General features: G+C 61.4%; 48 protein-coding genes (1 of these 48 running past the window's edge). 25 read left to right on the plus strand and 23 right to left on the minus strand.

Features of this window, described 5'->3' with window-relative positions:
* The 3 genes from nfuA to IMW75_RS13190 all read right to left on the minus strand — a co-directional run.
* Nucleotides 1–240, minus strand: the 5' portion of a protein-coding gene (nfuA, locus tag IMW75_RS13180) for a Fe-S biogenesis protein NfuA (protein WP_045057579.1). Its footprint begins 345 nt before the window's first position; only the first 240 of its 585 coding nucleotides appear in the window; its start codon is at nucleotides 238–240; its stop codon lies beyond the left edge, outside the window.
* Nucleotides 241–297: 57 nt separating this feature from the next.
* Nucleotides 298–1,332, minus strand: coding sequence for an acyltransferase family protein (locus tag IMW75_RS13185; protein ID WP_205892849.1), 1,035 nt, complete (start codon nucleotides 1,330–1,332; stop codon nucleotides 298–300).
* Nucleotides 1,333–1,455: 123 nt separating this feature from the next.
* Entirely contained in the window at nucleotides 1,456–3,741 is a 2,286-nt protein-coding gene (locus IMW75_RS13190) for a fatty acid cis/trans isomerase (RefSeq protein WP_205892850.1), read from the minus strand.
* 155 nt (nucleotides 3,742–3,896) lie between these two features.
* On the opposite strand from IMW75_RS13190, the gene metH reads away from it, so the two are divergent.
* Both metH and IMW75_RS13200 read left to right on the plus strand, forming a co-directional pair.
* Nucleotides 3,897–7,607: a methionine synthase gene (gene metH / locus IMW75_RS13195; protein WP_205892851.1), complete on the plus strand. Its 3,711-nt coding sequence runs from the start codon at nucleotides 3,897–3,899 to the stop codon at nucleotides 7,605–7,607.
* A 192-nt stretch (nucleotides 7,608–7,799) separates the two neighbouring features.
* Entirely contained in the window at nucleotides 7,800–8,018 is a 219-nt protein-coding gene (locus IMW75_RS13200) for a DUF2970 domain-containing protein (RefSeq protein WP_045057583.1), read from the plus strand.
* 8 nt (nucleotides 8,019–8,026) lie between these two features.
* Here the strand turns inward: IMW75_RS13200 and IMW75_RS13205 are convergent, their stop codons facing one another.
* On the minus strand, nucleotides 8,027–9,100 hold the full coding sequence (locus IMW75_RS13205) for an ABC transporter substrate-binding protein (RefSeq protein WP_205892852.1): 1,074 nt from the start codon (nucleotides 9,098–9,100) through the stop codon (nucleotides 8,027–8,029).
* 520 nt (nucleotides 9,101–9,620) lie between these two features.
* On the opposite strand from IMW75_RS13205, the gene IMW75_RS13210 reads away from it, so the two are divergent.
* A complete protein-coding gene (locus IMW75_RS13210; RefSeq protein ID WP_122840645.1) occupies nucleotides 9,621–11,279 on the plus strand; it encodes a nitrite/sulfite reductase in 1,659 nt (552 codons plus the stop codon).
* Nucleotides 11,263–11,757 (plus strand): DUF934 domain-containing protein, encoded by a 495-nt coding sequence (locus tag IMW75_RS13215; RefSeq protein ID WP_045057586.1) that lies wholly within the window; start codon nucleotides 11,263–11,265, stop codon nucleotides 11,755–11,757. Before IMW75_RS13210 ends, IMW75_RS13215 begins: the two co-directional genes overlap by 17 nt.
* A gap of 96 nt (nucleotides 11,758–11,853) precedes the next feature.
* On the opposite strand, the gene sohB is transcribed toward IMW75_RS13215, so the two are convergent.
* Entirely contained in the window at nucleotides 11,854–12,876 is a 1,023-nt protein-coding gene (gene sohB, locus IMW75_RS13220; RefSeq protein ID WP_045057587.1) for a protease SohB, read from the minus strand.
* 207 nt (nucleotides 12,877–13,083) lie between these two features.
* Between sohB and IMW75_RS13225 the strand changes: the two genes are divergently transcribed.
* The 6 genes from IMW75_RS13225 to IMW75_RS13250 all read left to right on the plus strand — a co-directional run bounded on the left by IMW75_RS13225 (nucleotide 13,084) and on the right by IMW75_RS13250 (nucleotide 19,624).
* Entirely contained in the window at nucleotides 13,084–13,794 is a 711-nt protein-coding gene (locus tag IMW75_RS13225; protein WP_205892853.1) for a histidine phosphatase family protein, read from the plus strand.
* Between the two features lie 64 nt (nucleotides 13,795–13,858).
* Nucleotides 13,859–14,173: an SCP2 sterol-binding domain-containing protein gene (locus IMW75_RS13230; protein WP_008154977.1), complete on the plus strand. Its 315-nt coding sequence runs from the start codon at nucleotides 13,859–13,861 to the stop codon at nucleotides 14,171–14,173.
* Between the two features lie 303 nt (nucleotides 14,174–14,476).
* On the plus strand, nucleotides 14,477–16,324 hold the full coding sequence (locus IMW75_RS13235) for an amidohydrolase (protein ID WP_205892873.1): 1,848 nt from the start codon (nucleotides 14,477–14,479) through the stop codon (nucleotides 16,322–16,324).
* Nucleotides 16,325–16,424: 100 nt separating this feature from the next.
* Nucleotides 16,425–17,288, plus strand: coding sequence for a LysR family transcriptional regulator (locus IMW75_RS13240; RefSeq protein ID WP_205892854.1), 864 nt, complete (start codon nucleotides 16,425–16,427; stop codon nucleotides 17,286–17,288).
* A 105-nt stretch (nucleotides 17,289–17,393) separates the two neighbouring features.
* The gene (locus IMW75_RS13245) at nucleotides 17,394–18,539 is read left to right on the plus strand and encodes an SRPBCC family protein (RefSeq protein ID WP_205892855.1); all 1,146 of its coding nucleotides are present in this window, start codon (nucleotides 17,394–17,396) and stop codon (nucleotides 18,537–18,539) included.
* The gene (locus IMW75_RS13250; RefSeq protein ID WP_205892856.1) at nucleotides 18,536–19,624 is read left to right on the plus strand and encodes an SMP-30/gluconolactonase/LRE family protein; all 1,089 of its coding nucleotides are present in this window, start codon (nucleotides 18,536–18,538) and stop codon (nucleotides 19,622–19,624) included. The genes IMW75_RS13245 and IMW75_RS13250 overlap by 4 nt, the downstream gene beginning before the upstream one ends.
* 49 nt (nucleotides 19,625–19,673) lie before the next feature.
* Here the strand turns inward: IMW75_RS13250 and IMW75_RS13255 are convergent, their stop codons facing one another.
* Complete coding sequence (locus tag IMW75_RS13255) at nucleotides 19,674–19,913, minus strand: DUF465 domain-containing protein (protein ID WP_045057592.1); 240 nt, start codon at nucleotides 19,911–19,913, stop codon at nucleotides 19,674–19,676.
* A 206-nt stretch (nucleotides 19,914–20,119) separates the two neighbouring features.
* Between IMW75_RS13255 and IMW75_RS13260 the strand changes: the two genes are divergently transcribed.
* A complete protein-coding gene (locus IMW75_RS13260) occupies nucleotides 20,120–20,641 on the plus strand; it encodes a DUF4142 domain-containing protein (RefSeq protein ID WP_205892857.1) in 522 nt (173 codons plus the stop codon).
* 61 nt (nucleotides 20,642–20,702) lie between these two features.
* On the opposite strand, the gene IMW75_RS13265 is transcribed toward IMW75_RS13260, so the two are convergent.
* Entirely contained in the window at nucleotides 20,703–20,960 is a 258-nt protein-coding gene (locus tag IMW75_RS13265) for a hypothetical protein (protein WP_122840651.1), read from the minus strand.
* A 213-nt stretch (nucleotides 20,961–21,173) separates the two neighbouring features.
* Between IMW75_RS13265 and IMW75_RS13270 the strand changes: the two genes are divergently transcribed.
* The 6 genes from IMW75_RS13270 to IMW75_RS13295 are packed head-to-tail and all read left to right on the plus strand — an operon-like array spanning nucleotide 21,174 to nucleotide 26,598.
* Complete coding sequence (locus IMW75_RS13270; RefSeq protein ID WP_045057595.1) at nucleotides 21,174–22,025, plus strand: STAS domain-containing protein; 852 nt, start codon at nucleotides 21,174–21,176, stop codon at nucleotides 22,023–22,025.
* 4 nt (nucleotides 22,026–22,029) lie between these two features.
* Entirely contained in the window at nucleotides 22,030–22,392 is a 363-nt protein-coding gene (locus IMW75_RS13275; RefSeq protein ID WP_045057596.1) for an STAS domain-containing protein, read from the plus strand.
* The gene (locus IMW75_RS13280; RefSeq protein WP_045057597.1) at nucleotides 22,389–22,793 is read left to right on the plus strand and encodes an anti-sigma regulatory factor; all 405 of its coding nucleotides are present in this window, start codon (nucleotides 22,389–22,391) and stop codon (nucleotides 22,791–22,793) included. The genes IMW75_RS13275 and IMW75_RS13280 overlap by 4 nt, the downstream gene beginning before the upstream one ends.
* Complete coding sequence (locus IMW75_RS13285; RefSeq protein ID WP_205892874.1) at nucleotides 22,790–23,800, plus strand: ATP-binding protein; 1,011 nt, start codon at nucleotides 22,790–22,792, stop codon at nucleotides 23,798–23,800. The genes IMW75_RS13280 and IMW75_RS13285 overlap by 4 nt, the downstream gene beginning before the upstream one ends.
* Complete coding sequence (locus IMW75_RS13290; protein WP_045057598.1) at nucleotides 23,793–24,665, plus strand: sensor histidine kinase; 873 nt, start codon at nucleotides 23,793–23,795, stop codon at nucleotides 24,663–24,665. Before IMW75_RS13285 ends, IMW75_RS13290 begins: the two co-directional genes overlap by 8 nt.
* Complete coding sequence (locus tag IMW75_RS13295) at nucleotides 24,655–26,598, plus strand: response regulator (protein WP_205892858.1); 1,944 nt, start codon at nucleotides 24,655–24,657, stop codon at nucleotides 26,596–26,598. Before IMW75_RS13290 ends, IMW75_RS13295 begins: the two co-directional genes overlap by 11 nt.
* A 184-nt stretch (nucleotides 26,599–26,782) precedes the next feature.
* On the opposite strand, the gene IMW75_RS13300 is transcribed toward IMW75_RS13295, so the two are convergent.
* From IMW75_RS13300 to IMW75_RS13310, 3 genes are all read right to left on the minus strand, one after another.
* On the minus strand, nucleotides 26,783–29,404 hold the full coding sequence (locus tag IMW75_RS13300; RefSeq protein WP_205892859.1) for an excinuclease ABC subunit UvrA: 2,622 nt from the start codon (nucleotides 29,402–29,404) through the stop codon (nucleotides 26,783–26,785).
* Between the two features lie 47 nt (nucleotides 29,405–29,451).
* The gene (locus IMW75_RS13305; protein WP_205892860.1) at nucleotides 29,452–31,563 is read right to left on the minus strand and encodes a hybrid sensor histidine kinase/response regulator; all 2,112 of its coding nucleotides are present in this window, start codon (nucleotides 31,561–31,563) and stop codon (nucleotides 29,452–29,454) included.
* A gap of 211 nt (nucleotides 31,564–31,774) precedes the next feature.
* Nucleotides 31,775–32,464 (minus strand): GntR family transcriptional regulator, encoded by a 690-nt coding sequence (locus IMW75_RS13310; protein WP_205892861.1) that lies wholly within the window; start codon nucleotides 32,462–32,464, stop codon nucleotides 31,775–31,777.
* A 140-nt stretch (nucleotides 32,465–32,604) separates the two neighbouring features.
* On the opposite strand from IMW75_RS13310, the gene IMW75_RS13315 reads away from it, so the two are divergent.
* From IMW75_RS13315 to IMW75_RS13345, 7 genes are all read left to right on the plus strand, one after another.
* A complete protein-coding gene (locus IMW75_RS13315; RefSeq protein ID WP_205892862.1) occupies nucleotides 32,605–33,690 on the plus strand; it encodes an ABC transporter ATP-binding protein in 1,086 nt (361 codons plus the stop codon).
* 1 nt (nucleotide 33,691) lies between these two features.
* The gene (locus tag IMW75_RS13320; RefSeq protein WP_205892863.1) at nucleotides 33,692–34,609 is read left to right on the plus strand and encodes an ABC transporter permease; all 918 of its coding nucleotides are present in this window, start codon (nucleotides 33,692–33,694) and stop codon (nucleotides 34,607–34,609) included.
* Entirely contained in the window at nucleotides 34,606–35,406 is an 801-nt protein-coding gene (locus tag IMW75_RS13325; RefSeq protein WP_205892864.1) for an ABC transporter permease, read from the plus strand. The genes IMW75_RS13320 and IMW75_RS13325 overlap by 4 nt, the downstream gene beginning before the upstream one ends.
* Before the next feature lie 17 nt (nucleotides 35,407–35,423).
* A complete protein-coding gene (locus IMW75_RS13330) occupies nucleotides 35,424–36,476 on the plus strand; it encodes an extracellular solute-binding protein (protein WP_045057606.1) in 1,053 nt (350 codons plus the stop codon).
* Nucleotides 36,477–36,614: 138 nt separating this feature from the next.
* Complete coding sequence (locus tag IMW75_RS13335) at nucleotides 36,615–37,805, plus strand: amidohydrolase family protein (RefSeq protein ID WP_205892865.1); 1,191 nt, start codon at nucleotides 36,615–36,617, stop codon at nucleotides 37,803–37,805.
* Nucleotides 37,802–39,301 (plus strand): amidohydrolase family protein, encoded by a 1,500-nt coding sequence (locus tag IMW75_RS13340; protein WP_336512426.1) that lies wholly within the window; start codon nucleotides 37,802–37,804, stop codon nucleotides 39,299–39,301. The genes IMW75_RS13335 and IMW75_RS13340 overlap by 4 nt, the downstream gene beginning before the upstream one ends.
* Nucleotides 39,302–39,311: 10 nt before the next feature.
* Entirely contained in the window at nucleotides 39,312–39,971 is a 660-nt protein-coding gene (locus tag IMW75_RS13345) for a flavin reductase family protein (RefSeq protein ID WP_045057608.1), read from the plus strand.
* Between the two features lie 46 nt (nucleotides 39,972–40,017).
* On the opposite strand, the gene IMW75_RS13350 is transcribed toward IMW75_RS13345, so the two are convergent.
* The 13 genes from IMW75_RS13350 to IMW75_RS13410 all read right to left on the minus strand — a co-directional run bounded on the left by IMW75_RS13350 (nucleotide 40,018) and on the right by IMW75_RS13410 (nucleotide 54,167).
* Nucleotides 40,018–43,116, minus strand: a complete 3,099-nt coding sequence (locus tag IMW75_RS13350) for an error-prone DNA polymerase (RefSeq protein WP_205892866.1) — start codon at nucleotides 43,114–43,116, stop codon at nucleotides 40,018–40,020.
* Complete coding sequence (locus IMW75_RS13355) at nucleotides 43,092–44,507, minus strand: Y-family DNA polymerase (RefSeq protein WP_205892867.1); 1,416 nt, start codon at nucleotides 44,505–44,507, stop codon at nucleotides 43,092–43,094. The genes IMW75_RS13350 and IMW75_RS13355 overlap by 25 nt, the downstream gene beginning before the upstream one ends.
* A 7-nt stretch (nucleotides 44,508–44,514) precedes the next feature.
* On the minus strand, nucleotides 44,515–45,132 hold the full coding sequence (gene imuA, locus IMW75_RS13360) for a translesion DNA synthesis-associated protein ImuA (RefSeq protein ID WP_045057611.1): 618 nt from the start codon (nucleotides 45,130–45,132) through the stop codon (nucleotides 44,515–44,517).
* Entirely contained in the window at nucleotides 45,132–45,749 is a 618-nt protein-coding gene (gene lexA, locus IMW75_RS13365; protein WP_205892868.1) for a transcriptional repressor LexA, read from the minus strand. Before lexA ends, imuA begins: the two co-directional genes overlap by 1 nt.
* 68 nt (nucleotides 45,750–45,817) lie before the next feature.
* Nucleotides 45,818–46,105, minus strand: coding sequence for a DUF971 domain-containing protein (locus IMW75_RS13370; protein ID WP_205892869.1), 288 nt, complete (start codon nucleotides 46,103–46,105; stop codon nucleotides 45,818–45,820).
* Entirely contained in the window at nucleotides 46,102–47,064 is a 963-nt protein-coding gene (locus tag IMW75_RS13375; RefSeq protein ID WP_205892870.1) for a HEAT repeat domain-containing protein, read from the minus strand. Before IMW75_RS13375 ends, IMW75_RS13370 begins: the two co-directional genes overlap by 4 nt.
* Nucleotides 47,061–47,909, minus strand: coding sequence for an ABC transporter ATP-binding protein (locus tag IMW75_RS13380; RefSeq protein WP_045057615.1), 849 nt, complete (start codon nucleotides 47,907–47,909; stop codon nucleotides 47,061–47,063). The genes IMW75_RS13375 and IMW75_RS13380 overlap by 4 nt, the downstream gene beginning before the upstream one ends.
* Nucleotides 47,909–48,691, minus strand: coding sequence for an ABC transporter permease (locus tag IMW75_RS13385; RefSeq protein ID WP_045057616.1), 783 nt, complete (start codon nucleotides 48,689–48,691; stop codon nucleotides 47,909–47,911). The genes IMW75_RS13380 and IMW75_RS13385 overlap by 1 nt, the downstream gene beginning before the upstream one ends.
* A gap of 133 nt (nucleotides 48,692–48,824) precedes the next feature.
* Nucleotides 48,825–50,231 (minus strand): ABC transporter substrate-binding protein, encoded by a 1,407-nt coding sequence (locus IMW75_RS13390; protein WP_205892871.1) that lies wholly within the window; start codon nucleotides 50,229–50,231, stop codon nucleotides 48,825–48,827.
* A 147-nt stretch (nucleotides 50,232–50,378) separates the two neighbouring features.
* Nucleotides 50,379–50,624 carry a 4Fe-4S dicluster domain-containing protein gene (locus IMW75_RS13395; protein WP_007946457.1) on the minus strand — a complete coding sequence of 82 codons (246 nt, stop codon included), beginning with the start codon at nucleotides 50,622–50,624 and terminating at the stop codon, nucleotides 50,379–50,381.
* A gap of 26 nt (nucleotides 50,625–50,650) precedes the next feature.
* On the minus strand, nucleotides 50,651–52,396 hold the full coding sequence (locus IMW75_RS13400; RefSeq protein ID WP_045057618.1) for a fumarate reductase/succinate dehydrogenase flavoprotein subunit: 1,746 nt from the start codon (nucleotides 52,394–52,396) through the stop codon (nucleotides 50,651–50,653).
* Complete coding sequence (locus IMW75_RS13405; protein WP_045057619.1) at nucleotides 52,393–53,145, minus strand: GntR family transcriptional regulator; 753 nt, start codon at nucleotides 53,143–53,145, stop codon at nucleotides 52,393–52,395. Before IMW75_RS13405 ends, IMW75_RS13400 begins: the two co-directional genes overlap by 4 nt.
* A gap of 134 nt (nucleotides 53,146–53,279) precedes the next feature.
* A complete protein-coding gene (locus tag IMW75_RS13410) occupies nucleotides 53,280–54,167 on the minus strand; it encodes a Dyp-type peroxidase (RefSeq protein WP_045057620.1) in 888 nt (295 codons plus the stop codon).
* A gap of 297 nt (nucleotides 54,168–54,464) precedes the next feature.
* On the opposite strand from IMW75_RS13410, the gene IMW75_RS13415 reads away from it, so the two are divergent.
* On the plus strand, nucleotides 54,465–55,352 hold the full coding sequence (locus IMW75_RS13415) for a PAS domain S-box protein (protein ID WP_237142282.1): 888 nt from the start codon (nucleotides 54,465–54,467) through the stop codon (nucleotides 55,350–55,352).
* Nucleotides 55,353–55,366: the final 14 nt, after the last annotated feature.

Below are 55,366 nucleotides of genomic sequence, written 5' to 3' on the forward strand. Positions count from 1 at the left end.
TACCGCGTCGTCCAGGAACGCTTCGCTGAACGAATCGATGTAAGCGGTGAAGCTCTTGAGCCCCAGCGCCGTGTCTTCAGGTTTTTCTTCGCCCGGCTTGCAGTAGGCAATGCAGGTTTCGGCGTACTGGGTGCCGGGCTGGGTGATAAAGACGCGAATGCCGATACCCGGGGTGTTCTGCTTGGAGAGCAGATCAGCCAGATAATCGTGGGCGGCGTCAGTGATGGTAATAGCGGTCATGGAAACTCCTCGCAGGCTTGGGCGCAGTTTACGCCAATCAACGCGCGGGACAAAGTCCTAGTATTTTTGTCGGGAAAGAGCCGGCGACGGTTGAGCCTCGGTTTTGCCATCAACACGCTGTTTAAGCCACTGATAGCTGGATTTTTCCACCCAGTGGTAGCTGGCCCAGGAACCCACGGCGATCGCCAGCACGCACAGCACAAACATGACGTAGGGGTTCACGCCATACCGTTGTGCGATAAAACCACCGGCGGACAGCACCAGCACATGCATCAGGTACACCGAGTAGGAACAATCGCCTAATAGCTTGAGCGTTCGATTGTGTTCAAAGAAACGCTCAAGCGCCATGCACGCCATGACCAGCACCGCGCTTGGCAGGCCCCAGACCACAAAGCGCGGTTGCGGGGGCGAATGGTAGATCATCAGTAACGCGCCGCTGATGCCCACCAGTGGCAGCCACAGGCCCGGGCGGATCCAGCCGCGGCGGTACAGCATGCCGATGGCGATACCCAGCAGGAACTCATAGACGATGTCCGAGCGATAGAACTGGCTGACCCAGCCATAACCCGTCCATGCCTGGCACACCGCGAACAACAACGCCCCGACCACCAGCAGCCTGACCTGCAGGCGGAACAACAGCGCCCAGGCGAACAGCACGTAGAAGAGCATTTCGTAGTTGAGGGTCCAGCCGACATTGAGTGTCGGATAAATGCCGTAGCCGCCGGGGTTTTCGCTGGGAACGAACAGCAGGGACAGGAGGAAGTGCGACCAGTCAACGGTCTGGTCTGGTAGCACCGGCTTGGCGAACACCACCAGTAGCGCCATCAACAGGGTGTAGAACCAGTAGGCCGGAACGATGCGAAACAGTCGATACAACAGGAATTTTCCGGGCGGCAGTGCTTTGCCTTCGGTGGACAGAAAGATCACCAGGCCGCTGATCACAAAGAAAATATCAACGCCCACCGCGCCCTTGTCGATGAACATCTGCCCGATCGGGCCACGGGCCTTGAAGTCGAAGAATATCTGCATGAAATGGTGGCAAACCACCGTCCAGGCGGCCAGGGCGCGTAATGCCTGTACAGAAATCAGCATTGATTGCCCTCCGTTGAACATCCACAAACCACCGCAATCGACCTGTGGGAGCGAGCAGGCTCGCTGCCACAGGTACATAAGTGTGCCCTTTAGATCGGACAACGGCGCGCCGACAAAGGTCTATCAAAGATTCTCGTAGCGGTTCATGTCCAGCACGCCCTCTTCCTCCGGCTGGGTCTCGTGCACATACCGGCTCAGGTCGTGAAAGTACTGCCAGAACTGCGGATGGCTGCGGCGGATGCCCCAGCGCTCGATGATTATCTCCAGGCGGTTGGCGTCCTTGGCATTCTCCATGGCATCAACGAAAGCTGGCACCTGGTCGGCAGGAATGTTGAAGATGAAATTCGGATAGCTGCTCAGCACACCTGGAAAAATGGTCAGGGTGTCCAGGCCGGGTTGATAACGCAGTGACTCGCCCAGGAGAAACGCGACGTTGCTGTGGGCGCGATTGCGCAGCAGGCTGTAGACCTCACGCTGACCGCTGGCACTCTGCACGCGCAACAGGGTGGCTTCCGGCAACAGGTCGATGACCCTCAGCCCGGCGGCCGGGCGCGAGGTCAAGCGGCTCAAGGCTTGATCGGCATTCTGCAAGTCCGGGTCGATGTTGGGGCGCGAGCAATACGCACCGTCACAGCGATTGATCGGGTCGGGGCTGGCGTTGAGGTCGCCGTAGCGGGCCAGCAACTGCCGGGCAAAGTCACGCTTGGGGTCCTTTTCATCGAGCTTGAGCGCAGTGTCCTTGTCGTCGTCGATGCTCTCGTAATCCAGCCACATTTTGATTTTACCGCTGTTCTGGTACCAGTCGTCGAGGTAGCCCTCCCGGGAATCGGCGGGCATCAGGCGCAGGAAATTCTGCTCGGCGCCATTGCGGATCAGGTCGAAATACAGCCGCGTCTGCGCCTGGTGCGACACGTTGCCGAACACGTCGAAGTTGACCGCCAGCTGGTAATAGGTGCGTTCCAGCAGCGGATAATCGAACAGCCACATCGTTTGCGGCACTTCGCCAATCAAGCCCTTGGTCACCGACGCGCTGTCGAAATGGCGGAAGATACTCAGCAGCGCATTGTCATTGCCCGCCCACAGCGTCGACCAGCTCGGCGCCGGCGCGTCGGCATAACTGTCGCGGCGCAAGGCTTCGTACTCATTGCGTTTATTGCGGTAGTCGTGCCACAGGGTCAGCACACTGCCGACTTCATCGTCCTGCCCGGGCATCGCCAGCAGCGGCGTGGCCTGGCCGCGATAGTTGGGGTCGGTGATGTAGAGGTCGTGCTCCGGCGCCTGGAACAGTGCCCAGAAGTTATCGCGGATCACGTCGGTGGCAATCTGGCCACGGCACACCGGACCGCGAATAAAGGTGCGCACGAAGTACTCGGCGTTATCGAGCATGAACTGATAGCGCGCCTGGGCCGGGATCGCTTCGAAGGTACTGAACGGATTGGCCCGCCGTTCAGGGCCATAGCCGGGCAAGGCGTTGACCTGCCAGTTACCGGTGTAGAAAAGGCTCTTGACCCGGGCCATCTTCGGCGCGCTCAACGGGTAGCTGATGTGAGTCTTGTGCACGATCACCCCTTGCACGGGCCGCAGGCGGTAATACACCTGGGTCCCGGGATCGTCGTTGGGACGACGGGTCTTGATCAGGTCGATGGGCTGGCCGGTGGGTGTTCGCGAGCGCACCCACTGGAAAAAGTGCCCGGGCTCGCCGTCCTTGAAGTACAGGTGGGCCAGGAACCAGTGTTCGAACAACCAGCGCCCCACCAGGCTTTCCCGGGCACCCGGCGCATTGAGCAGGTTTTCCCACTGCAGCACCTGCAATGCTTCCCGGGCGGACGGCTGCAGGCCCTGCTCATCAATGGGCGCGCCCGAGGCCAGCCAGCGTTGCAGCGTCTGGTATTGCTGGTCGGTCAGGCCTGTCACTGCAAGCGGCATGCCCTCTTTGGGGTGGGCACCGGCGTAGCCGTCGAATTCGCCCGGCATGGCACACATGTTGGCCCGGTTCAGGCCAAGCGCGATCTCCTCGGGCAGTTTGGCATTGGGCTGCAACGGCGTGCGGTGGCCCAGTTCCAGCATCCGCGCCATCAGGGAAGCCTGGCTCGCCTGGGCGTCGAGCACCGAATAGAAGCCCTTCTGCTGCCAGGCCTGCTTGCCGAACGCATCGTAATACAGCCGGGTTGGCGCGGCCGCGCTGGTGCGTTCGCCGTCGTAGACCGGGGTCTTGCTGGCGCCCCGTGCCGCGCCCTCGCCGCTGCCCAGGTTCAACTGACAGGCGGCGTCATTGCAGGCGTGGCAGGCTACGCACTTTTCGGTGAAGATCGGTTGAATATCCCGGGTATAGGAAATGGCCGGCTCCTGCGCCGCAGCGCCCCAGCTCAAACACAGCACAATCATGCTGGTGACGAAGCGATACGACATGTCCCTGGTCCCGATCATGAGAAAACGCCGCGATTCTACCGGCACGGGGCTATCACCAACATGAGCGATATTCATGCAAAACCGGTACATGCTCTAAAAGCGCGCAGGTTTGCTATGATCCCGGCCCTTCGTAATGGTCTTTCCGAGTAGTCCACATGTCCGATCGCAGTGTTCGCCTTCAAGCTCTCAAGCACGCCCTCAAAGAGCGCATCCTGATTCTCGATGGCGGCATGGGCACCATGATCCAGAGCTACAAGCTCGAGGAGCAGGATTACCGGGGTAAACGCTTTGCAGACTGGCCGAGCGACGTCAAGGGTAACAATGACCTGCTGGTGCTGACTCGCCCGGACGTGATCGGCTCGATCGAAAAAGCCTACCTGGATGCCGGCGCCGACATCCTCGAAACCAACACCTTCAACGCCACCCAGGTATCCCTGGCCGATTACGGCATGCAGGGCCTGGCATACGAGTTAAACGTAGAAGGCGCACGCCTGGCGCGCAAGGTGGCTGATGCCAAGACCCTGGAAACCCCGGACAAGCCGCGTTTCGTCGCTGGCGTGATCGGGCCGACCAGTCGCACCTGCTCGCTGTCGCCGGACGTGAACAACCCCGGCTACCGCAACGTGACCTTCGATGAACTGGTGGAAAACTACACCGAAGCGGCCAAAGGCCTGATCGAGGGTGGCAGCGACCTGATCCTGATCGAAACCATCTTCGATACCTTGAACGCCAAGGCCGCAATCTTTGCCGTGCAGGGGGTGTTCGAGGAGCTGGGCATCGAGTTGCCGATCATGATCTCCGGCACCATTACCGACGCCTCTGGCCGAACCTTGTCGGGCCAGACCACCGAAGCCTTCTGGAACTCCGTGGCCCACGCCAAGCCGATATCGGTTGGCCTGAACTGCGCCCTCGGTGCCAGCGAGCTGCGCCCGTACCTGGAGGAGCTGTCGAACAAGGCAGGCACCCACGTCTCGGCGCACCCGAACGCCGGGCTACCCAACGAGTTCGGCGAGTACGACGAGCTGCCAGCGCAAACCGCCAAGGTCATCGAAGAGTTCGCCCAGAGCGGGTTTCTCAACATCGTCGGCGGCTGCTGCGGCACCACCCCGGGCCACATCGAAGCCATCGCCAAGGCGGTGGCGGGATATGCGCCGCGGCAGATTCCGGACATTCCCAAGGCGTGCCGCCTTTCCGGGCTTGAGCCGTTCACCATTGATCGCAGCTCGCTGTTCGTCAACGTCGGCGAGCGCACCAATATCACCGGCTCGGCAAAGTTCGCCCGCCTGATTCGTGAAGACAACTACACCGAAGCCCTGGAAGTCGCCCTGCAACAGGTCGAGGCTGGCGCCCAGGTGATCGACATCAACATGGACGAAGGGATGCTCGATTCGAAGAAGGCGATGGTGACCTTCCTCAATCTGATTGCCGGTGAACCGGACATCTCCCGAGTCCCGATCATGATCGACTCCTCGAAATGGGAAGTGATCGAGGCCGGCCTGAAATGCATCCAGGGCAAGGGCATCGTCAACTCGATCAGCATGAAAGAAGGCGTCGAGCAGTTCATGCATCACGCCAAGCTGTGCAAGCGCTATGGTGCGGCGGTGGTCGTGATGGCCTTCGACGAAGCCGGCCAGGCTGACACCGAAGCGCGCAAGAAGGAAATCTGCAAGCGCTCCTACGACATTCTGGTCAACGAAGTCGGCTTCCCGCCGGAAGACATCATTTTCGACCCGAACATCTTCGCCGTGGCTACCGGTATCGAAGAACACAACAACTATGCCGTGGACTTCATCAACGCCTGCGCCTATATCCGAGACGAGCTGCCGTATGCGCTGACATCGGGCGGCGTGTCCAACGTGTCGTTCTCGTTCCGGGGCAACAACCCGGTGCGCGAAGCCATCCACTCGGTGTTTCTGTTATATGCGATCCGCAACGGCCTGAGCATGGGCATCGTCAACGCCGGCCAACTGGAGATCTATGACCAGATCCCGGCCGAACTGCGTGACGCCGTGGAAGACGTCGTGCTCAACCGTACCCCGGAAGGCACCGACGCCCTCCTCGCCATCGCCGACAAGTACAAGGGCGACGGCAGCGTCAAGGAAGCCGAGACCGAAGAGTGGCGCGGCTGGGACGTCAACAAGCGCCTGGAGCACGCACTGGTCAAGGGCATCACCACCCACATCGTCGAGGACACCGAAGAGTCGCGCCTGTCGTTCGCCCGCCCGATCGAAGTGATCGAAGGGCCGCTGATGTCCGGCATGAACATCGTTGGCGACCTGTTCGGCGCCGGCAAGATGTTCCTGCCGCAAGTGGTGAAATCCGCCAGGGTGATGAAGCAGGCCGTCGCCCACCTGATTCCGTTTATCGAACTGGAAAAAGGCGACAAGCCCGAAGCCAAGGGCAAGATCCTGATGGCCACGGTCAAGGGCGATGTGCATGACATCGGCAAGAACATCGTCGGCGTGGTCCTGGGTTGCAACGGCTATGACATCGTCGACCTGGGCGTCATGGTGCCGGCGGAGAAAATCCTCCAGGTGGCCAGGGAGCAGAAGTGCGACATCATCGGCCTGTCCGGCCTGATCACCCCGTCGCTGGACGAGATGGTCCACGTAGCCCGCGAAATGCAGCGCCAGGATTTCCACCTGCCGCTGATGATCGGTGGCGCCACTACCTCCAAGGCACACACGGCGGTGAAGATCGAGCCCAAGTACAGCAATGACGCGGTGATTTATGTCACCGACGCCTCCCGCGCCGTGGGCGTGGCGACCCAGTTGTTGTCCAAGGAGTTGAAACCGGCTTTCGTCGAGAAGACTCGCCAGGACTACGTCGAGGTTCGCGAACGCACCGCCAATCGCAGCGCCCGCACTGAACGCCTTAGCTACCCGGCCGCGATCGCCAAGAAGCCGCAGTTCGACTGGAGCACTTACACGCCGGTCAAGCCGACGTTCACCGGTGCCCGGGTGCTGGATAATATCGATTTGAAGGTGCTGGCCGAATACATCGACTGGACGCCGTTCTTCATTTCCTGGGACCTGGCTGGCAAGTTTCCGCGCATCCTTACCGACGAAGTCGTGGGTGAAGCCGCCACCGCGCTTTACGCGGATGCCCGGGAGATGCTGGACAAGCTGATCAACGAAAAGCTGATCAGTGCCCGTGCGGTGTTCGGCTTCTGGCCGGCCAATCAGGTGCGCGACGACGACATCGAAGTCTACGGCGATGACGGCAAGCCGTTGGCCAAGCTGCATCACTTGCGCCAGCAGATCATCAAGACCGACGGCAAACCAAACTTCTCCCTGGCCGACTTCGTGGCGCCCAAGGACAGTGAGATCACCGACTACGTCGGCGGGTTCATCACCACTGCCGGCATCGGCGCCGAAGAAGTGGCCAAGGCTTACCAGGACGCCGGCGACGATTACAACTCGATCATGGTCAAGGCCCTGGCCGACCGCCTGGCCGAGGCCTGCGCCGAGTGGCTGCACCAGCAGGTGCGCAAGGATTATTGGGGTTATGCCAAGGACGAGACCCTCGACAACGAGGCACTGATCAAGGAGCAGTACAGCGGCATCCGCCCTGCGCCGGGCTACCCGGCGTGCCCTGATCACACCGAGAAAAGCACGCTGTTCAGCCTGCTCGATCCTGAAGCCAGCGAAATGCAGGCCGGCCGCAGCGGCGTGTTTCTCACCGAGCACTACGCCATGTTCCCGGCTGCTGCAGTCAGCGGCTGGTACTTCGCCCATCCGCAGGCGCAGTACTTTGCCGTGGGCAAGATCGACAAGGACCAGGTGCAGAGTTACACCTCACGCAAAGGCCAGGAGCTCAGCGTGACCGAGCGCTGGCTGGCACCGAACCTGGGTTATGACAACTAAGATCTATAGATCGCAGCCCACGGCAGCCCGCACAAGCCCGTAGGAGCTGCCAAGTGAAACGAGGCTGCGATCTTTTGATCTTCAAACCCGGATCAAAAGATCCCAGCCTGCGGCAGCTCCTACAGGTCATCAGGCTGCGATCTGTTCTGCTTTGTCTATGCTTACCTTTCTCACACAGGTGAAGAGGGATTTATGGACGATCCGGTCGACAACAAACCGCCGAGCTTCTGGCAGATGCTACACAGCGTCATGGCTGCGGCGTTCGGGGTTCAAAGCGGGAAGAATCGGGCACGCGACTTCACCCATGGCAAGCCCAGTCATTTTGTCATCCTGGGCATCCTGTTCACGGCGGTGTTTGCCTTGACGTTGTTTGCCATCGTCAAGCTGGTGCTGCATCTGGCCGGCATCTGAGATCGCTGTCAGTGCATCAGGGTGTGCATGCTGAAGGGGTACCGGTAAGCCGCCGGGCGGCCTTTTGCCGACAGGCGGCGGAAGTTCACCCGGTAATCGGTCGACGTCTGCATGGCCAGCAGACGCCGGGCCTGTGCCTGATCGACCACTTGCAACAGGGCAAGCATCTGGTCCCGTCCACCTTGCCGGTTCAGGTCTACACCGAGCTCATGGTCATGCAACTGCACCAGCGCCCAACCCCCAAGGGTAAAGTGCCCGCCCATCAACACGCTCAGGCGTCCGTCAACCTTGGCTTGCAACGCCGAAGGCGAGGTATTGACCGCGCTGAACAGTGCGTCCTTGCCGGGGACCCCGCCGGTCTCCGAATACGCCTGCATCGCGCCGAATGCCATTTCGTCATTGGCTGACCACACCAGGCTCACTTTGGGGTAGCGCTGGAACAACATTCGGGCTTGCTCGTACGCCCGCTGCCGGGTCCACCCGCTGTACACCAACTGGCGCAAGCGTACCTGCGGATGTTCGGCCAGGGCGCGATACATGCCTTGCTCGCGTAAATGGGCAGAGGGCGTAATTTTCAAGCCGGAAAAGGCCAGTAAATCGATCACCTGGCCGGGTGCGGCGGGCGGATGCTGGCGGATCAACTCCTTGAGCATCAGGTAGCCGCCCTCCTCATCGTTGGGCACCAGGCTACCCAGCAAGTCCGGACGCTCGCCCAGCAGGCTTTTCTGATTGTCGGTCAGGGACGCGTTGACCATGAACAGCTTGACGCCGCTACCCTGGGCCAGGCGCATGATTTGCGGAGCAACGTATTGCTCGTTGACGAAGATCAGGTAATCCGGACGCTGGGGCCCCTGCAATGCCTCACGGGCTTGCACCACGGTCAATTCCGGCATGCGTTCGCTATAGCGCACCTGCAGGTCGATGCCCAAGTCATCCGCCGCCGCTCGCATGAACTGTGCGTAGGTCACCCAGAAGGTTTCGTTGGTGCCACCGGGACTGAGGAACAGCACCGACTCGGCGCGCGCGGCTGAGCCCCAGGCAGCGCTGAGTGCCAGCAATAGAGTGAAGCAGTACTTGAGCATTGGTCGTCCGGGCCCCGAAAATCGCCGCGCATTATAGCCAGCGAAGCCCGGAAAATCGGTCTTTACCGCATGTTTTGTCCGACAATCGTCGGAATCAGGCCCGGACGAGGCGGTTTATTGATGACTGACCCAGAACACGGCAGTGCCCACGACCAGGATGATCAGGAACAAAATCGCCCAGGCATCAACCGTACTGTCGGGTTTTGAAGCTTTGGTAGGGTTGCTCATTGCATCGCCTCTTGTCGGTTTTATCGGTGATTGCACGAAGACTCGCTCACAGTTAAGACGATGATTGCCCACACCACAAACGCGGGTTTGCTAACAACGATTCTCGTTAGTCGTTTTGGTTCTTTACATATACTCAAACATCACTTTTGCGCATAACTACAAACTGGTATCTTGCCCCGGCTCCGTTGGGAGTGCGCGGCCGTGCGCGCAGAATTGCCGAGGCAGTATCGGACTTCAGCAAGCCCCACATGCAGCTGGAACCGACCGGCCCAAGCCTGAGAACAGGACTTATATGTACGTATACGACGAGTACGATCAGCGGATCATCGAGGACCGCGTCAAGCAGTTCCGTGATCAGACCCGACGCTATCTGGCAGGCGAGCTGAGCGAAGAAGAATTCCGCCCCCTGCGCCTGCAAAATGGCCTTTACATCCAGCGTTTCGCGCCGATGTTGCGGGTCGCGGTGCCTTACGGCCAACTGACTTCGCGCCAAACGCGAATGATGGCCAAGATCGCCCGTGACTATGACAAGGGCTATGCCCACATCAGCACCCGGCAGAACGTACAGTTCAACTGGCCGGCGCTGGAAGACATCCCGGATATCCTGGCAGAGCTGGCCACCGTGCAGATGCACGCGATCCAGACCAGCGGCAACTGCCTGCGCAATGTCACCACCGACCAGTTCGCCGGTGTCGCGTTCGATGAGCTGATTGATCCGCGCCCATGGTGCGAGATTGTTCGCCAGTGGACCACCTTCCACCCTGAGTTCGCCTACCTGCCGCGCAAGTTCAAGATCGCGATCAACGGTTCGACCTCCGACCGTGCCGCCATTGAAGTGCATGATATTGGCCTTGAGCCAGTGCACAACGCGGCCGGCGAGCTGGGTTTCCGCGTGCTGGTGGGTGGCGGCCTGGGCCGTACCCCGGTGGTGGGCGCTTTCATCAACGAATTCCTGCCGTGGCAGGACCTGTTGAGCTATCTCGACGCCATCCTGCGTGTCTACAACCGCTATGGCCGTCGTGACAACAAATACAAGGCGCGGATCAAGATCCTGGTCAAGGCGCTGACCCCCGAAGTCTTCGCCCAGAAAGTCGACGCGGAAATGGAGCACCTGCGCGGTGGCCAGACCACGCTGACCGAAGCCGAAGTGCATCGGGTGGCCAAACACTTCGTGGACCCCGAGTACCAGGCGCTGGACAACCAGAGCGCGGCCTTGGCCGAGCTTGACCAGCAGCACCCGGGCTTCGCACGCTGGCGCACGCGCAACACCCTGGCGCACAAGAAGCCGGGTTACGTTGCCGTGACATTATCGCTGAAACCTACCGGCGTGGCGCCGGGGGACATCACCGACAAACAGCTGGATGCCGTGGCTGATTTGGCCGAGCGTTACTCGTTCGGTCAACTGCGCACATCCCATGAACAGAACATCATTCTGGCGGACGTCGAGCAGAGCCAACTGTTTACCCTGTGGGGTGAACTGCGCGAGCAAGGGTTCGCCACGCCGAACATCGGCCTGCTGACCGACATCATCTGCTGCCCGGGCGGTGATTTCTGCTCCCTGGCCAACGCAAAGTCGATCCCGATTGCCGAATCGATCCAGCGTCGTTTCGATAACCTGGACTACCTGTTCGACATCGGCGAACTGGACCTGAACATTTCCGGTTGCATGAACGCCTGCGGTCACCACCACGTCGGCCACATCGGCATTCTCGGGGTGGACAAGAAAGGCGAAGAGTTTTACCAGGTCTCCCTGGGTGGCAGCGCCAGTCGCGATGCGAGCCTGGGCAAGATCCTCGGCCCGTCCTTCGCCCAGGAAGCCATGCCTGATGTGATCGAGAAGCTGATCAACGTGTACGTCGAACAACGTACCGAAGACGAGCGCTTCATCGACACTTACCAGCGTATCGGCATCGACCTCTTCAAGGAGCGCGTCTATGCAGCGAATCATTAAGAACAACGAAGTCGTCGACGAAACCTGGCACCTGCTGCCCAAGGACTTCAACATCGACGAGATCAGCAACTGCGACGACCTGATCGTCCCGCTGCAGCTGTGGCGTGAACACAGCCGCATGCTCAAGGCCCGCGATGGCGGCCTTGGCGTGTGGCTGGATGCGGATGAAGAAGCGGAAGAAATCGGTGACGACGTGGACCAGTTCCAGGTCATCGCCCTGAACTTTCCCGCCTTCACCGATGGTCGCAACTACTCCAACGCCCGCCTGCTGCGTGACCGCTACGGCTTCAAAGGCGAGTTGCGGGCAATCGGCGATGTGCTGCGCGACCAGCTGTTCTATCTGCGTCGCTGCGGCTTCGATGCCTTCGCATTGCGCGCTGACAAAGACCCGTACGAAGCGCTGGAAAGCCTCAAGGATTTCTCGGTGACCTATCAGGCCGCCACTGACGAACCGCTGCCGCTGTTCCGTCGTCGCTGATGCTGCAAAGGCATGACCCCGCCCGGGACCATGCCTCATTAAGACTGAGCCCTTTCACCTTCAACAAGTGAAAGGGCTCAGTGGCGACAGGGTTACTTACCAGAAGCGTTGTTGAGTCAACCGGCTCCACCAGGTCAGCAGTACCCGGTCGACTGAACCGCTGGCCGCCATGCCGATGCGTTCCTGCAAGCTTTTACGTTCGGCATAGTGCAGGTGGTACAGCTCGGATTTCTTCGCCCGTTCTGCCAGGTACTCGTCGCTGGTCTTGAGTTCGTCGACCAGTTGCAGGTCCAGCGCAGCCATGCCCAGCCAGATTTCGCCGGTGGCGACCTCATCGATGGCCAGTTGTGGGCGGTAACGCGAGACGAAGTTCTTGAACAGCTGATGGGTGATGTCTAGGTCTTCCTGGAATTTTTCCCGGCCCTTCTCGGTGTTTTCGCCGAACACGGTCAAGGTGCGCTTGTATTCCCCGGCAGTCAGCACCTCGAAATCGATGTCATGTTTCTTCAGCAGGCGGTTGACGTTGGGCAGTTGCGCAACCACCCCGATGGAACCGAGGATGGCAAAGGGTGCGCTGATGATCTTCTCGCCAATGCACGCCATCATGTAGCCGCCGCTCGCCGCCACCTTGTCGATGCACACGGTCAAGGGCACGCCCGCATCACGGATGCGCGCCAGTTGCGACGACGCCAGGCCGTAGCTGTGCACCATGCCCCCGCCGCTTTCCAGGCGCAGCACCACTTCATCCTTGGGGGTCGCCAGGGTCAGCAATGCGGTGATCTCATGGCGCAGGCTTTCAGTGGCGGAGGCCTTGATGTCGCCATCGAAATCCAGCACGAAAACCCGTGGCTTGGCCTCGGGCTTGTTCTTTTGCTTTTTCTCGGTCTTGGCCTGGGACTTGCGCAGGGCCTTGAGCTGGTCCTTGTCGAGCAAGGTGTGCTCCAGGCGTTCGCGCAGGCCCTTGTAGAAATCATTCAGCTTGCTGACCTGCAACTGGCCGGCGGATTTGCGGCGACCCTTGCTGCGCAATGCCGCAAAACTGGCCATGACCACCAGAATGGCGACCACCAGTGTCACGGTCTTGGCCAGGAAACTGGCGTACTCTGCAAAAAACTCCACAGCAACTCCTTCATTACTAAGCGCGGCATGAAAACGCACGCGGGGTGGTTACCAGCATACCCATGCGCCGGCCTGTCGGCCAGCCGCGAAACCTGTGGTAACAGGCCTGGAACGAGCATTTCAAACAAGCGTATGTTTTTTCATTGACAGCACACCGTCATCCCCCATAACCTCGCCAGACCTTCAACGTACCGGGATGAAGCGGACGTGGGCAGCATCTATCTGATTCGACATGGCCAAGCCTCCTTTGGTGCAGACGATTACGACGTCCTGTCGCCGACCGGCGTGCGCCAGGCGCAAATCCTCGGCCAGCACCTGGCCGAACTGGGTATCAGCTTCGATCGCTGCCTGGCAGGCGACCTGCGCCGGCAACAGGATACTGCCACCGGCGCCCTCGACCAGTTCGCCGCCTTCGGGCTGCCCGTGCCGATTCTGGAAACCGATGCGGCGTTCAACGAATTCGACGCCGATGCGGTCATCCGCGCATTGCTGCCTGAAATGCTGCCGCAAGAACCCCAAGCCCTGCACATCCTGCGCAACGCCGCGCAGAACCGCGGCGAGTTCCAGCGCATCTTCGCGCTGATCATCGAGCGCTGGCTCGCCGGCACCTATGACACGCCGGGCCTGGAAAGCTGGCTGGGATTTGTCGAGCGCGTCCGCGCCGGCCTGCACCGCATCCTCGAAAGCGCCGACAACACCCAGAAAATCGCCGTGTTCACCTCCGGCGGGACCATCACTGCCCTGCTCCACCTGATCACCCAAATGCCTGCCCGGCAGGCTTTTGAACTGAACTGGCAAATCGTCAACACCTCGCTCAACCACCTGAAGTTTCGTGGGCGCGAGGTGGTACTGGCTTCCTTCAACAGCCATGCGCACCTGCAACTGCTGAAGGCCCCGGAACTCATCACATTTCGCTGAGTCCGGACTATTGTGACCCTGGCTGTAATCACCCAGCTCTAATTACCCAAGAAAGGATCAAACCATGACCTCCGTAGCTGACGCCGTACAAGCAATGAAAGCCAAGTTCAACCCAGCCGCTGCTGCCGGTCTGGACCTGGTCTTCGGTTTTCGCATCGACGACACCAAGAACTTCTCGCTGATCGTCAAGGACAGCACCTGCGAGCTGCAGGAAGGCGAAAACCCGGACGCCCAGGTGACCCTGGTGATGGACGGCGAAACCCTGGAAGGCATCGTCAGCGGCGAAACCGACGGCATGCAAGCGTTCATGGGCGGCAAATTGCGCGCTGAAGGCGACATGATGCTGGCGATGAAACTGTCCGAGCTGTTCCCGGCCTAAGCGATGGGCCCCGAACTTCGGGGCCGCGCTGGCTGCAAACGAATCCCGCCCTTCAAGGCGGGATTTGTCGTTTTTCGCCCCGGTAAAAGGCCGTGCGTGGATTTGCCGGCTATATTCCTTCTGGCCGCCTGCTTCAGAATCTGGCTGCCAACGCTAACTTGCGATGAACCCAGTCCTGTGGAGAGCACTGCCATGAGCCCACCTGACGACCACGACGGATTTAACCGCCGCCGTGTACTGCAAGGCCTTTCGGCAGGTGCCGTCGGTGCCTGGATCAGCCCGCTGTTTGCAGGGAGTAAAACCATGCCCGACGCCCCCGCCGACCTCATCTTGTACAATGGACGCCTGCACACAGTCGATCGCAAGAAGCCCCAGGCCAGTGCCGTGGCGATCAAGGACGGGCGTTTCGTAGTGGTTGGCAGCGATGCTCAGGCCATGGCGTTGCAAGGTCCCGGTACGCAAATCGTCGACCTGCACGGACGCACCGTCATCCCCGGCCTCAATGACTCGCACCTGCACCTGATTCGCGGCGGTTTGAACTACAACCTCGAACTGCGCTGGGAAGGCGTCCCGTCCCTGGTCGATGCCTTGCGCATGCTCAAGGACCAGGCCGATCGCACGCCAACGCCACAATGGGTACGTGTGGTCGGTGGCTGGAATGAGTTCCAGTTCGCCGAGAAACGCCTGCCCAGCATTGACGAACTGAACAAGGCCGCCCCGGATACCCCGGTGTTTGTCCTGCACCTTTACGACCGCGCCCTTCTCAACCGCGCAGCGTTGAAGGTCGTCGGATACACCCGGAACACGCCCAACCCTCCCGGTGGCGAGATCCAGCGCGACGCCAATGGCGATCCAACCGGAATGTTGATTGCTCGACCCAACGCGATGATCCTCTACTCGACCCTGGCGAAGGGGCCCAAGCTCCCGCTGGAATACCAGGTCAACTCGACCCGCCAGTTCATGCGCGAACTTAATCGCCTGGGCGTTACCAGCGCCATCGATGCCGGTGGCGGCTACCAGAATTATCCTGATGATTACCAGGTCATCCAGCAGTTGGCTCGGGACAAGCAACTCACGGTCCGCATCGCCTACAACCTGTTCACACAGAAGCCGAAGGAAGAGCTTGCCGATTTCAAGAACTGGACGAGCACCTCTCGCTACGGCCAGGGCGATGACTTTCTACGGCATAACGGCGCCGGCGAGATGCTGGTGTTTTCCGCAGCCGACTTCGAGGACTTCCTCGAGCCTCGTCCCGACCTGCCGCAAACCATGGAACAGGAACTTGAGCCAGTGGTTCGGCACCTGGTGGAACAACGCTGGCCATTCCGCCTGCATGCCACCTACAACGAATCCATCAGCCGCATGCTCGATGTGTTCGAGAAGGTCAATCGCGATATCCCTTTCGATGGGCTGCCCTGGTTTTTCGATCATGCCGAAACCATTACCCCGCAGAATATCGAACGGGTCAAAGCGCTCGGCGGCGGTATAGCGATTCAGGATCGCATGGCGTTCCAGGGTGAGTATTTTGTCGAGCGCTACGGCGCCAAGGCGGCCGAACACACCCCGCCCATCGCACGCATGCTCGCCGAAGGCCTGCCCGTCGGGGCCGGCACTGATGCCACGCGGGTGTCGAGCTATAACCCCTGGACTTCGCTCTACTGGCTCGTCAGCGGTCGCACCGTCGGGGGGCTGGAGCTGTATCCCCAGGGCCTGAGCCGCGACACCGCGCTGGAACTGTTCACCCATGGCAGCGCCTGGTTTTCTTCCGAACAAGGCAAGAAAGGTCAGATCAAGGTGGGACAACTGGCGGACCTTATCGCCCTTTCAGCCGACTATTTCCACATCGAAGACGAGGCGGTCAAATGGATCGAATCGGTGTTGACGATTGTCGATGGCAAAATCGTGTACGGCACTGCCGAGTTCGGCAAACTCGGCCCCCCGCCAGTGCCAGTGGTGCCTGAATGGTCCCCGGTGGTCACAGTGCCCGGCCACTGGAAACCCCTGGCGCCGCTAACCGCACAGGTTCATCAATGTGTGGGCGCCTGCGCGGTGCACGCCCACAGCCATGAGCGGGCGCGGCTGTCCTCGGCTCCGGTCAGTGATTTCCAGGGCTTCTGGGGAGCGTTCGGGTGTTCGTGTTTTGCATTCTAAGCGACGTTCCAGGTCCCCGTGCATGTGTGACGTGCACTGGGGGCGCCTGGCTTGAGAACACAGTTGCTACAATGCCTGAACCTCCCGCACCGGCCGCCCCATGGACATCGATCTCGCCCGCACCTTCCTCGAAATTGTTCGTCACGGCAGCCTCGCCGCCGCAGCGCAGAAGCTGCATGTTACCCAGACCGCCATCACTGCACGGGTACAAAAACTCGAAAGCCAGCTCGGCAGTACGCTGTTTGTGCGCAATCGCGCCGGCGCCCGCCTGACGCCCAACGGCGAGGCCTTTGTGGTGTACGCCAACCAGCTGGTGCAAACCTGGGAAGCGGCGCGCCGGGATTTGCCGCTGCCCGAGGGTTATCACAATGTCCTGCACATTGGTGGCGAAGTCAGCCTGTGTAACCCGCTGATGCTCGGCTGGGCCGGCGAACTGCGGGAGAAGATTCCCGGCCATGCGCTGCGCATGGAAGTCCGCGATGGCGAACATTTGTTGCGCCAACTGGAGCTCGGGCTACTGGACGCAGCTCTGGTGTATCACCCCGAGTACTGGCCGCGCCTGCAAGTTGAGCAGGTACTGGAAGAAAAGCTGATTCGGGTTCGCCTGGTGGCCAAACCCGACCCTTACGTCTATATCGATTGGGGTCCGGACTTCCGCCGCCAGCACGATGCGGCGCTGCCAGAAAATGCCCGGGCGGCGCTGAGCTTCAACCTCGGCCCGCTCGGCTTGCAATACATTCTCGAACACGGTGGCAGCGGCTATTTCCGCACTCGAGTGGTCCAGAGCTACCTGGAAAGTGGCGTCATGGAAATAGTGCCCAAGGCCCCGGAGTTCAACTACCCGACCTATCTGGTCTACTCCCGCGACCGCGATTCGGCGACGCTGCAGCAGGCATTCAATCTGCTACGCGAAGTCATCAAGCGCGATGGTGACTGGTCACAGCGCTGGGACCCGCTGATCTGAGCACGCGCTGCACCGGAGCATGGCATTTGTGCCGTCGAGATCAATCCGGGCAGACGCCTGGAATCGGCTAATCTGCTGGGGTGACCATCATCCGGGGTGAATGCAGTGAGGCAGACCACCGATCTATTCCGCAGCCGCTACCGCGCTGCCGTGCACCCGCGCTACAACCCCTGGCTGCACGGCGTTTTTGTACTGGTATTCGGACTGCTGGCCTGTGGCGCATTCTGGAGTACTGTGCAACAGGTCCAGCCAGGGGAATGGCTGGCCGTGCCGCTGACCCTGCTGCTGATCAACGCCGGCGTCTACCTGGTGCACCGTCACCTCGGGCACCACAAAAAAAGCTTTGCGCGAATGTTCTACGCCCGACACGCCGGCGATCACCACAGTTTCTTCAACTCCGGGCACATGAGCTATGACAGCGCCCGGGATTGGCGGGTGATCCTGTTTCCGGCGTGGTTGATCGTGCTGCACACCCTGGTGATTACCTTGCCCCTGTGGTGGCTGCTGTCGCTGATCAATACCAACGTTGCCGGTTTGTTCGGTGGCTGCCTGGTGCTTGGTTACCTCACCTATGAAGTGTTCCATGCCTGCGAACACTTGCCGCCGAGCAACCGTCTGACCCGGCTGCCGTGGATCCGCCAGATGCGTCGCCTGCACGAATTGCATCACCGCCGCGAACTGATGCAGGAACGCAATTTCAACATTGTCTTGCCCTTGATGGATTACCTGTTCGGCACCCTCTACTGGGAACCGGAACACCTCACCACACCCCCGACGAGTAGGCCCATGACCCGCATGCAGCATCAAGTCGACATCGCCGCAAACCCGATTGAGGTGCTCGCCTACGCCAGCGCCGCAACCCGCTGGCCGGAGTGGCACCCGTCGTCCCTGACAGTCGACGGACAGGCCGGCCCGCTGCATGCAGGGTCACGCTTCGAAGAAGACATTCGCGCCGGAGGCCGTGAAGGTCACCTGAGCTGGGTGGTCGAGGAATACTTGCCGGGACGGCGCTGGATTGCCCGCGCCCAGGGCGATAACGGCCTGTCGCTGGTGCTGACCTATGAGTGCGCGGCCCAGGGCAATGGCACACGGTTTATCCGCACCCTGGACTATCAGTTCGAGAGCCTGGCGATGCGCCTGGCCAATCACCTTCTGCTCAAGCACCGCATTGACCGCGAGTCTGCGCAATCCATGCTGGCCTTGCGCGCAATGGCGCAACAGCACCTGGCCCCCACAGGAGCCACTGCGTGAGTCGATCCATAAGGTTTCGTCATGTCGTATTGCTGGTGCTGGTGGCTATTGCGGCGTTCCTGTTGTTGATGCCCACCAAGGTCCGACCGGTGGCCTGGAACCCGCCACCGGCGCCTTCGCTCACCAGTGGCGTCTACGTAGACAATCAGCGCCTCAACGACGTCGAGCAAGTGGGCGCCGGCAACCTCGAAGGCCCGGAGGCATTGCTGCTCGAAGACAATGCGCTGATCACCGGGCTGCACGACGGTCGGTTGATCCGTACCAGCCTCGACGGCAAGACCACCCAGGTCCTGGCCGACACCGGAGGCCGACCGTTGGGCCTGGCGCGACATCCCAACGGCTTGCTGGTGATTGCCGACGGGGTCAAGGGCTTGTTATCCCTGGATGCCCAGGGCCGCCTGATTCCATTGGTCAAAGAGGCCAAGGGAGTGCCCTTGGGTTTTACCGACGACGTGGCCATCGACAAGTCCGGGCACTACGCCTATTTCAGTGACGCTTCCAGCCGGTTCGGCTATGGCAGCGATGGTGATGCCATCATCGAGCATGGCGGTGACGGGCGCTTGCTACGCTACGACTTCCAGACCGGCAAGACAGCCGTGCTGCTGGACAAGCTGGAGTTCGCCAACGGCGTCACACTGGGCCCGGACGACAGCTTTGTGCTGGTCAACGAAACCGGCGCCTATCGCATCAGCCGCTATTGGTTGAGCGGTCCGAAAGCCGGCACTCATGATGTGTTTATCGACAACCTGCCAGGTATGCCAGACAACCTGTCGTTCAACGGCGAGAACCGTTTCTGGGTGGCGCTCTACGCCCCGCGCAACGCCCTGCTGGATGCCTCGGCGCCGCACCCCTTCGTGCGCAAAATGATCGCCCGGGCCATGAGCGTGCTGCCCAAGCCGGTGGAAAAGCGTGGGTTTGCGCTGGGCATGGATTTGCAAGGACAGGTGATTGCCAATCTACAAGACGGGAGTCGCGACAATTATTCGCCCATCACCACCGTGCGCGAGTATGGCGAGTGGTTGTATTTTGGGTCGCTGAAGGCTAATCACATGGTGCGGTTGCCCCTGGCGAAGGCGCTCCAATAATCGGACTATGCAGGAGCCGGCCAGGTGCAGGCTCCTGCTGTCAGGTTAGTTACCTGGCCTGGAGTTGCTGGACGATCTTGTCCTTGACCTGCAAGCGCTTCTCCTTGAGCTTCTTCAGCGCATCATCACTGGGCGCATCCGACTGGGCGGTCTCTGCCTTCACCACCTCCGCATCGGCCTGCGAATACTTGTTGATCAGTGAATCCAGTAATGGATCCTTGGTGCGTTTTTGCTGGATCTCTTCCTTTGACAGTTTCAGGTCCTGATACAGATCGTGGGTCACCGGCATGGAACACCTCCGTTTGTTGATCGGCGGTGAACGCGATCAATTGCGTTCACCAATTGCCAGAATGGCCTTGGTTGGCAGGTTCTGTCGATACCGGGAGTGTCCGTTCGTCGTCCTGGCGCAAACGCGATCAAACCTTTGGCCATTCATCCCCCTCCATTTACTAACGATCAACGGATCGCTCATAAAAACTGTGTGGAGAATGATCAATGGACGGATTCACCTTGCGTAACGTCGCCCTGGCCGTAGCCTTGAGCACCGGTATGGGCACAGCGTTTGCCGCCACTTCCAACGATTTCGTCGACAATGCCGCCGCTGGCGGGATCGCCGAAATCGAGACCAGCCGACTGGCCCTGGAAAAGAGCTCATCGGCCGATATCAAGGCGTTTGCCAACATGATGATCACTGATCATTCCAAAGCCAACGATGAACTTGCAGCGCTGGCGCGCAAGAACGACATCGAAGTGCCGGACACCACGACCTTGGTGAAGCAGGCCAAGGAAAAGATCCTGGAAGTGCGTGATGAGTCCTTCGACGCCGCCTACGCCAACAATCAGGTCAAGGCACACGAGGAAACCATCGAGTTGTTCAAGAAAGAAGCCAATACCGTGACCGACGACAAATTAAAAGGCGCCACCGAGCTCAAGGCGTTCGCGCAAAAAATGCTGCCAGCGCTGGAAAAACACTTGGCAGAGGCGAAAAAACTGCAAGCTGCGCATCCAGACAAGTAAGGCGCTCCAACAAAAAGGCCGCATCAATCGATGCGGCCTTTTTCATGTGGCCACAACGCGCCTAGCCGCCATCGGTATCAATATCGCCATCGGTGTTATCACCAGGTTTGGCCCGATCCGGTTCAGGCTTGAAGCCCGGGCTGAATTCATTGTCGTTGTCGTCGTGCTGATTCTTCTGATCCACCGCTGAGTCGGCGCTGTCCGGCTCGCTGGTCTGCTGCTGCGAAGCAGAGTTGTCACCGGGGGTCTGCGGGTCAATCGCCGGATCGTTGCGGTCCACCGCTTGATTTTGTTGCTGCGTCATCGAGTCGTCTTTCATAGGTACCTCATTCATCAGTACAGGGCAGGCTGAGACACTCGCCTTATAGCTTCGAATCTGCGCCTCGAACAACGTTCCATCCATGATCACCTACGCTGTGTGAGATGATAAATAACTGCGCAGCACGACAACTATTTCGAACGGCAAATGTCATTGCTTTGCGCCGATCCAAAATTCACGTAATCGGCCAATAATTTCAAGGAGTTCAGGCACATGGCAGCACTGCAGACCAGCACACTCGATGCAATGAAAATCAACCAGAATCAACTGCTGGCTGATTGGGCGCAGCGCCTGGAAGCCAACGGTGCCTCGCGCAACGTCAAGGAACAGGACCTCAAGCAACAGACTGCGCAATTTCTGCAACTGATCGTCGCCGGCCTGGAACAAGGCAATGGTCAGAACGTTACTGCCCCAGGCTGGGACGAGATTCGCCAGTTCCTCGAGAAGCTGTCCCACAGCCGTGCCCTCCTCGGCCAGGACTCCCATCAGACCGCCAGTTTCATCTTCTCGCTCAAGGGTCCGATGTTTGCGATGCTGCAGAATCATTATCAGGACAACCCTGCACTGCTTGCCGAACAACTGTGGGAAGTCTCCGAGCTGCTCGACGCTCTGGGCATGCACACTATCCGCACCTTCCAGAAATCCCGCGAAGCAGTCATCAAGCGCCAGCAGGAAGAACTGCTGGAACTGTCGACGCCGGTGGTCAAACTCTGGGATGGCGTACTTGCCCTGCCAATGATCGGCACCCTGGACTCCCAACGTACCCAGGTCGTCATGGAGTCGCTGCTGCAGCGCATCGTCGACACTGGCTCGGAAATCGCCATCATCGACATCACCGGCGTGCCGACGGTCGACACCCTGGTCGCCCAGCACCTGCTCAAGACCGTCACCGCGATTCGCCTGATGGGCGCCGATTGCATCATCAGTGGCGTACGTCCGCAGATTGCCCAGACCATCGTGCACCTGGGCCTGGACCTGCAAGGCGTAGTCACCAAGGCTAACCTGGCCGACGCGCTGAAACTGGCCCTGACCCGCCTGGGGTTGACTGTCAGCAAGGCAGGTTGAGCCAATGGAACGCATTCCAATTCTGCAAATGGGCGACTTCCTGCTGGTGACCATCCAGGTCGACATGCACGACCAGTTGGCCCTGACGCTCCAGGATGACCTGTCCGAGCGCATCAGCCGCACCTCCGCTCGCGGCGTGCTGATCGACATTTCGGCGCTGGACATGGTCGACTCGTTCATCGGGCGCATGATCGGCACCATCTCCGGCCTGTCGCGCATCATGGACGCCCAGACCGTGCTGGTCGGCATGCAACCGGCCGTGGCGATCACCCTGGTGGAGCTCGGCATGAGCCTGCCGGGCGTCAGTACCGCCCTGAACGTCGAACGCGGGATGAAACTGCTGCAGGATCGAGTACGTGAACGATGAACGTGCGCAGCAGTGGCAGCCAACCCATTCAAATCGAACAGGACGTGGTCCTCGCGCGCCAGACTGCGCGCAAGCTGGCCACTGAATGCGGCATGCGGTTGATCGACCTGACCAAGATGGTGACCGCGGTCAGCGAGCTGGCGCGCAACACCATGGTGTATGGCGGTGGTGGCGACATGGATTGGCAAATCCTCGATGAAAACGCCCGCACCGGGCTGCGCCTGGTGTTCCGCGACGAGGGGCCGGGCATACCCGATATCAAGCTGGCGATGACCGACGGCTGGACTTCCGGGGGTGGCCTGGGCCTTGGCCTGACCGGCGCCAAACGCCTGGTGGAAGAATTCGAACTCGATACCGCGCCCGGCAAGGGTACTCGCATAACGATCACACGATGGGTATGAACATCAGCGGTTCGATGACGCAAGTACTCCCCATCGAAGACACCAGCCAGATCGGTCACGCCCGCCGTACCGCGCAGCAACTCGCCGAGCAGCACGGCTTCGACGCCACGGATGCCGGGCGCGTGGCACTGGTCGCCACCGAACTTGCCAGTAATATCCTCAAACATGCCGCCAGCGGTGAGTTGCACCTGCGTGTGCTGCCTCGCGCAGCCGGTGCCGGGCTTGAAATGCTCGCCATCGACCGGGCCAACGGATTTGACCTGGAGGCCTGCCTGGCCGACGGTTTTTCTACCGGTGGTACCCAGGGCATCGGCCTGGGCGCGGTGTCGCGCCAGACCCAAGTCTTTGATGTGTATGCCGACGCCCGGGGCGCTGTGCTGCTGGCCCGGCTGTACCCACGCAACGACAAGGCTGCGGACCAGCGGTTCGGCGTCAGCCAGCATTCCCTGCGCAACGACCCCGCCTGCGGTGATGTCTGGCACCTGGCCTTTGACGGCCCGCGTATCAGTGCCCTGGTGATCGATGGCCTGGGCCACGGCGAGGACGCCGAACGCGCCGCACGTGCGGGTGAACAGACCTTCGCCTTGGCGCCGTTCACCACGCCGGTGATGCTGCTCGAAGACATCCATCGCGACATGATCGGCACCCGCGGCGGCGCCCTGGCGATTGCACAGTTCGACGGTGACGCCGATGCACTGAAATTCGTCGGCATCGGCAACATCGGTGCCTGCCTGATCGCCCCTGGAAAATCACGCGGCCTGGCTTCCCACCCCGGCATCGTCGGTGGGCAATATCGAAAGGCGCAACCCTTTGACTATGCTCAAGTGAACGGACAACTATTGATCATGTACAGCGACGGCCTGCAGTCCCGTTGGAACCTGCAAGATTACCCCGGCCTGGTGCACCGCCATCCCGCAGTGATTGCCGCCATTTTGCACCGCGATTTTTGCCGCGCAAGCGACGACGTCACGGTCGTGGTCATTGAGCTGGAGGCCCATCATGGCTGATGCACCCATCAATCACGACGAGCAGGCGGCATTGGTCGCGCAGTTGCAGGCCGAGGCCAATGCCCTGCGAGAGGAACTGGACGAGACCAACCAGGGTGTCCTGGCGCTGTATGCTGAACTGGATACCCAGGCCGACCAGTTGCGCCAGGCGTCGGACCTCAAGAGCCGTTTCCTGTCTTACATGAGTCACGAGTTCCGCACACCACTGGGTTCGATCCTGAGCATCACCGGCCTGTTGACCGATGAGCTCGACGGCCCCTTGAGCGCCGAACAGCACAAGCAGGTGGCCTTTGTCAGCACCGCCGCGCGCGAACTCAGCGACATGGTCGACGACCTGCTGGACCTGGCCAAGATCGAAGCCGGGCGCATCAATATCTCCCCCGCCTGGTTCGACATGTTCGACCTGTTCGCCGCGTTGCGCGGCATGTTTCGCCCGATTGTCGATGCCAGCGCCGTGGACCTGATTTTCGAAGAACCGGTGGGCCTGCCGAAGCTGTTCACCGATGACAAGAAGCTCGCACAGATCCTGCGCAACTTCATTTCCAACTCGCTGAAGTTCACCACCCGCGGCGAAGTCCGGGTCTCGGCACGGCTGCACGACGCTACTCACGTACGTTTTGCCGTCAGCGACACCGGAATAGGTATCGCCCCGGAGCTACATGGCGCATTGTTCGAGGACTTTTCCCAGGTCGACTCTCCGCTGCAGAAGCGCCTTCGCGGCACCGGACTCGGACTGTCCCTGTGCAAACGCTTTGCTCAGTTACTGGGTGGCGAAGTCGGCCTGGAGAGCAAGCCGGGCCTGGGCTCGACCTTTTTCGTGATCATCCCGCTGGCAATTGCAATGGAGCCCGTAGATGAAACGTGACATCCGCCTGCTGGTCGTCGATGACAACGTCGCCACGCGCTACGCCTTGCGCCGTCGCCTGGAAAGCCACGGCTATGAGGTGTTGGAGGCCGGCACCGGTGGCGAGGGCCTCGAACTGATCGCCAGTGTCGCCCTCGACGCGCTGATTCTCGACGTGAACCTGCCGGACATGAGCGGTTTCGACATCGTGCGCAAGCTGCGCTGCGACCCCGCCACCGCCCTGCTGCCGGTGATTCACGTGTCGGCGGCGTCGATCCAGACTGGCGATATCATCACCGGCCTGGACGCTGGCGCGGATGCCTACCTGATTCACCCGGTGGACCCGGATGTGCTGCTGGCGACCCTGCGCACCTTGCTGCGGGTGCGTGAAACGGAAAATGCGCTGCGCGAGAGCGAGGCGCGTTTTCGGGAAATCTTTGTCAATGTGTCTGCGCCCATCGCGGTGCTGGACGCGCAGCTCAAGGTGCACGAATGCAATCACGCGTTCACGCAGCTGATGCAGGACAACCTCGACCCGGATGCCCTGCGCGAGTGTTTTGCCCCGGACCAGGGCGCGGTCATTGACGAACTGCGCCTGCGCCTGGCCTATGGCGAGCGCTGGAAAGGCACGCTGAATATGCGCGTGCACGGCGAAGTCCGCGAGACCGAATGGCAGCTCTCACCCTACCGCACACCTGAACTGAGCCTGGTGTTCGTCGAGGACGTCACCGAGCACCGTCATCGTGAGCGCTCGCACCTGGCGCGCCTGGATGACGCCACTACCCAGCTGGCCAACGAAGTCGCACAACGGGCACGCACCGAGGCGCAGCTGCTGCAGGTGCAGAAGATGGACGCGCTGGGCAAGCTCACCGGCGGCATCGCTCATGACTTCAACAACCTGCTGACCGGCATTATCACCAGCCTCGAACTGATCCAGAAGCGCATCGCCGCGTCACGCACCGACAAGGTCCAGTTGTATACCGAAGCCGCCTTGAGCTCTGCCATGAGTGCCGCCTCCCTCACTCATCGCCTGCTGGCCTTTGCCCGCCAGCAGCCACTGGACACCCGGCCGGTGGACATCAACGCCCAGGTGCGTTCGCTGGAAGAATTACTGATGCGCACCATCGGTGAGCGCATCGCCCTGAAACTTGAGCTGACGTCCAAGGCGGCGATCGCCCTGGTCGACCCGGTCCAGCTGGAAAGTGCCGTGCTCAACCTGGTGATCAACGCGCGCGATGCGCTGCCCCAGGGCGGTAATATCTGGGTCAGTACCTATGCCGCCTTCTCCCACGGAGATCCCAACCTGGCGGACGGTGCGTATGTCGCCCTGGCCGTACGCGATGACGGTACGGGCATCGATCACAGCGTCATCGACAAGGTCTTCGATCCGTTTTTCACCACCAAACCGTTGGGCCAGGGCACCGGGCTCGGGTTGTCGACCATCTACGGCTTCGCCCGCCAGTCCGGCGGCGACGCGCACATCCGTAGCGTGGCGCGCCGCGGTACCGAAGTCACGATCATGCTGCCCGCCACTTCCGACCCGACCTCCAGCCAGCCCCCCCCACTCACGGCAGATGCTCAGGGCGATGGCGAGCACGTGCTGATCGTCGAGGACATGCCGTCAGTGCGCATGTTCGTCACCGAGGTGCTGATGGACGCTGGTTACCGCTGCACCCAGGTCGGCGACATTGAAAGCGCACTCGAGCGGTTGCAGAACGACACGTCGATCGACCTGCTGCTGACCGACGTCGGCCTGCCGCGCATGACCGGCCGCGAGCTGGCGGACGTAGCCCGAGGCTGGCGCGCGCAGTTGCCGATCCTGTTCATGACCGGCTATGCGGAAAACGCGATCAACCGCCAGGTATTCCTCGGCGATGGCATGGAAATGCTGGTCAAGCCATTCCAGATCAACGAGCTGCTGGACAAGGTGCGGCGTACGATTGATGGGGTTTGATCTACCGTTTGTGCGGGCAAGACCTGTGGGAGCAAGGCCTGCCCGCGATCAAGGCGCCGCGGTGAGTCTGCAAGACCTTGTTATCGTTCATCGCGGGCAAGCCTTGCTCCCACAGAATCTTGCTCTCATGGGCTTGCTTTCATAGGTCTTGTTCTTACAGATCTTGCTCATTCCGGTCTTGCTTCTACAGGTTGAGCGTCCTGGCCAAAAACGGTGCAGTCTTGCTCTTCCTGCTTTTGGCAACTTTCAGCGGCACCCCCGCCACCACAATTTTACCGCCCTGATCCCCTGCCCCGGGCCCGATATCAATCACCCAGTCACTCTGCGCCACCACGCGCATCTCGTGCTCGACCACTATCACCGTATGCCCCGCTGACACCAGGGTGTTGAGCTGTTCCATCAGCCGATCGACATCCCGCGGGTGCAACCCGGTGGTCGGTTCGTCGAGCACGTACAGGGTGGCGCCGCGCTGGTTGCGCTGCAGTTCAGTAGCCAGTTTGATGCGCTGGGCTTCGCCGCCCGACAGCTCGGTGGCTGGCTGGCCGAGGCGCAAATACCCCAGGCCAATGTCACGCAACACCTCCAGTGAACGGCGGATGCCAGCTTGCCCGGCAAAAACCGACACCGCTTCATCCACGGTCAGCTGCAGCACCTGGGCGATGTTCAAGCCTTGCCAGGTGATAGCCAGGGTCTGGGGGTTGTAGCGCGCACCATGGCAGGTTGGGCATGGCGCATACACGCTGGGCATGAACAGCAACTCGACGCTGACAAAACCTTCGCCTTCACAGGTGGGGCAGCGGCCCTTGGCGACATTGAAAGAGAACTGCCCGGCATCGTAGCCCTGCGCCCGCGCCTGATCAGTGCCGGCATACAGCTTGCGCACGCTGTCGAACAGGCCCGTATAGGTCGCCAGGTTCGAGCGCGGCGTACGGCCAATCGGTTTCTGGTCGACCTGCACCAGGCGCTTGATCGACGTCAGCCCCGCGGTCACCTGACCGCCACTGACCTGGGGCGCATCGTCCTCCAGGCTCGGCTCCTCGGCATCACTCTCAGCCACCGGGCGGCCCAGGTGCGCGCCCACCAGTTCCAGCAATGCCTGGCTGACCAGGCTCGATTTCCCCGACCCCGAAACACCGGTAACCGAAGTGAAACAGCCCAGCGGAAATTCCACACTGAGGTTGTCCAGGTTGTTGCGGGTGATCCCCTCGAGTCGCAGCCAGTCGGCTGGCTTGCGGCAGGCGCGCGCCTGGCTCGCTGCCTCGGCGAACAGGTAGTCGCGGGTTTGCGATTCCTTGACCTGATTCAGGCCGGCCGGTGGCCCGCTGTACAAGATCCGCCCGCCATGCTCACCGGCCGCCGGGCCGACGTCGATCAGCCAGTCGGCACGGCGCATGGTTTCCAGATCGTGCTCGACCACAAACAGGGTATTGCCGCAGGCCTTCAGCCGTTGCAAGGCATCGAACAGCGCCTCGCCATCTGCCGGGTGCAGGCCTGCGGAGGGTTCGTCGAGCACGTAGATCACGCCGAACAGTTGCGAACCCAGTTGGGTCGCCAGGCGCAGGCGTTGCAACTCGCCGGACGACAGGGTCGGCGTGCTGCGCTCCAGTGCCAGGTAGCCCAGGCCCAGGTCAGTCAGGGTGCTGACCCGCTCCAGCAAATCCTGAGCGATACGCTGGGCCGCCAGGCGCTTTTCCACTGACAAGTTAGGCGTATGCCGCACATCCGGCGCATTGGCATGCGCACTGGCCCCGTGGGCGACGCGCTGGGCCCGGGCTTCCAGGGTTTGGCTTGGCGTGAAGACATCACCCGCTTCTTCGGCCTGGTCCAGATAGCTCTGCGCCGCCACCGGTTTCAACACCTCGGCAAACTGCAGCAAGGGCATCTGAGACAACTCGCCGATATCATAACCGGCGAACTTCACCGACAACGCTTCGCGCTTGAGGCGTTTGCCGTCGCACACGGGGCATGGACTGCCGAGCATGAACTGGGCAACCCGCTTCTTCATCAACGCGCTTTGCGAATGGGTGAAGGTGTGCAGGATGTAGCGCCGGGCGCCGGTGAACGTGCCCTGATAACTCGGCTCCATCTTGCGCTTGAGGGCGACCCTGGTTTCTTCGGGGGTGAGCCCGGCGTACACAGGTACCGTCGGGGTTTCCTCGGTGAAGAGGATCCAGTCACGCTGTTTTTTCGGCAGCTCGCGCCAGGGCTTGTCGACGTCATACCCGAGCGTGACCAGGATGTCGCGCAGGTTTTGCCCCTGCCAGGCCATGGGCCAGGAAGCGACTGCGCGTTGGCGGATGGTCAAACTTGGGTCCGGAACCATCAGCGCTTCGGTGACTTCATAGACACGCCCCAGGCCATGACATTCCGGGCAGGCCCCCTGTGGTGTGTTCGGCGAGAAATCCTCGGCATACAGCATGGGTTGTCCGGGCGGGTAGCTGCCGGCCCGGGAATAGAGCATGCGGATCAGGCTCGACAAGGTGGTCACACTGCCCACCGACGAGCGCGTGCTCGGCGTGCCGCGCTGTTGCTGCAAGGCCACGGCAGGCGGCAGGCCATCGATGGAGTCGACGTCAGGCACCCCAACCTGATCGATCAGGCGCCGGGCATAGGGCGCCACGGACTCGAAATAACGCCGTTGCGCTTCGGCATAGAGCGTAGAAAACGCCAGGGATGACTTACCCGAGCCGGAGACTCCGGTGAATACCACCAGGGCATTGCGGGGTATATCGACATCCACATTCTTGAGATTGTGTTCCCGGGCACCGCGCACCCTGACCATGCCGGAGGTTGGATCGGAATTCATAGGCTGCCTTGATTCGATTGAGGATGCTTAATCTCAGGTTTACCAGATCAACCGCTCAGGACATTACGAACCATGCGCGTCAGCGCTTCCGGCCCATAAGGCTTGCTCAGCAGATGGGTATCGGGACTGAGCTGGTGATTGCGCGTAATAATGTCGCGGGTATGCCCCGACGTGAACAGCACAGCAACCGGCGGTTTCTGCACCTTGGCCCAGGCGGCCAGGTCCGAGCTCTTGATCAGCCCGGGCATGACCACGTCAGTGAAAATCAGATCCACCGCTACGCCTTCCAGCAACATCTGCATGGCGATGTCCCCGTTGGCAGCGATCAGCACCTTGTAACCCTCCTCGTGCAGCAGCTCCACGGCCGCGGCGCGCACCGCCTCGTTATCCTCCACCACCAGGACAGTTTCGTGGCCACCTGGATGCTGCGCGTCGTGCACCGCTGATTCAACAGACAGCCCGCGCAGGCACCGCGGAAAATACAGCTCGACCCTAGTGCCCTGGCCTTCAAAGCTGGACATCTCGATATGCCCGCCGCTTTGCTTGACGAAGCCGAACACCATGCTCAGGCCCAACCCGGTGCCCTGGCCATCGGCCTTGGTGGTGAAAAAGGGTTCAAACGCCTGCGCCAGCACCTGGGGTGGCATGCCAACACCCGTGTCAACCACCGCAACCCGCACATAATCGCCGGCGACAATGCCCTTGCCGGCACAGAACTGGCGGTCCAGTGCAACATTTTCGGCGCTGAGTATCACCGTTCCCTCGCCCCGCATGGCGTCCCGGGCGTTGATTGCCAGGTTGAGGATGGCATTTTCCAGCTGGTTACGGTCGACGTTGAGATGCCAGGACACTTGCGGGACCCGCACATCGATCTGCAGGGTTTCGCCCAGCGCTCGCTGCAGCAACTCGGCCAGGCCTTCGAAGATTTGCCGAGGGTCGTAGACCGCCGGGGACAAAGGCTGGCGCCGGGCAAACGCGAGCAGTTGCGAGGACAGCTTGGCCCCGCGCTCGACCGCTGCAATCGAGGCCTTGACCCGACGTTGCACATTGGCGTTGTCCGGCTCATGCCGCGCCAGCAGGTGCAGGTTACCGGCGATCACCTGCAGCAGGTTATTGAAGTCGTGAGCTACGCCACCCGTGAGGCCGCCGATGGCTTCGAGCTTCTGCGACTGACGCAGTTGCTCCTCGGCCTGCAGCCGCGCGCTGACCTCTTCGGCGACGCGTTGCTCCAGGTTGCGGGTGAATTTTAGCAGTGACTCTTCAGCCGTCTTGCGCACATGAATGTCGATCAACACCCCGGGGAAGCGCAACGGTTCGCCGTGTTCATCGAACTCGCAGCAACCGCTGGCCAAGACCCACAGATGACTGCCATCGGGGCGCAACACGCGGTATTCGGCGTTAAAGGGTTCACCGGTTTTCTGCGCCTGGTTAACCTGCTCACGGACCCAGCCCACGTCCTCGGGGTGTATCCGCGATTCAGCGACGGCACTGGGCAGGTTGGACAGGTCGTAGCCTGGCGGAAAGGAGAATGTGCGGGCGAATCGTTCGTCGCCGGAAAGAATGTCGGCCTTCAGGTCCCAGACGAAGGAGCCCAGCAAGGCCCCGGCATTGAGTGCCAGGCGGACCCGCTCGTTATCGGCGCGATAGGCATCTTCAGCCGCCCGGCGCCGGCGCTCGGAAATGACATGGTCGGTGGTATCGACCACCATCGCCATGACGCCTGCGGGCCGACCCTCGTCATTGGCCACCGGGCTGTAATAGAGATCGAGCCAGACGTCTTCGGGGACCCCGTTGCGTAACAGCACCAGTTCCTTGTTGTGATAGGACAAGGTGCCGCCGCCCAGGCACGTGTCCACCACATGCCGGTTGAATTCGGCGACTTCCGGCCAACCCAGTTCCACCGGAGAGCCCAGCAGGTAAGGATGGCGGCCGCCAGCGAATGCCGAGTAGGCGTCGTTGTAGATCATGTACCCGGCCCGACCCCAGAGCATGACCATCGGCAAGGGCGACGCAAGCATTAACTGCACGGTGCTGCACAGGCTTTTCTGCCAATTCTGGACAGGCCCAAGCTCGGTCAGGCTCCAGTCGAATGCACGAATGCGTCCGGCCATCTCACCGTTCCAGCCGGCACACCCGTGGCTTGCGTCTAGAAACTGCATCGACTGACTCTTTAGTCCCTGAAATGACACCTGTCTGCTTCGAGCGCACGCGGCGCCAATGGTTTCATTGCTTACATGCACATCGTAGCGGTTTGAAGCACGCGCAGGCGCTGTCGAGAGAAACGAGGCTGCGATCTTTTGATCCTGGCTCTAGCAAAACAAGATCAAAAGATCGCAGCCTGCGGCAGCTCCTACCTGAATGTCCACATCATCACACTTCAATCAGATGCTTAAGGGGATGGTAGCCAGTTTTCAGCGTGGCGGCGACGTCGAGGATGGCCTTTTCGATGCCGTTTAAATGCATGCAGGTCAACTCGATCGCCGCGCTCTGGTTCCCCGCCTCGATGTACTCGATCAGCCGCAGGTGTTCGTCATCGCGGCAGGCCTCGTGGCTCTCGTCGTCCAGCGCCGCCGCGTACAGCGAGGCCCGGGATATCAGCTTCTGGAACCAGTCGAGCAGCACCGGGTTGTTCAGGCTGCGCGCCAGCTTGATGTGGAACTCCCCAAGCAGATGAATCAACCGCTCGTGGTCGCCGTTGCGGTGCGCTTCATCTTCCAGCAGCAGGTGCTCGCGCAGGTCCTGGGCAACTGCCGAATCACGCCGGCGACACAGCTCACTGACGATGCCGATCTCGATCAGGCGGCGGGTTTCAAACAGCGAACGAATCTCTTCATCACTGGGCAAAGACACCGATGCACCTTTATTGGGCTCTGTCGTCACCAGCCCGTCGGCTTCCAACTGCTTGAGCGCCGCACGCACCGACGTGCGGCTGACATTAAAAAGCTCGGCCAGTGACGCCTCGCCAAGCTTCATCCCCGGACGTAACGAACGCTTGCTGATCGCTTCGTAAACCCCTTGGTAGACGCGGTCCACGGTTGTCTCAAGTTTCTTTTCGCTCATCTGAATACTCCTTTGTGCCGGACAACAGCCCTCTGGCAAAGAATGACCAATGAAAAAAGGGGGTTGCACCGGCAGATTAATCCGGTTATTTGTAGATTGCATCCAGATATTGCATACAATAATTAGAGGATTGCACCATTATGGGTCAACCAATCGCTATCGAAGTGCGTAACGTTTCCAAGCGGTATTCCGACGATCCCGGGTTGGCCCCAGCCCTGGACAACGTATCGGTCGACATCGCCGACAACGAATTCTTTACCTTGCTCGGCCCTTCCGGCTGCGGCAAAACCACCCTGCTGCGCACCATCGCCGGTTTTGAGCATGTCAGTGATGGCCAGATCCGCCTCGGGGGTGAACCGGTCAATGACCTGCCGCCCTTCAAGCGCCGGGTCAACACGGTGTTTCAGAGCTATGCGCTGTTTCCACACATGACTGTCGCGCAGAATATCGCCTTCGGCCTCGAGATGCAGGGTCTTGATCGCAAGCAGACGGCCCGGAGGGTGGAAGAAATGCTCGCGCTGGTGCAGATGCAGCATCTGTCCCTGCGTAAACCCGCCGAATTGTCCGGCGGGCAACAGCAGCGAGTGGCGCTGGCCCGGGCGCTGGCCCCCAAGCCCAAGGTGCTGTTGCTGGACGAGCCGCTGTCGGCCCTGGACCTCAAGTTGCGCAAGGAAATGCAGGTTGAACTCAAGCGAGTGCAGAAAGAAGCCGGCATTACCTTTATTTTCGTCACCCACGACCAGGAAGAAGCCCTGACCCTGTCTGATCGCATCGCCGTGATGTCGGCGGGCAAGATCCTGCAAATCGGCAGCCCCAACGACATCTACGAACGCCCGCAACACCAGTTCGTCGCCCAGTTCATCGGCGACATCAATTTCCTTCCCGGGCACCTCAAGCGCGGCCAGCACAATGAAAACCTCTTCGTTCCGAACGGCATGCCGGTGGAAATCCCTTGCCAGGACCACGGCCTGTACAGTGCCAACGTGCAGTTGGCGTTTCGTCCGGAACGTTCGCAACTGGTCGACCCCATGCAACCGCATCACCTGCGGGGCGTAATCGAGGCTGTTCTGTACGTGGGCACGGCCACGCTTTATCAGTGCCGGCTGAACAATGAAATCAAGGTCATGTTGCGTGAGAACAACGAAGGCCTTAACCGCGGCCGGGCCGTAGGAGACCGGGTCGCCGTCAACCTGCCACCCCACGCCTGCCTGTTGATGGAGGCCTGAGATGAGCGTCAGCAGTTCTTCCCCCGCCTTGAGCCGTGCGCTGTTGCTCAGCCCGGTGGTCCTTACCCTGCTCACCCTGATCGCCATTCCCCTGGGCATCATGGGCTACATCAGCCTGCTGCCGCGCAACGTCTACGGCGGAGTCGACTGGCAGGCCGACTGGCAATTGCAAAGCTATGTGCAGTTGTTTTTCCAGGAAGGTTTCGACGGTGAACTGGAGCTCAACTGGGTGTACGCCCATGCACTGTTGCGCTCGGTGTTCCAGGCCGCAGGCACCACGCTGCTGTGTTTCCTGTTCGGCTTCCCGGTGGCGCTGTGGATGTCCAGCCTGACCCCGGGCCGGCGCAACCTCATGGTGCTGCTGATCACCATCCCGTTCTGGACCAACCTGCTGATCCGCAACTACGCCTGGCTGATCATCCTGCGCGAACACGGCTGGGTCGCGCAAAGTCTCAACGCACTGTTCCCCCAGGCCGGTGGCATCACCCTGCTGTACAACGACTTCGCGGTTAGCGTCGGGCTGGTCTACAGCTTCCTGCCCTTCATGATCCTGCCGATCTACTCGACCCTGGAGAAACTTGACTGGCGCCTGGTAGAAGCCGCCTACGACCTCGGCGCCAATCGCTGGCACGCGCTGAAGCGAATCATCCTGCCGCTTTCGATGCCGGGGGTGATCGCCGGCGCGCTGCTGGTGTTCGTGCCGAGCCTGGGCGCCTTCATCACCCCGGCGATTCTCGGCGGGGGCAAGACGCTGATGATCGGCAACCTGATTCAGCAACAGTTCGGCACCGCACGCAACTGGCCGCTGGGCAGCTCTTTGTCGTTCCTGTTACTGGGGATTCTGCTGCTGTCCCTGGTGCTGTACGCCCTCTATAGCCGCAATGCGGCCAAGACCCTGCGTCGTGGAGCCACCCTATGATCGCCCTGCACCTGAAAAAACTGCCGCTGACCCGCGAGATCAGCCTGCTGATCCTGGCCTACCTGTACCTGCCGATCCTGGTGTTGATCGCCTACAGCTTCAATGCCAACCGCTCGGCGACGGTCTGGACCGAGTTTTCCTTCGCCTGGTACGGGCGCATCCTGGCGAACCCGTCAATCCAGACCGCCGCGTTGAACTCGATCATCGTCGCGAGCATCGCCACGGTCTGCGCCACGGCCATCGCCCTGCTCGCAGCGCTGGCGACCTACCGGCCCTTCTATGGGCAGAAGATGGTCGAGGGCGGGATCAGCCTGCCCCTGATCCTGCCGGAGATCGTCACTGCGGTGGCCACGCTGCTGCTGTTCATGGCCCTGGGCATCAAGCTGGGGTTGCTCACGGGGTTGCTCACCGTGATCGTCGCGCACATTGGTTTGTGCATCCCCTTCGCTTACCTGCCGATCCGCGCCCGACTCAATGACCTGGACAAGAGCCTGCTGGAGGCGGCCAACGACCTGTACGCCAACCCATGGCAGGTGTTTCGCCGGGTCACCCTGCCGCTGCTGTGGCCGGCGGTGCTGTCGGGTTCGGTGCTGGCCTTTGTCGTCAGCCTGGACGATTTCATCATGACCTTCTTCGTTGCCGGCCCGGGTTCCACCACCCTGCCGGTCTACATCTTCTCGGCAATCAAGGCCGGCGTGACGCCGGAGATCAATGCGATTTCGACCCTGATGCTGGTGATTTCCATCGTGCTGGTGGTGCTGGCCTTCTGGCTGGGACAGCGCGGCAAAAACCAATGACCCTGGAGCGTTCTGTCATGAAAATCAAAACCCTGCGTTATGGCGTCGCCGGTCTGGCACTCAGTTGCCTGACGGTTTTTACTGCGCAAGCCGCCGAGCCCAAGGAGCTGTTCTTCTACAACTGGACCGATTATTACCCGGTCGACCTGTTGGCCAAATTCGAGAAAGAGACCGGCATCAAGGTCACCATGGATGGCTACGACAGCAACGAGACCCTGCTCGCCAAATTGCAGGCCGGGGGCGCTGCTTACGATGTGATCGTGCCTTCGCAGTCGATCATGCAAACCCTGATCAAGCAGGATTTGCTGCTGCAGATCGACGCCGCTGCCCTGCCCAACTTCCAGTACGTTAAACCGGCCTTTCGCGACCCGACGTTCGACCCTGGACGCAAGTTCTCTGCGCCTTATCTGTGGGGGACCACCGGTTTCTCTTATGACAGCGCCCGGGTGCCCGGCGGCAAGCTGGACGATTCGTGGAAAGAGTTTTTCGAGCCGCGCAAGGAACTGCAAGGCCAACTGGCCGCCCTCGACACTTCCAGCAGCGTGATCAACGCCGCCAGCCATTACCTGAATGTCGACGAGTGCAGTGAAAACCCCCAGGACGCCAAGCGCATTCTGGAACTGCTGCAAAAGCAAAAGCCGTTCCTGAAGATGTACAGCTCCGACAACACCGTCGACCGCATGGCCTCCGGTGAAGTGATCATGATGCAGAACTGGAACGGTTCGACCGCCCGCGCCACCCTGCAGAAAAACACCATCAAGTACGTCTACCCACGCGAAGGCCTGGCGATGTTCCAGGACAACTTCGCCGTGCCCAAAAGCGCGCCACATCCCGGCAATGCAAAGATTTTCATCGACTGGATGATGAAGCCGGAAAACGCAGCGGCGGTATCGAATGCCATTGCCTATGCCAACGCAATCCAGAGCGACAAGCTGCTGGAGGCCAAATGGAAGGTCATGGACGCCATCAACATGCCAGACGAGTTCGCCTCGCGCCTGCGCCCGGAGAAAGAGTGCAGCAACAAGGCGAGGGAGCTGCAGGACCGGATTTGGGCGAAGCTCAAGGGTTGATTGCCTGGCTCTAAACCGAGTGCGGCCATCGCGAGCAGGCTCGCTCCCACAGGGGTCCTGGCCCCCACGGATCCATTGTGGGAGTGAGCCTGCTGGCGATGAAGCCAGCTCTGACCACACAAAATCCGGAGATACGTAATGATCCAATGGCTACGCAACGTGCGCCCCTACGGTGCCCCCGCCGAAGACCTGCTGATCGAAGACGGCCTGCTCAAGCAACGCCGCCCGGCAACAAACTCAGCACTCAGCGCCACCGACATCGACGGCGGTCATCAGCTGCTCACCCCGGCCCTGGTGGAAAGCCATGTGCATCTCGACAAAACCCTCTGGGGTCAGCCCTGGCGCCCGAACAGCGCCGGGCCGACTCTCAAGGACTACATCGCCAATGAGCGACGTGTGCTGCGTGAAGTCGACTCGCCCATCGCCCAACGGGCTGGCGCGCTTCTGGAAAACTGCATCGCCCGCGGCTCGCTGGCCATGCGCTGTCACGTCGACATCGACCCTGAGTTCGGCCTGAGCCATGTAGAGGCCATGCAGCAACTGCGCGAGCGCTACCGCGACCTCATCGACCTGCAACTGGTGGTGTTCCCGCAAACCGGCCTGATCAGCCGCCCGGGCACCGCCGACCTGATGCGCGAAGCCATGACCCTGGGCGTGGAAAACGTCGGCGGCCTGGACCCCTGTGGCATCGACAATGATCCCGTCGCACAGCTCGATTTCGTGTTCAAACTCGCCAGCGAATTCGACCGTGGGGTGGACATCCACCTGCATGACAAAGGCGAACTGGGCCTGTGGCAGATCACCCTGATTGCCGACTACACCGAGCGTTTCGCACGCCAGGGACAGGTGATGATCAGTCATGCCTACTGCCTTGGCATGTTGCCCTGGAACCAGGTCAAACCCGTGGCCGAGCGTCTGGCTGCGCTCGGTATTTCGCTGATGAGTTCGGCCCCCGCGGACTGCGCAGTGCCACCGTTCCTCGCGTTACGCCAGGTCGGGGTCAGCCTGTGTCTGGGTTCCGACGGCATCCGCGATGCCTGGTCGCCCATGGGCAACGGCGACATGCTGGAACGGGCGATGCTCCTGGCCTTTCGTTTCGACCTGAACAAGGACGATGAACTGGCCGCAGCGTTCGATGCCGCGACCGTCAATGGCGCCCGCGCTTTAGGCATCGAACACTACGGCTTGCAGCTCGGTTGCCCGGCGGACTTCCTGTTGATGCCGGTGCAGACGCTGGGCGAAGCAGTGGTCGCGCGGCCGTTGCGCCAGGTTTATCGCCACGGCCAGTTGATTGCCTGCGATGGACGATTGCTGGACAGTCGCCTGTGAGTCGCCCGGCAACCATCATCGGCCTCAAAGCTGCTTGTGTGGTCGGCTTCGACGGCAGGCAACACGTGCTATGGCGTGATGGCGAGGTGGTGTTCGAAGGCTCGCGCATCCTGTTTGTCGGGCGTGGTTACGCGGGCCCGGTCGAACAATGGATCGACTACGGTAACGCGCTGATCAGCCCTGGGCTCATCGACCTGGATGCCCTCGGCGACCTGGACTCCACGGTACTGACCCTGGACAACGGCGACGAACGCGAGATGGGCCGCATGTGGTCCGAGCAATACCTGGCGCGAGGCCCACGGGAGAGTTTCAGTCCAGAGGAGGAGGTATTCAAATATCGCTACGCCTTCACCCAACTGATCCGCAATGGCATCACCACGGCAATGCCGATCACCTCGATGTACTACCGCGAGTGGGCCGAGACCTACGACGAGTTTGCCGCAGTCGCCCAGGTTGCCGGCGAGCTGGGCCTGCGGACCTACCTCGGCCCTTGCTACATGAGCGGCATGAGCTACTGGCGTGCCGACGCAACCCTGGGGCATCACTTTGATGAGGCCAGGGGGCTGGCCGGGCTGGCGGCGGCTGAACGATTTTTCCAGGATTTCGACGGTGCCCACGGCGGGCTGGTTCGCGGCGCGTTGCTGCCGGACCGCATCCAGACCTGTACGCCAGCATTACTGCAACGTACCGCCGCCTTAAGCCACGAACTTGCAGCGCCAGTGCGCCTGCACTGCTGCCAGGGGCTTGGCGAGGTCGCGATGGTCGAGCAACTGCACGGTTGTTCACCGCTGGGCTGGCTGGAAAAACTAAACCTGCTCACCCCGCGCAGCCTCCTGCCACACGGCATCTACACCTCAGGCGATGAGGACCTGCAGCGCGTGGTGAATGGCGGGACCAGCCTGGTCCATTGTCCGGTGGTGTTTGCCCGTGACGGCGAGGCGCTGAACTCGTTCGGGCGCTATAGGGCCCTGGGCATCCACTTCGCACTGGGCACCGACACCTGGCCGGCTGACCTGCTGGAAAACATGCGCCAGGGCTTGAACATCGCCCGATTGCTGGAGGGCGGCAATTCGCTGACCAGCACCCTGGACCTTTACAACGCCGCCACCCTGGGTGGCGCCAAGGCACTGGGGCGGGACGACCTGGGCCGCCTGGCTCCAGGGGCCAAGGCCGACATCAGCATATTCAACCTGCGCGGCCTGCACCTGGGCCCGCTGTTCGATCCCTTGAAAAACCTGGTGCTGGCCGGACGCGGAGACGATTGCATCGCCAGCTATATCGATGGCCGCTGCGTGATGCAGGACGGCCAGGTGCAGGGCATCGACTACCCCGCCCTGCAACGCCAGGCCCAGCGACAATTCGAAAAACTGATGCGCAGCCATGCCGACCGGGCCACAGGCCAACCGGACTGGAAAACCCTGTTCAAACCGGCCATTGCGTTCGCCGACGACTACAGCGCAACCGCGCCTTTAAGCGCTATAGACCCCTTACTTTAGAGTACTGCCCATGCACAGCTTCGACTTCAGCACGATGAGCCCTCGGGACAAATACAAGATACTGATCGGCAGTGTGGTGCCCCGCCCGATTGCCCTGGTCACCACGATCGATGGCGAGGGCCGCATCAACGCCGCGCCCTTCAGCTTTTTCAACGCATTGTCCGCCGATCCGCCGATCCTTGCCCTGGGCGTGGAAAATTATGGCGACCAGAGCCCCAAGGACACCACGCGCAACATCCAGTTGAATCAGGAATTCACCGTCAATATCGTCAGCGATGCCCTGGTCGAAGCAATGAACGTCTGCGCCGTGCCCTTCGCCCCTGGCTTCGATGAATTGACCGCTGCCGGCCTTACGGCCATCCCCGGCACCCTGGTCAAATGCCCTCGAATCGGCGAAGCCCCAGTGGCACTGGAATGCCGGCGGATGATGGCGCTGTCGATCGGGCAGTCGCGGGAAATCATCTTTGGCGAAGTATTGATGGTCCATGTCCGCGATGAACTGATCGACCCGAAAACCCTGTACATCGATCAACTGGGCCTGGATGCCATTGGCCGTATGGGCGGCCACGGGTATGCGCGCACCCGGGACTATTTCGACTTGCCGACGCGATCGCTGCAGGCCTGGACGGAAGCACCGGGCGGCGGCGAGCGGGTCTGGCCCGAAGCATAGGAGCGGTGTCGGAGCTGGTAGGAGAGGAGGAAAGAGGGAGGATTCATCAATGGAAATCCCGACTGCGAATGCTGATTCCGTCCAGCAACTCACTCAGGTCACTCATGCGTCCGGCGATCAGGTGACGAACCTCGCCCTGGCGCTCCCAGCGCCCATCGACCTTGAGCAACTGCGAGCCCACCAGCACTTTTCGCTGACGCTCGGCCAGGTCGCGCCAGACGATCACGTTGACGTTACCGAACTCATCTTCCAGGGTGACGAAGGTCACACCACTGGCGGTACCCGGTCGCTGGCGACCGGTGACCAGGCCGGCGACACTGACCGGACGGCCATGCTCGACCTCCAGCAATTCCCTGGAACTGCGACAGCGCCGCGCTTTCAGCTCGCCGCGTAACAAGGCCAGCGGATGTGGACCGAGGGTGGTACCGACACTGGTGTAGTCAGCCAGCAGATCCTCGCCAACCGTAGGCTTGGGTAAGGCCACCGGTTCCTCCTCCTGCATCGCCAGCCCGGCAAACAGCCCCAGTTGCTTGTGCACCCCTGCCACTTCCCAGCGCGCGCGATGGCGATCTCCCGCCAGCCCGCGCAGGGCTCCGGCATCGGCCAACTGTTCCTGGGCGCGGGCTTCGAGCCGTGCCCGTTCGCCGAGGTCGGCGATGTCGACAAATGCCCCTCGAGCCCGGGCCACCTCGATGCGTCGGGCATCGTCCTCGCGAAAGCCCTTGATCATGCGCAAGCCCATACGGATCGCCGGCTGCGCCCCGGCAACGGGTTCAAGGCTGCAATCCCAGTCACTGGCGCGCACATCCACCGGGCGAATCTGTAAATGGTGGCGGCGTGCATCCTGCAGGATCTGGTCGGGACTGTAGAAACCCATGGGCCAGCTGTTGATCAGCGCGCAGGCAAATGCCGCAGGTTCGTGGCACTTCAGCCAGCAACTGGCGTAGGTCAGCAAGGCAAAGCTTGCGGCGTGGGATTCGGGAAAACCGTAGCTGCCAAACCCCTTGATCTGCTCGAAGATCAGCTCGGCGAATTGCGCCGTATAGCCGTTTTTCTTCATCCCGGCAGCCAGGCGCAACTTGTGCGGTTCAAGCCCGCCGTGGCGTTTCCAGGCCGCCATGGAGCGACGCAACTGGTCGGCCTCCCCGGGGCTGTAGTCGGCGGCAACAATGGCGATCTGCATCACCTGCTCCTGGAATAACGGCACCCCGAGCGTGCGCTTCAACACCTCGCGCAATTGCTCGGACGGATAGGTTTCAAGCTCTTCACCGTTTCGTCGCCGCAGATACGGATGCACCATGCCACCCTGGATAGGCCCGGGCCGCACGATCGCTACCTCAATGACAAGGTCATAGAACTCTTTGGGCTTGAGCCTGGGCAACATCGACATCTGCGCCCGGGACTCTATCTGGAACACCCCGACCGTATCCGCACGGCCAATCATTTCGTAGGTCTGGGGGTCTTCAGCCGGCACCGTGGCCAGGCTCAGGTCGAGGTTGCGGTGGCGACGCAACAGGTCAAAACAGCGGCGAATGGCACTGAGCATGCCCAGCGCCAGGATATCGACCTTGAGCAGACCGACCGCATCCAGGTCATCCTTGTCCCATTGAATGATGGTGCGCTCGGCCATGGCCGCGTTCTCCACCGGCACCAGGGTGTCGAGTGGCTGCTCGGAAATGACAAAGCCACCCGGATGCTGGGACAGGTGCCGGGGAAAGCCGATCAGTTGTCCGGTGAGGCTGAGCACCCGACGCAAAATCGGGCTCTCGGGGTCAAAACCGCTTTCGCGCAAGCGCTCCAATGGCGGCGTCTGATCGCTCCAGTGGCCGCAACAATCGGCCAGGGCGTTGATCTGGTCCGGCGGCAACCCCAGCGCCTTGGCCACGTCACGCACCGCCCCGGCAGCGTGATAGGAGCTGACCACCGCGGTCAGGGCTGCACGGGTGCGACCGTAGCGCTGAAACACGTATTGCAGGACTTCTTCGCGACGTTCGTGTTCGAAATCGACGTCGATGTCTGGCGGTTCGTTACGCTCCTTGGAGAGGAAACGCTCGAACAGCATGTTCATGCGTGCCGGGTCGATCTCGGTGATGCCCAGGGCAAAGCACACCGCAGAGTTGGCCGCCGAGCCGCGTCCCTGGCAGAGAATGCGCTCGCGTCGGGCAAACGCAACGATGTCATGCACGGTGAGGAAATAACTTTCATAACCCAGCTCGGCGATCAGGCCCAGTTCCTTGTCGATCAGTTGCCGAACCTTGTCACTCGCACCTTCGGGCCAACGTTGGCGAATCCCGCGCTCGGTCAGTACCCTCAGCCACGAAACCCCGCTGTGCCCCTCTGGCACAAGCTCACGTGGGTATTGGTAGCGCAACTGGCTCAGGTCGAAGGTGCAACGCCGGGCGATCACGGCTGTTTCGTCGAGCAAGGCCTGGGGATAGAGCGCGTCCAGTGCATCGAGACTGCGCAGGTGCCGCTCGCCATTGGGGTGCAGGCGTAAACCGGCCGCTGCCACCGGCACGTGATGGCGGATGGCGGTCATGGTGTCCTGCAGCGCGCGTCGCCCGCGCACATGCATGTGCACGTCGCCGCTGGCTACCATCGGGATTTGCAGCTCGCCCGCCAGGCTCATCAGGTCGGCCAGTCGGCGCCGGTCATTCTGCCCACAGTGCAACTGCACCGCCAGCCACAGACGTTCAGCAAACACTTGCCGTAGCCACTGACCACTGCCCGTATCATCCACAGCATCAGGCACCCACAGCGCCAGTAAACCCGGCAACGGCTCGCTGAAATCTTCGCGCAGCACCTGATACTGACCTTTCTGCGTACGACGTCGGGCCCGGGTGATCAGCCGGCACAGGTGCTGATAACCCTCGAGATTTTCCACCAGGAGCACCAGTTTCGGGCCGTTCTCGATGCGGATTTCACTGCCGATGATCAGCGGCAAGTCCACCGACCTGGCCGCCTGCCAGGCACGGACGATGCCTGCCAGCGTGCATTCATCAGTAATGGCCAGCGCCTGGTAGCCCTGCTTTTTTGCCCGCTGGAACAGCTCAAGCGCACTGGATGCGCCGCGCTGGAAGCTGAAGTTCGACAGGCAATGCAGTTCCGCGTAGGTGCTGGTCATGCGAACCAGCCCTGCAGCCACAATGGACCACCCTCGCCTACCGCTCGATAGGCCCAGGCCTGCTGGCCGGAGCGGGTTTCAATCAGGTAATAGTCGCGTCGCACATCGCCGCCATCCCACCAACCGGACTCGATTCGCTCCGGCCCCATGACAATGCGAGCCGACCCTTCCTGCACCGCCAGCGGTTCAGTCAGCAGCCACCCTGGACGTTGCACACCGCACAGCCCGTTGCCGCGCTGGTTATCGGCCCCGGCCTGCCAGGCACATTCAGGTCGGTGGTCGGCCTGAAAGCGCAAGCCGTGAACCGCATCATCCCCAAGCCTGGCCCGCAAGCGCTCGCGCAATTGCTCCCAGGGCAAGGACTGTTGCGGGCGGTCGTCGAACAGCTCCTGATGCTGGGGCACAAAGGCGGGCAAGTCTTCGGCTCGCAAGCGAAAGCCGCGCACCGGGGCCTGCACCTGCACTTGCTCCAGCCGCCCACGGGCCAGTTCAAAGAGCATCGCCGGATCGCGCTCGGCGCTGAGCAGGCCGACCTTGATCACGCTGTCAGGCAAGCCTGAGTGTTCCAGGTGCAGGTCAAAACGCTGCACGCCACTGTCGCGCCCGCACAGGAACGCCGCGAGATCGCCGGTCAGGCGGCGTAATGGAAACAGCAACGCCTGGTGGGACTGCACATCAAAATTGAGCTCGATGCGCACATCAAAACGGTCAGGTGGCAGGTAGAACGCCAGGGCCAATGGCCGGATTCCGCACAAGGTGTCCAGGTGCAGCAGTACACGGGCCTCGAACCGCCGTGCCAGGCTGTTACGCGGCAAAGCCTGCAGCTGGTCCAGGGTGCGCAGCCCCATGCGCGACAAAGCCGTGGCTACCGTCGGTTCCAGGGCACTGCGGTCGATGGGCAATTGCGCGAGGTGCCATTGCAAGGCGGCGTCATCCGCGACCACCAGACCGTCATGCAGGTTGGCCAATACCCGTGCGGCCACCGGGTTGGGGGCTGCGACTATGCGATGGCGAAAACCCAGCTCCCCCAGCTCGCTGCGCAAGCGGGCCTCGAATTGCGACCAGGGGCCGAACAGTCCCAGGCTGGATTCGATCTCGAACACCAGCGCACGGGGGTAATGCACGCTGACCTGGGAACTGAACCGATAGGCCCAGGCCGCGAGGAATTGCTGCCAGTGTTCGATTTCTGCGGCGTCGTACTCCGCCGTGACAAAGGCCTTGCTCAATGCCTGGGCGGCAGTCATTGACTGGCCTGGACGCAAGCCCAGTGCCCGTGCAGAAGCGTTGACTGCCTGCAACACACGGCGCTGGGCCGGGCCGGTCAACAGCGCCAGCGGTTGATCCGGGTCGCTGCGCTGACGCAAGACCGCGTCCAGCGCCAATTGCGGGAAGAGAATACATACCCAACGCATGGCAACCTCAATGCCCCACGGCAAAGGCGATTGGCGCCGAACGGGCCAGCCCGCCCCGGCACTTGAGCACGCGCAGTTGCGCGGGGCGCGCATCGATGGCGATGCGCAAGGCCGCAGGCGAAGGGTTGATGGCCTCCTGGATCGAGCGATAGGCAAACGCCAGGGTCGAGCCTGTTTCTGCTGCCACTTGCAAGCGACGCAATGCACGGTCATCGGCTTTATGCGGCCAGCACAGCACCGCGCCGCAACTGCCGGAGCGCAGGCACTGCTCCGCTGCCCACAAGGCATCGCGCTCGCTGGCCTGGATGATGGACAGCTGACGCAGATCGACCCCGGCGTTTTCCCAGGCTTGGGGGTAGGGAACAAAGGGCGGCGCCACCAGGACAATCCGCTCCCCCGCTGCGGACAACCGCGCCAGGGCCGGCCACACCAGTTGCAATTCACCCACGCCCTGCCCGGCCAGGAGAATTTCAGTCAGTGCCGCTTCCGGCCAGCCACCGGTGGGCAGCGCGGCATCCAGCACCGCGTGCCCGGTGGGTTGCGGGCTGGCGGCCGGGGGCGCAGGCCGGCCTCTCCAGACCTGGCCGCCATTGAACAGCGTATCCAGCGCAACGACGGCACCCATTACCCTTGCCTCACCAGACCGCAGAACACCCCTTCGATGGCCAGGTCCTGATCGGCTTCGACGATGATCGGTTGATAGGCGGGGTTGCGTGGCAACAGCCGGACGGTCTCGCCCACGCGCTCGAATCGCTTGATGGTCACTTCACCATCGAGCCGCGCCACGACGATCTGCCCATTCAGGGCTTCGGCGCTGCGATGCACCCCTACCAGGTCGCCATCGAGAATGCCGTCCTCGATCATCGAGTCGCCCTGGACCCGCAGCATGTAGTCCGGCACCCGGGAAAAGATCGCCGGGTCGAGCATCAAGCGCCGGTCAACCTCGGCATCGGCACCAATCGGTGCCCCCGCCGCCACCCGGCCAAGCACCGGGATGTCCAGCAGTTCCGGGCGTGCCGCCTGGCCGAGCAAACGAATGCCCCGGGCCTGATGGGGGTTGACCTCGATGAACCCGGCTTCGGTGAGCGCCAGCACGTGCTTGCGCGCCACACTTCGGGAGGCGAAACCGAACGCCTCGCTGATCTCGGCGAGGCTTGGAGGCTGACCGTGTTCGGCGATTCGATCGCGAATGAAGGTCAGGATGGCGTTACGGCGGGGAGTTAAAGTCGTCATGGAGTACATTTGTACTCTTCTGCGGTTTTGGTGACAAGCACCATCCGTCCATGACATGCCCCGTGGGGGGGGCGTGTTCAATTGGAGATATTAGCCAGTCCGGCAAGAAAGGCCCACGGAAAAATCCCCCGCTCATGTCCATCACTGAATACCAGCTGCACCCCATACCCCTGGTCATTGACCTCGATCACCCGCACCCGCGAGTCCACCAGCGGCGCCTGCCCTCGCAGCCGAAACGCCCGGCATTGCGAGCACGGGCACTGGCGGCGCAGTTCAGCATGGTCCAGCAATTGTTCACGGCCATCCGGCCAGTTGAGGCGCAATTGCTGTCGAGCCTGGGAATTGCCAACCGCCAGCGGATTCATTGCAGTTGACTCAAGGCAATGCGCACCGCTTTACGGACTTCCGGATCGCCATCATCCTGCGCTGCCTGCAATGGCGCGATGGCGCCCGGGTCCTGCAACTCGCCGAGGGCCAGCGCCGCCTCCTTGCGCAGGTTGCTGATGCGATGGCCGAGGGTGTCGATCAGGGCCTCAAGCGCCGGGACATAGCGCAAGCGCCCGAGGCTGCGGGTGGCGCGCAGGCGCACTTGCCAGTAATCGTCGCCCAGGGCATCGACCAGCGCCGGGCCCGCGTCAACGTGGCCGACCTTGCCCAGGGTCGTAGCGGCTTCCTCACGAACCTGCCAGGCGTTGTCCCGCAGGGCCTGACGCAGGGCCGGCAGGACCTGGGCACCGCAAGCCAGACCGAGGGCGCCGGTGGCGGCACGACGAACTTCTGTGTCGGGATCCTGGCTGGCCAGCGTCGCCAGCGCCGGCAAGGCATCGAGCTGCTTGAGCCAGCCGAGCACGCCGACCGCCTCGCGGCGCACACCTGGGTCCACATCGAGCAAGGCGGCAGAGGCGGCAGCGGCGGCATCGGTGAGGCGCAACTCGCGCAGAGCCCGAAACGCGGCGACGCGCACCTGCACCTCGGCATGCACGGTCCACGGCAGGATCACCTTGCCTGCCGCCTCGCTCTTGAGCAGGCTGAGGCTCTGCGCGGCGGCGGCCTGTACTGTCTGCGCAGGGTCGGTCAGGGCCTGGCACAATGCCTCGACGACCGGGTCATCCTCCCAGGCTTCCAGTAGCCGTGCGGCTTCGGCACGAACTTCTTCAGCCGGATCCTCGGCCAGTCGGTCGACCAGCCAGACCAGGCCTTCAGGCTCCTCGAGATCAGCCAGTTCAATCAGGGCAATCCTGCGCACGCCCGGATCCTCATCACTCAGGCGTGTTTGCAGGGCAAGAATGTCAGCGTTATCGGTTACATCGAATAGAGAGGTCATAGGGCAAATCGCGGCAGTTTATTTTCTGGGGGTAGTCCGAGAGGGTTCAGGCGCGGTAGCTGCCGACCGTCTTCGTGACGCAACAACTCGAGGCAGTGACGCTTCAAGCGGGAGAATTCGTGGCTGGTCACCAGTTCGCTGGCGCGGGGCCGCGCAAAGTCCAGGCGCAGGTCTTCGATGATCCGCCCCGGGCGCGAACTCATGACCAGCAATCGGTCGGCCAGGAACAACGCCTCATCGATGTCATGGGTGACGAACACCACGGTGGTGCGAATTCGCGTCCAGATGTCCAGCAGCAGTTCCTGCATGTTCAGCCGGGTCAGGGCATCGAGCGCGCCGAAGGGCTCATCCATCAGCAGCAGGCGCGGGCGATTGATCAGCACCCGGGCGATTTCGACGCGCTGCTGCATGCCCCCGGACAACTGATCAGGCCAGCGCTCGGCGAACCCTTCAAGCCCGACCAGGGCCAGGATCTCGTCAGCGGCCTGGTGTCGCTCGGTTTTACCGATGCCACGCATCTTCAGGCCGAAGGCGACGTTGTCGCGCACCGTGCGCCAGGGGAACAACGTGTGATGCTGGAACACCATGCCGCGCTGGGGCGACGGTCCCGAGACTTTCGCCCCATCAACGCTGAGCGTGCCGGTGCAGGTCTGCAGGTGCCCGGCCAGCGCCCCGAGCAAGGTGGATTTGCCACAACCGGAAGGGCCGAGGATGCACACGAACTGCCCCGCCTCGATCTGGCAGTCGAGGCCCTGCACCGCTTCAAAAGCCGTTCTGCCGTCACCCAGGCGGATCGACAGTTGGCGTATGTCGATGCGCCCTTGCATGGCTTGATCAATGCTCATCAGGCTTTTCCTCGTGGTCGGTGCCACGGCGTGAACAGGCCGCCGAGACGTTTGATCAGCAGGCTGCTGCCCATGCCCAGTACACCGATCAGCAACATGCCGACCACGATATCGGCGTAGTTCTGGACGGTGTAGGACTCCCAGGTGTAGTAGCCGATACCGTATTGGCCGGAGATCATTTCGGCGGTCACCAGGCAGAACCACGAGGTCCCCATGCCAATGGCCAGGCCAGTGATAATGCTCGGTGCAGCACCGGGCAATATGACTTCCAGAAGGATCGCCTGGCGCCCTGCCCCAAGGCTTTTTGCCGAGGCGATCAGCCTTGGATCGACCCCTTCGACGCCGTGCACGGTATTCAACAGGATCGGGAACAGCGCGCCCGTGAAGGTGATGAAAACCATCGACAGCTCCGACGAGGGAAACATCAGGATGGCCAGGGGAATCCAGGCCACGGCGGGAATCGGGCGCAGCACTTCCAGGGGTGGCAGCAGCCAGTCTTCAGCCCGCTTCGAGCGGCCGATGGCCAGGCCCAGAGCGATACCGATGACCAGCGCCGCCAGGTAACCGGCGAATACCCGGCTCAGGCTGCTGCCCAGGTGGCGGCCGAGTTTCCCCGACTCCCCAAGCCCCAGTGCGGCCTCGACAACCGCAAGCGGCGTCGGCACGTTGGCGAAGGTGACCAGGCCCAGGTTCCAGTGATGACTGGCAGCGAGTTGCCAGAACAGCAGGCAGAGCAGCAATGAAGCGGCCCTGGGGGTCCAGCGGATAAATGATCGGTACATAAACAATTCCCAATGGCGACACGCCCCCCGTAGGAGCTGCCGAAGGCTGCGATCTTTTGATTTTGGTTATCAGAAGAAAGATCAAAAGATCGCAGCCTTCGGCAGCTCCTACGTTGGCCGCATTCCAATTTGATTACCGGGCAGCAACCGCCTGGGTGGTGGCATCCGTGAAGTCGAGGACTTTGCCGCCCTGGGCCGTGGCGTATTGCTGGGCCTGGCCCTTGAGCAGGAAGGCGCTGAGTTCGCCCTTGGCGTTGCTGGCAAACCACGCCTGGTCCGCCAGCAATTTGATCCCGCTGTCACTCGCCTGGGCATAGACCGCGCGGATGTTCCTGCCCTCGGCTTTCAACTGCGCCAATGCGCTGAACGCTGTCTGCGCCGAGGCATACTGGCGAACCTTGGGTTCACCGCGCACCCAGATCTCGGCCACGCGACTGAAGTCGGTGATGACCTGGCCGTTCGCCGCATCCACTGCCTTCAACGGGCTCTGGGCGTAATTGCCAAGCTGGGCGGAGTAATCCAGGTCCGACGCCTTGAACGCGGCGCGGATGTACTGGTCGTCGATGAACGTATTGAGGTCGAGGCCGCGATCCGCCTTCTTCAGCAGCTTGAGCGTATCGATGGCCGTGCCGACCGCCTGACGGTATTCCGGCTTCCAGCTGAGGTCGCGAGTCTGCACACCGAGCGGGCCGTGGAACAGGTAATTGACCTCGGCATCGACGCCAGTGACCTTGGCGATCAACTCGCTGTACTTCTCCGGCTCTGCGGCCAATAGCTGGTTGGCCTCAATGCTCGCCCGCAGGTAAGCCACGACGATTTCCGGGTACTTTTTCGCGTAGGCCTGATCGACCAGGGCGCCGTGGAAGGTCGGTGCATTGGCTTGCGCACCGTCATAGATCTTGCGGGCAAAGCCCCGGCTCGGGAACAGTTCGGCGAAGGGCACGAAGTCGGCATGGGCATCGATTTTCCCGGCCTGCAGCGCAGAACCTGCAACCTCCGGCGGCTGGGCGATGATGTTCACATCCTTGAGCGGATCCCAGCCCTGCGCCGCCACCGCTCGCAACAACATGCCGTGGGCCGTCGAGGCGAACGGTACGGAGATGGTCTTGCCCTTGAGCTCGGCCAGGGATTGCACGCTGGACGCGCTGGGCACCACGATGCCATTACCGCTGCCTTTGATACTGCCCGACAACACGTTGATGAACAGGCTGTGCTTGCCAGCGGCTTCAAACGCCACCCCGTTGAAGGTGCCGGGGAAATCCGCCATGGCGCCGAAGTCGAGTTTGCCGGCGACCATCTCATTGGTCAGGGGCGCACCGCTGGTGAAGTTTTTCCACTGCACCTCATACTGGGCGTCCTTGTACTGGCCATCCCGGGGCAGGTATTTGTCCAGCAGCCCAAGCTCACGAATCAGCAGGCCGCCAGCGGCGCAATTGATCGTGGTGTCCTGGGTGCCGATGGCAATGCGGATGGTTTCGGCTGAGGCCGACAGGGTCAATGAAGCCAGTACCAGACCGGCAAACGCTGCACGCAATAACATGGGTGTATCCCCTCGAATCATTTATAGAATATTCGTCTCCGCCACGATCAGGGCGCGGTGGGAAACGAGGGGTGGTTTAATCCAGCGTCCGGGGGTGGCCGGATGGCTTTACAAGTTGTCTGTACTCGCTTCCACAATGATTGGGCTTTAGCGCAACAGATAGGGAATCTCGACCTTCACCGCCCCGGTCGGGCAGTCCTTCTCACAAGGCATGCAGTACCAGCATTCATCAAACGCCATGTAGGCCTTTTGCGTCGCCGGATTGATCGCCAGCAGGTCCATCGGGCAGACGTCTACACATACGGTGCAGCCTTTGTGGGCAATGCACAGGTCCTCGTCGACGGTCACCGGCGCGTTGGAGCGGAAGAAAATTTCCTGGGGTTGATAGGCCATGGTTCGGGCTCTCCTGGTATCGATTGTCAGGCGGCGTTAGCGCCGACCCGCAACTTGTCGTAGGCCTGCAATTCGTCGGCGTCGAGTGGAATGATGTAGGGCTCCACGGCTTTCTTGAAACTGGTCATCAAGCCGTCTTCACCCTTCTTCAGGTGGCAATGGCAGAACCAGTCACGGTCATTGCGCTGCGGGTGATCGACCCGATGGTGGTAAAGCCCCCAACGGCTTTCAGCGCGGAACAACGAAGCCCGGGCAGCCATTTCGGCGCAGTCGCGGATCATGCTGACTTCCATCGCACGCATCAGCTCGTGGGCGTTGTGTGCCTTGATCTGATCCAGGTCGCGCTGGATATCACTGAAGCGCTGCAGGCCGATCTGCATTTTTTTAGTCACCTTGGGCGGTTGCAGGTAGTCATTCACAAATCGGCGCAGCTTGTATTCGACCTGGGCCGGTGGCAGGCCGTGTGTGCGGTCCAGAGGCGCGTAGACCCGTTGCTTTTCCGTTTCGACCTGCCCGGCATCAACCGCTGAAAAATCACGCCCGGCGACAAAATCTGCGGCGTTGTTGCCGGCGAACCAGCCGTAGGTAAATGCGCCCAACATGTAGTTGTGCGGCACGGCCGCCATGTCGCCCGCCGAGTACAACCCCTTCACCGAAGTCTCGGCCTTCTCGTTGACCCAGACCCCGGACGCCGAGTGACCGCTGCAGAAGCCGATTTCCGAGATGTGCATCTCAACCATCTGCGTGCGGTAATCGGTGCCACGGTTAGCGTGGAACTGGCCGCGGCTGGGCCTTTCGTTGCTGTGCAGGATCTCTTCGATGTTCTGGATGGTTTCCTCGGCCAGGTGATCGAGCTTGAGAAATACCGGGCCATTGCCGCTTTCGAGTTCCTGGTGGAACTCCCACATCATCTGGCCGCTCCAGTAGTCGCACTCGATGAACCGCTCGCCCTTGTTGTTGGCGGTGTAGCCGCCCAGGGGGCCGGTGACATAGGCACAGGCCGGACCGTTGTAGTCCTTGATCAGCGGGTTGATCTGGAAGCATTCCAGGTTCGCCAGTTCGGCGCCTGCGTGATACGCCATGGCGTAGCCGTCGCCGGCATTGGTCGGGTTTTCGTAGGTGCCCATCAGGTAGCCCGAGGACGGCAGCCCCAGGCGACCGGCGGCACCGCAGCAAAGGATCACCGCCTTGGCCTTGATCACATGGAAGTCGGCCGTGCGGCAATCGAACCCCATCACACCGTTGACCGCGCCCTCTTCGTCAATCAGCAGGCGCGTGCACACCAGCCGGTTGGTGATGCTCACCCGCGCGCGTTTCAACTGGCGATACAGGACCTTCTTGATGTCGTGTCCTTCCGGCATCGGCAGGACGTAGGCGCCCATGTGGTGGACCTTCTTCACCGCGTAGTCACCGGTTTCGTCCTTCTCGAACTTCACGCCCCAACGGTCCAGTTGCTCGATGGTCTCGAAGCTGTGGGTGGCATAGGCGTACACCGCCGCCTGATTGACGATGCCGTCATTGGCAATGGTAATTTCCTTGGTGTACTGCTCCGGCGTCGAATGCCCGGGAATGATCGCGTTGTTGAGGCCGTCCATTCCCATGCTGATGGCGCCACTGCGCTTGACGTTGGCCTTGTCGATCAGCAGCACCCGCAGGTCGCGGTTACGCTCCTTGGCCTTGATCGCCGCCATGGGGCCGGCAGTGCCGCCGCCGATCACGACGATGTCGTATTCCTGTTCGAGGGTATTTCTGTTCTCGTAACTGTGGGTCATGCCTGATCCCCTTTTTGCCGGTCGATTCGCAAGCGGTACTGGAAGGCATCGCCGCGGTAGTAGAGGTGTTCGAAATCCACGGGGCGGCCAGCGGCATCGTGGGTCAGGCGCTCGATGCGCATGATCGGCGAACCGGCTTCCACACCCAGGGCCTGGGTCAGGTCGCTGTCAGCCAGCACCGCGTCGATAGCCAGGTCGGCATGCCCCAGTGATAGCCCGCAGTCGTTTTCCAGGATCAGAAAAATATCGCGGGTCACCAGGTCGGCCTTCTCCAGGCGCTCGCCAATGGCCTGGGGCAGATAGGTGATTTCCAGGGAGATCGGCTCGCGGTTGATCAGCCGCACCCGCTTGATCTGCGCCACGATGTCGCCTTCGGCTACCTGAAGGCGTTCGGCAACCAGCTTGTCGGCGCCGATGAATTTGAAACTGCGCAAGCGGTTGATCACCTCATAGCCGCGCCCGGTCATCGATTCGGCCAGGCCCTGCAAGGTGCTGACGTTCTGAAAGGTCTTGGGCTTGGCCACGAACGTGCCCTTGCCATGAATCTTGAAGATCAACCCTTCCTTTTGCAGATCGCCCAAAGCCTGTCGCACCGTGATGCGGCTGACCTTGAACAGGTTGCCCAGCTCGCTTTCGGAAGGCATCTGGCTGTCTTGCGGATATTCACCGTCGAGGATTCGCGCACGCAGCACATCACGCAGTTGGGTGTGCAGCGGCACGCTGCCGAGGGAGAGGACGTTATCGGTCATGGCTATTCACTTGTTATAACGAGTTATGACAAGATCATATCGAGCTGATATACGGCTGGGAAATAACGTTTGGGTATAAGGTTAGTCGGCAGTTTCAGGTGAAGGAGCCTGCTCCTTCACCCTGCCATCCCGTGTCAGCCAATGCGTAGCGCGCGCAGGTCGAGGTGGCCGTCCTTGAGCGGCGGGCACCAGTAGTAGCCGCCGGTGATTGGCCGGCTGATGCGATACAGGCCATCGGTGATGCCGTCTTCCAGGCCGCTCATGCGGCGCAGCTGGGCTTCGAAGGCGTCCAGGGAGAAGCCGAACGCGAGGAACATCAGGCCGGCACGGTCGCCTTCAATCCAGGGCATGGAACGACGCACCACAAACGCCTCGGGGGCAAAACTTTCCTGAGCGGTGCGTTTGACGTGAGCGGAGATTGGCGCATCGTCCAGTTCTTCGTTGTCGCTCAGGCGCCGGCCCATGATGTTGTCCGTCTCATGGGACGGCAACGCGCGAAAACCTTTCAAATCGTGCTGCCACTGCTGGATCGCGGCAAAACTGCCACCGACCAGGCCCTCAGCGCCCTCGCCCAGCAACGCCGCCGCCACGGCAGCTTCGTCATGAGGGTTTTCCGTACCGTCTTCGTAACCGGTCAGGTCGTGGCCGGTCAGGTGGCGAAAAGTTTCATTCATCTGCACCAGACGCAACGCCGGAGCCAGTGCCGCTTCGATGGCCTGACTGCGATTGAGCAATTCGCCACGGTCGATTCCATGCAGCCAGCACCACAGCGCATGCTGGGTCGACGGGTTATCGACGCCCACACCTGTCATCGCCGGAAATGCCCGCAGGCCATCGATCCGGGCGTGAAGTGCCATGACCAGGGACTCACCAAAGCCCACTACGGCGGATTTGCCGTCTACCAGTTGCATCAGGTTGTCGAGTGCAGCCGGCAGGGCTTCGACGGACACCAGCGCGAAGAACAGATGACGGGCTTGCAGCGGAACGGGGGTGGCGAGGATGCCCGGCTGGTAGTGACTCATATCGACTCCTTGAAAAAGCTGCGCAGTTTACCGGGGTCCTGGATCGTATACACATGCGTTTTTCATGTAGAGCAGGACTTGCGCATGCCCGCTTCGTCGGCTGATCGCTGTAAAAATGCTGAACGTGCTGCAATATCGCAGCACTTTTGTGCAGCTGGCAAAGATTGTGGGAGCACACGCTGTACAGCTGCTCCACCTGCTGCAGTTGCTACAACTGCTCCAGGTGCTACGACAGATATGCTTGGCATGCGATGTGCCCTGCTTTTGAGACCCTCAGCCAACCCGAGCCGATTCACCATGGATATCCTGAACTTGCTGGCCCACAAGGCGCCGCCCTGCACCAGCACCCTGAGGGCCGACGGGCTGCTCGTGAGCCTGTCCGCCAGCTTGAGCGATCAACTGGGTTACTCGCCGGAAAACTCGTTGAACCAGCCGATCGAACACCTCTACAGCGTCGAATCGGTTCGCACCCTGCGAGCACTGTTCGCCAACCCGCCTGCGGACGAGCAGGTTCAGAGCCTTGAGCTGACCCTGATCCGACACAACGGCAGCCTGCTGCACGTGATTGCCAGCGGGTTGCTGCAGTGGCGCGAGGTTCAGCCGGCCTGCCTGCACTTGTTGAACATACCGCTGGGCACACTGGGGCATCGCCTGCGGGAAATGCACAACGCCAATGAAGTGATGAGCCAGATGCTGCAGAGCGCCAAGGTGGCCTACTGGTGCATCGAGTTTGCTGAAGCAGTAGACATCAACAACTCACCGGATGAAATCGTGCGCCAGGTGTTCGAAAACGACTCGCACTGGCGCCTGTGCAACCGCGCGATGGCCGACGTCTACGAAATGCCTTCGGATGTCGATTTCAATCAGCAACCGGTCCGGCTCTACTGGCCGCGCAGCCCGGCCAACGAGGAATTTGTGCGGCGCCTGATCGAAGCAGGATTCAGCGTCGACTGCGCCTTGTCCGTGGACCGCCGCCATGACGGATCGCCCGCCTACGTCGAGAACGACGTGCGCGCAACCATCGTCAACGGGCACCTGCTACGCATGTGGGGCAGCATTCGCGATGTCAGCCTGCGGATTCCACGCCATCCGGACACTCAGCCCACCAACATCCGGACACTCATTCCACGCTCATTCGGACAGGCAGTCGGAGCGCAGCGACGCAGGTTTGCATTGTTAGTCTGAAGTCTCTGTCGCCG

This window comes from Pseudomonas gregormendelii, assembly GCF_017114825.1.
Classification (GTDB): Bacteria; Pseudomonadota; Gammaproteobacteria; order Pseudomonadales; family Pseudomonadaceae; genus Aquipseudomonas; species Aquipseudomonas gregormendelii.

Coding starts and splice junctions, on each gene's coding strand:
- IMW75_RS13185 (WP_205892849.1), bottom strand. CDS start 1,332: ATGCTGATTTCTGTACAGGCATTACGCGCCCTGGCCGCCTGGACGGTG.
- IMW75_RS13190 (WP_205892850.1), bottom strand. CDS start 3,741: ATGTCGTATCGCTTCGTCACCAGCATGATTGTGCTGTGTTTGAGCTGG.
- metH (WP_205892851.1), top strand. CDS start 3,897: ATGTCCGATCGCAGTGTTCGCCTTCAAGCTCTCAAGCACGCCCTCAAA.
- IMW75_RS13200 (WP_045057583.1), top strand. CDS start 7,800: ATGGACGATCCGGTCGACAACAAACCGCCGAGCTTCTGGCAGATGCTA.
- IMW75_RS13205 (WP_205892852.1), bottom strand. CDS start 9,100: ATGCTCAAGTACTGCTTCACTCTATTGCTGGCACTCAGCGCTGCCTGG.
- IMW75_RS13210 (WP_122840645.1), top strand. CDS start 9,621: ATGTACGTATACGACGAGTACGATCAGCGGATCATCGAGGACCGCGTC.
- IMW75_RS13215 (WP_045057586.1), top strand. CDS start 11,263: ATGCAGCGAATCATTAAGAACAACGAAGTCGTCGACGAAACCTGGCAC.
- IMW75_RS13230 (WP_008154977.1), top strand. CDS start 13,859: ATGACCTCCGTAGCTGACGCCGTACAAGCAATGAAAGCCAAGTTCAAC.
- IMW75_RS13235 (WP_205892873.1), top strand. CDS start 14,477: ATGCCCGACGCCCCCGCCGACCTCATCTTGTACAATGGACGCCTGCAC.
- IMW75_RS13240 (WP_205892854.1), top strand. CDS start 16,425: ATGGACATCGATCTCGCCCGCACCTTCCTCGAAATTGTTCGTCACGGC.
- IMW75_RS13255 (WP_045057592.1), bottom strand. CDS start 19,913: ATGCCGGTGACCCACGATCTGTATCAGGACCTGAAACTGTCAAAGGAA.
- IMW75_RS13260 (WP_205892857.1), top strand. CDS start 20,120: ATGGACGGATTCACCTTGCGTAACGTCGCCCTGGCCGTAGCCTTGAGC.
- IMW75_RS13265 (WP_122840651.1), bottom strand. CDS start 20,960: ATGAAAGACGACTCGATGACGCAGCAACAAAATCAAGCGGTGGACCGC.
- IMW75_RS13270 (WP_045057595.1), top strand. CDS start 21,174: ATGGCAGCACTGCAGACCAGCACACTCGATGCAATGAAAATCAACCAG.
- IMW75_RS13275 (WP_045057596.1), top strand. CDS start 22,030: ATGGAACGCATTCCAATTCTGCAAATGGGCGACTTCCTGCTGGTGACC.
- IMW75_RS13280 (WP_045057597.1), top strand. CDS start 22,389: ATGAACGTGCGCAGCAGTGGCAGCCAACCCATTCAAATCGAACAGGAC.
- IMW75_RS13285 (WP_205892874.1), top strand. CDS start 22,790: ATGAACATCAGCGGTTCGATGACGCAAGTACTCCCCATCGAAGACACC.
- IMW75_RS13290 (WP_045057598.1), top strand. CDS start 23,793: ATGGCTGATGCACCCATCAATCACGACGAGCAGGCGGCATTGGTCGCG.
- IMW75_RS13295 (WP_205892858.1), top strand. CDS start 24,655: ATGAAACGTGACATCCGCCTGCTGGTCGTCGATGACAACGTCGCCACG.
- IMW75_RS13300 (WP_205892859.1), bottom strand. CDS start 29,404: ATGAATTCCGATCCAACCTCCGGCATGGTCAGGGTGCGCGGTGCCCGG.
- IMW75_RS13305 (WP_205892860.1), bottom strand. CDS start 31,563: ATGCAGTTTCTAGACGCAAGCCACGGGTGTGCCGGCTGGAACGGTGAG.
- IMW75_RS13310 (WP_205892861.1), bottom strand. CDS start 32,464: ATGAGCGAAAAGAAACTTGAGACAACCGTGGACCGCGTCTACCAAGGG.
- IMW75_RS13315 (WP_205892862.1), top strand. CDS start 32,605: ATGGGTCAACCAATCGCTATCGAAGTGCGTAACGTTTCCAAGCGGTAT.
- IMW75_RS13320 (WP_205892863.1), top strand. CDS start 33,692: ATGAGCGTCAGCAGTTCTTCCCCCGCCTTGAGCCGTGCGCTGTTGCTC.
- IMW75_RS13325 (WP_205892864.1), top strand. CDS start 34,606: ATGATCGCCCTGCACCTGAAAAAACTGCCGCTGACCCGCGAGATCAGC.
- IMW75_RS13330 (WP_045057606.1), top strand. CDS start 35,424: ATGAAAATCAAAACCCTGCGTTATGGCGTCGCCGGTCTGGCACTCAGT.
- IMW75_RS13335 (WP_205892865.1), top strand. CDS start 36,615: ATGATCCAATGGCTACGCAACGTGCGCCCCTACGGTGCCCCCGCCGAA.
- IMW75_RS13345 (WP_045057608.1), top strand. CDS start 39,312: ATGCACAGCTTCGACTTCAGCACGATGAGCCCTCGGGACAAATACAAG.
- IMW75_RS13355 (WP_205892867.1), bottom strand. CDS start 44,507: ATGCGTTGGGTATGTATTCTCTTCCCGCAATTGGCGCTGGACGCGGTC.
- imuA (WP_045057611.1), bottom strand. CDS start 45,132: ATGGGTGCCGTCGTTGCGCTGGATACGCTGTTCAATGGCGGCCAGGTC.
- lexA (WP_205892868.1), bottom strand. CDS start 45,749: ATGTACTCCATGACGACTTTAACTCCCCGCCGTAACGCCATCCTGACC.
- IMW75_RS13370 (WP_205892869.1), bottom strand. CDS start 46,105: ATGAATCCGCTGGCGGTTGGCAATTCCCAGGCTCGACAGCAATTGCGC.
- IMW75_RS13375 (WP_205892870.1), bottom strand. CDS start 47,064: ATGACCTCTCTATTCGATGTAACCGATAACGCTGACATTCTTGCCCTG.
- IMW75_RS13380 (WP_045057615.1), bottom strand. CDS start 47,909: ATGAGCATTGATCAAGCCATGCAAGGGCGCATCGACATACGCCAACTG.
- IMW75_RS13385 (WP_045057616.1), bottom strand. CDS start 48,691: ATGTACCGATCATTTATCCGCTGGACCCCCAGGGCCGCTTCATTGCTG.
- IMW75_RS13390 (WP_205892871.1), bottom strand. CDS start 50,231: ATGTTATTGCGTGCAGCGTTTGCCGGTCTGGTACTGGCTTCATTGACC.
- IMW75_RS13395 (WP_007946457.1), bottom strand. CDS start 50,624: ATGGCCTATCAACCCCAGGAAATTTTCTTCCGCTCCAACGCGCCGGTG.
- IMW75_RS13400 (WP_045057618.1), bottom strand. CDS start 52,396: ATGACCCACAGTTACGAGAACAGAAATACCCTCGAACAGGAATACGAC.
- IMW75_RS13405 (WP_045057619.1), bottom strand. CDS start 53,145: ATGACCGATAACGTCCTCTCCCTCGGCAGCGTGCCGCTGCACACCCAA.
- IMW75_RS13410 (WP_045057620.1), bottom strand. CDS start 54,167: ATGAGTCACTACCAGCCGGGCATCCTCGCCACCCCCGTTCCGCTGCAA.
- IMW75_RS13415 (WP_237142282.1), top strand. CDS start 54,465: ATGGATATCCTGAACTTGCTGGCCCACAAGGCGCCGCCCTGCACCAGC.